The organism is Paenibacillus sp. JNUCC 35, from assembly GCF_058269095.1.
In genome coordinates, this window is the sequence record NZ_CM177771.1 from 1,780,968 (window position 1) to 1,838,638 (window position 57,671).

Sequence of the window (57,671 nt, forward strand, 5' to 3'; positions counted from 1 at the left end):
CTGAGCGATGACGTTATCGCGGCTTTTGTCGACCATATCGGCCGTCTTAACGCGCATATTTACAAGCTGACCCTCGTGGGCTGTTCTTTCGGAAGCAAGCTCAAATTAAAGAAAAGGCTGAACAGGCTCGATCCGCCTTTAAAACGCCCTGTCTCGTTTTTCAGCGATCCCGAAGTTGCGAAGACATGGCTGGTCCGGGAAGGATAGTTTTTTAAACCATGAAGGGAAGCGGTACACATGACGACAATCGGATTTATAAGGCACGGGAGCACACATTGGAACAAAGAAGGAAGAGCGCAGGGAAGCTCGGATATTCCGCTCGATGAAGACGGGCTGGCCGATGCGGAAAAGCTGGCGGAACGGATCGGGTCGGAGAAGTGGGACTATGTGTATTCGAGCCATTTGCTCCGCGCAAAACAGACGGCGGACAGAATCGGCGGCCGGGCCGGGATTCCGGTGTGGAGCGACGAAAGAATCCGGGAAGCGGGCGGGGGAGAAATCGAGGGGACAACCGAACAGGAACGTATCGCGAAGTGGGGTGCGGGCTGGAGAGAACTTGATTTGGGCATAGAAAAGCCGGAAAGCGTCATAACCCGGGGCCGCTCTTTTCTGGACGAAGTTTTGATCAGGCACAAAGGGAAAAGGATACTGATCGTCAGCCACGGTTCCTTTATCCGGACGATGCTGAAACATTTGCTGCCCGATTCCGAGTCCGAGTACGACGGACATTTAACGAACACATCGGTCACGACTTTAGTTCTGGATGACCGGGACTGGACTTGCGGATTATACAACTGTACGAAGCATCTGGAATAAAAGAGGACAGCAGCAATGGATACAGAAAGGGTGGGGGCATGAATATTTTAGTCAAGCCGCTCGACAGCGAGGAGCTTAAGGTGGTCTGGATGCAGGCTTTCCGCAAGCACGGGCTGCACCGGGAGGCCGCCTACTACGATCAGTGCCTTCATGAAAATGTGCTGGGTACCCGTGTCACCCTGCTCGCTTTCGTGGAAGAGACGCTGGTCGGCTGCGGCCATTTGAAGGTGGAATCGGAGTATGCGTATTTCCGGGACCGGCGGATTCCCGAAATCAATGATTTGAATGTTTTTCCCGACTACCGCCGGAGCGGAATCGGAACCAAACTGCTGGAGCAGTTCGAGGCGCTGGCAAGCGAAGATTTTCACCGGATCGGGCTGGGAGTCGGACTTTACAAAGACTACGGGGCGGCGCAGAGAATTTACTGCAGGAGAGGGTACGTCCCGGACGGCAACGGCCTCATGTCGGGCAACCGGGAGGCGGCCGCCGGAGAGATGGTCCGCGTGGACGATGACCTCCTCCTGTATCTGGTCAAGGACCTGCGGCTGGATTCGTTCTATAATCTGCACGCCGGCAAGGCGGAAATCCAGCCCTTTTTGAATCACTGACATGATTTCAGGAAAAACGGGAGAGGCGGAATTTAGGATGGATCAGAGAAAGCTTGGAAGCGGCGGACTGACAGTGTCCGCAATCGGTTTGGGATGTATGGGCATGTCGGATTTTTACAGCGGACGGGACGAAGCCGAATCCGTTCGCACGATTCACCGCGCGCTCGAACTTGGCGTGACGTTTCTGGATACGGCCGACATGTACGGGGTAGGCCGAAACGAGGAGCTGCTCGGACAAGCTCTGAAGGGCCGCCGCAGTGAGGCGGTCATCGCCACCAAATTCGGCAATATGCGCAGTCCGGACGGGGCTTTCCTCGGCGTTAGCGGCCGCCCGGAATATGTCCGGGAAGCCTGCGACGCGAGCCTGCGCCGGCTCGGCACCGACTACATCGACCTCTACTATCAGCACCGAGTAGACCCCGGTACCCCGATAGAAGAGACGGTCGGCGCCATGGCCGAGCTGGTCCGTGCCGGCAAGGTCCGCTACATCGGCCTGTCCGAGGCCGCTCCCGCAACGATCCGCCGCGCTCACGCGGTTCATCCCGTCACGGCTCTGCAGACGGAATACTCGCTGTGGAGCCGGGACGTGGAGGACGAGATCCTGCCGGTCGTCCGCGAGCTCGGCATCGGATTCGTCCCGTACAGTCCTCTCGGAAGAGGGTTTCTCACGGGACAAATCCGGACGTTTGAAGATTTGGCGGAGGACGATTACCGCCGCTACTCGCCCCGCTTCCAGGGCGAGAACTTCCGGAGAAATCTCGATCTCGTGAAGCGGATCGAGGAAATCGCCCGCGAGAAGGGCTGCCGTCCTTCCCAGTTGACGCTGGCCTGGCTGCTGGCGCAGGGCGAAGACATTGTCCCGATCCCCGGCACGAAGCGAGCCGTGTATCTGGAGGAGAACGTTCAGGCCCTCGCCGTCGGCCTGAACGCGGAAGAAGCCGCCCGCATCGACGAGGCGGCGCCTAAGGGAGCGGCTTCCGGCGCCAGGTACCCGGAAGCGAGCATGAAGAGCGTCAATCTCTAGGTGATTGACGCGAAGCCTTGGCGCTGCGGACCGCCGCCCCCGCCGCCAGCGGCCCGCCCCGGCGCCAAACGGCGCCGCCTTCCAATCCGCCGGAGTCCGGCGGATTATTTTGCCGTCCGCCCGGGCGCTCCGTCCTAGCCGCTTTGCGGCCCGTCCGCTCGTTCGTCCGCCAGCGGCCCGCCCCGTGACGTCCCCAATCCGCCGCAATCCCGGCGGATTATTTGCGTCCGCACCGCACCCGGCGGCCGCCTCGCCGCTCACGGCTGCCTGCGGCGGTAACGGACGGGCGAGCAGCCCGTCATCTGCTTAAAGGTGCGGCCGAAATGAGTCAGGCTGTCAAAGCCGACGCGCTCGCAGATTTCGAGCACTTTCCAGCTTGTTTCCCTGAGCAGGGCGCACGCTTTTTTGATCCGGACGGTGTTGATGTATTCGATTGCGGTATAGCCGGTCACTTCTTTAAAGGTGCGGCTGAGATGGGAAGGGCTGATTTCGAACGTTTGGGACAGATCTTCCAACGTAAGCCGCTCGTAAAAGCGGCTGTTTATGTACTCCACGAGGGCGTAAATTTTTTTGTGGGTGGGCGATGCGCCGCTCCCTGCCTGCTCCCGGTCCGCTTCGCGCACCTTGCGGTTCATAAACAGCAGCAGCTCCATCAGCAGCACTTTCTGATACTGCTCGAACCCGATCTGCTTGCGAACGCCTTCGTGGAGCATTTTATGAAAAAGCTCCTCCGTAAAGGTCTGCTCATATCCGGAAAGGTTAACGGCATGGAAGTCCGCGGAGAAAAAGGACAGAAGTTCCCCGCCGTCTTTCAGACGGAAAAAATCGTGCAGAAACTCCTCTTTGAACAGCAGCGTAACGCGCTCGAAGACGGCCTCGCCCGCGTTGACTAACTGATGCGGCATATTGGCGTTAATGAACAGAAGTACGCCGCCTACGACCTGATACGTTTTGTCCCCGATAAAATAATACAATTGACCGGATACGAGATACATAATTTCGAAAGCATCGTGGGTGTGACGCGACGGCATACTCGTGTAAGCGAGCTCCTTGCGGCTGATATGCAGAGAACCACAGTCATAACAGACGTTTTTCAAATGAACTCCTCCTCGCTCCGTGGGTGTCCTATTCAGTTTAGCGTGTCCTCCGGCTTCTTTTTAACCCTTTCGGCCCAAATCACATAAAAAAACAAAAAATTGAACAAAAAAAGAACAGCAAAATAAGGTGGTTTTTTTAACCTATTGGAAGATATGTGCAGAAAACAGAACGATATTCCTTTATAATGAGGAAGTGAATATTTCTACATAACGGTTTAGGAGGCAAATAATGGTTAAAAAGATGTTCGGTATGCTGTTGACTTCGGCTTTGGTGTGCGGCAGTCTGGGGACCAGTACGGGACATGCGCAGTCAGGCCGTGTTTTGCCGGCGGAGAAGAAAGAAGTCAAAAACGTGATTTTGTTTATTACGGACGGTATGAGCTTGTCGGACGTGAATTTGACGAGATGGGTCCAGGGCGGCAAGCCTTTGGAAATGGACGCTTATTTCAAAGGGCTCGTCCGGACGTACGCGTCGGATTCGCTGACGACGGACTCGGCTGCGGGCGCGTCGGCTTACGCCACCGGTCATAAAGTGAAGAGCGAGACGGTATCGATCTCGCCGGATAAGGTCACGATGCCGTTCATCGACAAGCCCCGCGAACAGGAAGCGGCCAAGCCTCTGCCGACTCTCCTGGAAGCAGCCCGCCTGAAGGGCAAGGGCACGGGACTTGTGTTCACGTGCGAGCTTACGGACGCTACGCCGGCGGCCTTTGCCAGCCATGCGGAAAGCCGAGACAACGCTCATTCCATCGCGGAGCAGATGGTATACAGCGGCGTGGATCTCGTGTTGGGAGGCGGATCGGGTTATCTCGTGCCGGGCGATAAAGAAATCAACCGCAAGGACGGGGAAGATCTCACCAAAGTACTGAAAGCAAACGGCTACGAATATGCGACGAACCGAATTGATCTGCTCAGTTCGCAGACGAACAAGATCTGGGGCCTTTTTAACGAGGGGGCGCTTGACGCCGATCTTGACCTGGACCCGCAGAAGCAGCCTACCTTGGCGGAAATGACGACGATAGCGGCCAACAAGCTTTCTTCGAACGAAAACGGCTTTTTCCTAATGGTAGAAGCGAGCCAGATCGACTGGTTCGGACACGACAACGACCCGGTCGGCATCGTTACCGAGACGCAGGCTTTTGACCGTGCCCTGAAAGCGGCGATTGATTTTGCCAAAAAAGACGGAAACACCGCCGTTATTTCGGTATCCGATCATGCCACGGGCGGAGTCAATATGACCAACTATGACACGATGAAGGATCTTCAGCCTATCTTTACGAAAGCCAAACATACGAGTTACGGGCTGGAAGGCAGAATTAACGAGTCCAACTACAAGAAGGTGCTCGAGGAGGAATACGGGCTTTCCGATCTGACGAAGGAAGAAGAGGAAGCCGTCAAGAAAGGGCTGAAAGACAATCTCTCTCCGGTTATCGGCGGCATACTGGGCCAGCGGGCGGGCGTTTCGTTCTCCACGGGAGATCATACCTCGGAAGAGGTCGGACTGTTCGCCTATCACCCGAACGATTTTTTCCCTACGGATTATGCCGGAAGCGGCGTGGTCGAGAACACGGATGTCGGAAAATACCTTCAACTGATCCTGGGACTGGACCTGCCCGCGCTGGAAAACAAGCTGTTCCTTCCGGCAAGTGACCTGGAGGCCAAGGGAGCCAAAGTGACCGTAGACAAATCGGATAAGGAAAACCCGGTCGTCGTGGTGACGAAAGGAACGAAGACGATTAAGCTCCCGGTGGACAAAAACATGGCCTTGACCGGAGGCAAGACGATAAAGCTGAGTACGCCGACCCTGCTGATCAAAAATAAAGTGTGGGTGTCGCGCGACGCGGCGGCTTTGATTGAATAACCTGCTTTGATCGAATTCTTTTCCGGCCAATCTTTTATGGAAATCCGCACCCGCTGCGGATTTTTCTTTTGCCGTTATTCGCGGGGGCGGACAGGCGGGGAAGGAAAATATACCCTGACGGGACCGTTAAATGTTAAAGTAGAAAGACAGGGCGCAGAAGCAGCGGAGATCGTCAGGGAACGGGAGGGACAGACGCGGGATGAACTTGGGGCGCATCAGACGGGATATGCAAAGATATTTGGAAGAACACCGGAATCCGGTAAACCGGACGCTGCATTATTTCGCGTTCCTGGCCGCATTTCTGGCCTGGATCTTTCTGTGGATCGACATCCGGCTTACCTTGGCGCTTGCCGTCTTTCATTATGCGTTAGCCTGGACCGGACACTTTTATTTCGAAGGCAACAAGCCGGCGTCTTTCCGCTATCCGCTGGTCGGTTTTTACGCGGGGTTTCTCTGGTTTTTTCTGAGAACGGCGGAAATGGTGACCCGGACCGATCTTGTCGACGCGTGGGTGAGCAAGTAAAAGGAACCTTCTGACAAGCTGAAGGAACAGATACGAGTTATAGGGGCGATAGACCTTGATTTTATTATTCCGATACAATTGGCAGGTCCGGGAGGAATGGTTCGATCTTCTTGAAACGTTACCGGACGGCAAGCTGGTTTTGACACCCCCGGCGGGATACGGCTCGATTATAGAGACACTTTTTCACATCCTGGACGTCGAATACAGCTGGATAATGGCTTTGAAGGGACGACCGGATGTTCCGGTGTCCTGTGAATCCTATACCAGCATCCCGAAGTTAAGGGATTTGTCCGGGACATGGAGGCCGGAAATCCGAGAATTTCTGGACGCATGGACAGGGGACCAGGAAGAGATGCCGGTCACACCCTCCTGGATGAACCGCACGTTTAAGAAAGGCGAGGTGCTCCGGCATCTTGACGCACATGAAATTCATCATATGGGCCAAATGAGCGTTTGGGCAAGAGAAATGGGTCTGAAGCCCGTCTCGGCTAATTTTATAGGCCGGGGACTTTATCTGGGCTGAGGGCTTGCGTCAAATATGCGGACGGTCAGCGGCATAAAATACATGAAGGAGGGATCGTCCCCGTGTTGAATAAAACGAAAGAAGTCCGGATAGTTCCTTATGATCCGGCGTGGAGAACCGCTTTCGAGAGCATACGAGCCGAACTCGAACAGCATATCGGCGACCTCGTTCTCGCCATTGAACATGTCGGCAGTACGTCGGTGGAAGGCTTGGGAGCCAAACCGGTCATTGACATTGATGTCGTCATGGACAGCTACGGAGTGTTTCCCGCCATTGCGGAGCGTCTGGGGAAAGCGGGCTTCCGGCATGAGGGCAATCTGGGCGTGGAGGGCCGGGAAGCGTTCAAACGGACGTACGAGGACGGCTTTATGGCTTATCATCTCTACGTATGTCCCAAGGACGGGCGCGGCTATCTGGAGCATATCGCTTTTCGCGATTATTTGCGTGCCCATCCTGCGGCACGGGAGCGGTATCAGCGGCTTAAGGAAGATTTGGCGGCCGAATTCCGCTATGATAGAGATACTTACTGTGAGAGGAAAACCGGTTTTGTCCGGGACATTCTAAACAAGACCCTCTATAAGGAATAGAGCAGCATGGGCGTCAGCACCTTCCAAGGAACCGGCAGAGGGAGACCAAGGAGGCCGGCGATACGATGGAGACATTCGGCAGAGGTTGCCTGTATATTATTTTGGGTATAGTGGTTCTTATGGTTTTCGCTTTGTTTGCCGGAGGGACGGTTACGATTCCGTGGATCATCGTGATTCCGCTGGTCGTGCTGGCTTTCTGGGCCGCGTCGAAAAAAAATAAATAACCGGGGTGACCGAAATGAGTGCGAATCAGACTTATCTGGAAAGTGTGCGCAAACAATTTCTCTACTACAAAACACTCGGGGAGAAAGCGATGGACCAGCTGGAGCCGGAGCAGTTGTTTACGGCTTACAACGAAGACACGAACAGCATTGCAACGATAGTGGCTCATCTGGGCGGGAATATGCTTTCCCGCTGGACCGATTTTCTTACGACGGACGGGGAAAAAGACTGGCGCGACCGCGACGCCGAATTCGGGCACAGCCTTTCGGACAAAGAGCAGCTTCTGGACAAGTGGAACGAAGGCTGGAACTGCTTATTCCATGCGTTGGATTCCTTGAGTCCGGGTCAACTGGAGCAGATTATTTATATCCGCAACGAAGGCCATACCGTGATCGAAGCTATTAACCGGCAGTTGGCCCACTATCCTTACCACGTCGGGCAGATCGTCTACGCGGCCAAACTGCTCAAAAAAGAAGAATGGAACAGCTTGTCCATTCCGAGAAACAAATCCGCGCAATTCAACAGTGAAAAATTCGCCAAACAGAAATCGGTCCAAAATTTTACCGATGAAGAGATGAAAAGATTGTCCGCCAACACGGACAGCATGCAATAAAACGGCTCCGGCAACCGGAGCGGCATCACGACGGACACAGACTGGAGACAATCAAGGCCATGTACACGATGACAAAAGTAAACGCCGCCATAAGGCCGCATCTGACAAGACTGTTTGAAGAGGTCCGCCGGGTGGACGTCTGTATAGACAGCGTGCTGGAAGGTCAGGCCGGCGGAGAGATTCGGATCTTCGTCGATTCCTTGACGGATCCTTCAAGCGCGCAGATCAATCAGGGGAGCTTCGCCTATTTCGCCGGTGATTCCGCGGGCCCTTCCGCCGAGCAATGGCTGGAGGAGCTTCCCGCGCACTGCTATATCATGCCTTCATCCCCAGGCTGGGTGCAGCGGGCACGGAGCATCCACGGCGGCAAGCTGATCCGCGGCGAGCGGTACCTATTTTCCCCGGAGTCGCTGCGGCCCGGCCCTTTGAAGGAGCTGGCGGAGCGTCCGGATTACATAGTGGAAAAGATCACGCCGGAGCTGGCGCGGGACATGTTCGGCGACCCGCTCCAGCATTATCACTTCGTGAATTACGACACGGCGGAACAATTTATGGAGACCGGGTTCGGCTATTGCATCCGCGCGGAAGACGAAGTCGCGGCCGCCTGCACGACCGCGATGGTATGCCGTACGGGCGTGGAAATCGGCATTATGACACACCCGGACTACCGGAAGTTCGGACTGGCGACCCGGGTTGCGGCCGCGTTTCTGCTGCACTGCCTGGAGCACAATCTGTATCCGAGCTGGGATGCGGCAAATTTGAAATCCAAGGGGCTTGCGGAGAAATTGGGGCTGATCTATGCCGGATCTTATGAGGTTTTCTCCCTGCAGGATTAGGCGGATGAGAGTGCCGCCGTTGTCCCCGCGGAAGAAGGAGCATGAATGGTACACCTGTCTGCGTGGAAATCGGCCGCGTTTCTGGCGGCTCTGTCGGCACTTACGCTGCTGGTCTATTCCGTTTTCCGGAACAAGACGTATTACGATTTTTTGACTTGGAATTTATTTCTGGCCTGGGTTCCGTTCGTGTTCTCGTTTATCGCTTATGAGACCGGACGCCGGGTACAAAGCGGGATGAGAGCCGCTATCATCGTCGTTCTGGGGGGAGGCTGGCTGCTGTTCTATCCGAACGCCCCTTATATCGTAACGGACCTGGTTCATTTAACCGCGATGAAGGGGCTCTATGCCTCCTCCGCTCAAGGAACGTTTGCGTTCCGGTACTGGTACGATCTGCTCGTTCTCGTATTATTTGCGTGGAACGGTCTGCTGCTCTGCGTATATTCCCTCTATCAGGTTCATTCGCTTATCCGGCTTGCCGCAGGTTCCCTGCTTGCCTGGGGCTTTGTGGCGGCGGCAGCGCTGCTCGGCGGCTACGGCGTACTGCTGGGCAGAGTGCACCGGCTAAACAGTTGGGACGTGCTGAAGGATGTAAGCCTCATTAAACAGATCGCCATGGAGAGCCTTCATGCGCCGGCGATGCTTTTCTCCCTGCTGTTCGGTCTTATGATCGGGATTGTTTATGTGTCGTTTTATTTTGTTGTCCATCAGGCGGGCCGGGCGGTTACGCGTGCATAAGAAGCTCCCATAGGCAGCTTGTTCAGGCGGAGAGGAGAAGGTCATGCTATTTTCGAAAAAAGATCCGGCCGATCTAAGGACGGACTTTGAACGGGATCTGCTGCGTCAGGCCAGGCGTCTGATTCCGGAAGAACCGCCGCCGCCCTGGCGTCTGCAGACGGTTATTGCGGCTGCGGGAGTAACGGCTGGCGGCTGGGACGGGGACGGCCGGATCGTCCTGATCGGCAGCGGCTACAGCATCACGGATGCCTTTACCGGGCAGCGGCTTGTCAGGGAACGCGACGAGGCGAAGACCGAACGGCATCTCGCCGGCGGCGGGTTAAAATTCACCGTGCCCGAGACGGGGGAAGAGATCGGCGTCTTCGGGCTGGACGGGGGAGACGGCATTCAGATGAACGCCGAAGGCTGGAGGCTGGAAGTCATTTACCCGTGGTGGCCGAGAGCTTCCGTGATCCTGGAGAATGTTTTCTCCAGGGAGTACCGGTATTTGGCCGGAGCTGTTATGCTGGAGATTCCACGACTCGACGGCTGGTTGAAGGGCGGTTTTTCACCGTCCGGGGAAGCGTTTATGGTGCTCGGATCGGGCGGATCGGCCGTTTTTGCCAAGCGTTAATCCCAGGTCTGCGAAAGAATAAAGAATGGACGGCAATCAGATTTATCGGAGAGGAAGAGAGAAATCATGACCAAAAGAAAGAATATCTCATCCGGTTCGCCGTGGGAGCCTGTTGTCGGATACAGCAGAGCGGTAAGGGTCGGCAATATCGTTGAAGTAGCGGGAACGACCGCCATGAAAGACGGAGCCGTTGTAGGCATAGGAGACGCGTACGCCCAGACGAAATGCGCACTGGGCATCATCGAAGAGGCACTTAACCGGGCGGGAGCCAAACTGGCCGATGTCGTAAGGACGCGCATGTTCGTAACGGATATCGGCCGGTGGGAAGAGATCGGCAAAGCCCACGGGGAATTTTTCAAGGATATTCGTCCGGCATCCACGATGGTGGAGGTCCGGGCCTTAATCGATCCCGAACTGCTGGTGGAGATCGAAGTTCAGGCCATTGTGAAGGAAACTTCTTCCGGGTTCGGAGATTGACCGCCTCAGGGCCTCCTCCTTTGTGAGAGGGGGCCTTTTTTAGTTGCGGAGGGGATAGAACCTTATGGTATAATCAGGAAAATAACGGCTGTGCGGCAAGCGCCTTGTGGCATGTAACGGTCGAAAAAAAACGACCCGGCGCGAAGCCGAAAACGACGTCCCGTAAGGCTGAAGCTGTCAGCACGGATGGCTGCGTTCTTGCGTTTTTGGAACGGATCGGCCGGTCGGCCGTCTATGACCTTGTACGCCGGCTGGACAGCCCTTACACCTGTTTGGCCAAAGACATTCTCTGTGCTTAGGACCCCGGGTTTTACTTGCCGAGGGCGCAAGTCCACGATTAACGGGAGGCATTCACTTATGATCCGAATTTGTACCGAACAAGATATCCGTGATATTTACGACATTATTAACGATGCGGCGGTCGCCTACAAAGGAATTATACCGGCCGACCGGTTTCACGAGCCTTACATGACGATGGAGGAACTGCAGAGCGAAATCGGCAGCGGGGTCGTGTTCTGGGGGTATGAAGACGACGGACGGCTGATCGGGGTGATGGGCATCCAGGACAAAGGCGACGTTTCCCTGATCCGGCACGCCTATGTGAGGACGGATCAGCGCAAGGGCGGCATCGGCAGCCGGCTGCTGGCTTATTTGACGAACTTGACGGAGAAACCGTTCCTGATCGGTACGTGGGCGGACGCTTCCTGGGCGATCGCCTTTTATCTCAAAAACGGCTTCTCTCTCGTTCCCGAGGCGGAGAAGGAGCGGCTGCTGCGCACGTACTGGGCCATACCGGACCGGCAGATCGTAACGTCCGTCGTGCTCGGCGACCGCAGGCGCGAAGCGGTTTAGCCGGTAGACAAGGATGCTCGCAAAGTGAACACGGAACGGGCTATCGAAATGGGCCCTCCGCAGCCCGGTTTAGTGATTTTAACCGGACTTTCGTGATTGTGAACGTGCTCAACCCCCGACTATATCTCATCTTAAGGAGTTATCATCATGAAGATTTTGGACCTAACGCTCCACGCTTCGAATATAACCGAATTAAAACAATTTTACGGAGAGCGGCTGCGGCTGCCGTTGACCGGAGAGTCCGGCGCCTCCTTTTCCTTCCGGGCCGGGAACACGAACGTAACTTTCGTCCCCTCGGCGCCGGACAGCGATAGTTTCTACCATTTCGCTTTCAACATCCCGGAGAACAAGATCGAAGAAGCGGCCAGCTGGCTCGGGGACAGGGTGGAACTGCTCAGCCAGGAGGGGAGTCCCGTCGTCCATTTCGAAAGCTGGAATGCCCACGCCGTTTATTTTAAGGACCCCGCAGGCAACATTGTCGAGCTGATTGCCCGGCATAATCTTGAGAATGCGTCGCAGAAACCGTTCGGCGAAGAAGATTTTCTGTGCGTCAGCGAAATCGGAATGCCGGTAGACGATGTGTCCGCCGCGTTGCGGGATTTAAAACGGCAGGCAGGGCTGGAGGCCTGGAAGACTCCGAGCGATACGTTCGCGCCGGTCGGCGACGAGAACGGGCTTTTTATCGTGGTGAAAAAAGGCCGGGTCTGGTTCGCGGGCGAAAGAAGCTCGCAACCCCATCCGCTGGACGTTAGGACAGACGGATGCCGGGTGCGGCTCGACGCCGAAGAAGGAATTTCATTCGGAGAGCCCGGGGAGAGCGTGCCGGATAAGCCGTAAACGGGGAGCGGCAATTGGCGCATGACCGTTATGCGGCCCACGGGCTGCAAACGGTAGGAAGTCCATCCGCGCTTTTGCCGCAGATCCGTCCACCGTACGCCGCCCCTGGCCCGGCTTCGGAAAATTGACATCACGGGAGAGAACAGCGTGCTTAACAAAAGTGTCTATTACGGCCGGTTCGGCCCTCCGGCTGAAGTGCTGGAGATCCGCCGTACTCCTGTCGTCCCGCCGGGGCCGGGCGAGATCCGGGTGCGGATGCTGGCCCGGCCCATCAATCCGTCGGACCTGATCCCCGTGCGCGGGGCCTATGCCCACCGGATCGCCCTCCCTGCGGTGCCCGGCTACGAAGGCGTGGGCATCGTCGAGGAGACGGGCTCTTCCGTGCCGCCGGAGCTGCTCGGCAGACGGGTTCTCCCGCTGCGCGGCGAAGGAACCTGGCAGGAATCGGTCCTCGCGCCCGCCGGGCTGGCGATCCCGGTTCCGCCGGACATTCCCGACGAGACGGCCGCCCAGCTCTATATCAATCCCGTGACCGCCTGGGCGGTTTGCGGGGCGCTTCGCCTGAAGTACGGCGATACGCTCGTCGTCAACGCCGGTGGCTCGGCGATCGGTAGAGTGTTCGCGCAGCTGGCGGGAGTTTTCAACTATGAGCTGATCGCGGTTACCCGCAGCGCAGCTCATACGGAGGAGCTGCTGCGCCTCGGCGCGGCTCACGTCATCGACTGCGCCGACACGCCGCTTCGCGAGGCGGTGCTGTCCCGGCCCGGCGGCCGGGGGGCGACCGCGGCCGTGGACAGCATCGGCGGCCCGGACGGAGCGGCTCTCGCCGGCTGCGTGCGGCCCGGCGGCACCGTGTTCAGCATCGGGCTGCTGTCGGGAGTGCCGGTGGACTGGGCGCAGATATCCCGGCTGTACCGGGTGGACGCCCGGCCGTTCTGGCTCCGGCACTGGATCCGTCATGCTTCCGCGGCGGAATGGATCGGGACGTTCGAGGAGATTATGGAGCTTGTCCGGGACGGAAGGCTGAGCCTGATGAAGATCGCCGCCTGCTACGGGCTGGACGAGGTCCGCACCGCCGTGGACGCGTTCGAATCCGGCATGTCGGGGAAGATCTTGCTGACCGGGAAGGCGAGCGAGGAACCGTAAGGATCGGCTCACGATTCGAGGAGACTTCCTAGCTCCGATGTCCGGCTTTTTATCCAGGGATACGTACAGTAAATTGCGCGTGACTTAAAGAATAAAGACGTCTCTCGTTAAAGCTGCGAGAGACGTCTTTTTCTAAAGCCCGGTTTATTCAAATACGTACTTCATCGGGATCGCGATTTCACTGTACGATCTAAGGAGGCTCCAATTCCCGTTGTTTTTGGCGAACGTCTCCACATACATACAGACTTTATCGTAAAGAATGTTGTCGGAAGAATGACTGACCCAAAATATAGCCATGACTTTATCTTCATCTACGGGTGTGACATGGACAATGTTGAAATGCCATTTGGGATTCCGGTCTTTGTAATAATCATATTGATTTTGCCAGGATTCGCATGCATCGTCCAGCTTTCCCAAGGTAACCCGATTATTCGGATACGTGTAACAAATGACGAGATCCTTGGAGAACATGGCCAACAATTCGTCTATGGAGCACGAATTCCAAGTCGTTAAGTAACTCACCTCCTTTAGCTTTTCTTACAGCCTATCAAACGTAAATCTTTTCTAAACGTCATCTGTTACACACAAGTCTGGTTATATTGAGGATGTGCAGAGACTCATTACGCAGAGCAATAATGGGGAAATAATGAAATAATCGACCTAGAGCAATGTAGACATTCCTACTTCGATGATGACCGGTCCATCGCGAGTAAGAGTGCCCTGTTTAGCTCTTTAAATAAATGAAGGAGGAATGTCAAGATGAACGTGGTCGCTTACACGAAAGAAATGATGAAGCCTTTGAACAATTAAGTGATGGAAGTTCCATCTGCCAAAAGCGAAGTAGAGTTCCGATTAAATGGATGTATACGGCTGCGCCAGCACAACCCCCTATTAATTCAGGATTTCATAGACGAAGGAAAGTTCACCTGTTAAGGTGGCTTTCCTTTTCTTTTTTGGGTAGGATAGAGGGGAATGTGTCTGTGAGAAGGAGAATAGGAACATGGTTAAAAAACGAAGGATTCCGATCCGGCTTACGCCTCCGCAAATATTGGCGCTCGGAATCCTGGCTATTATTTTAATAGGATCGGTGCTTCTTGCGCTGCCTGCCGCCTCCGCTACCGGAGAGCCGATCTCTTACCTGGATGCTTTTTTTATGGCGACTTCGGCCGCCTGCGTAACGGGGCTTTCCGTTCTGAACGCGGGGGTGCATTTTTCGCTGTTCGGCCAAATTGTCATCCTCATGCTGGTTCAGGTGGGCGGGCTCGGATTTATGACGATGGCCACCTTGATCGCGCTCGTGTTCCGCAAGCGGATTTCTTTGAAGGAGCGGCTGCTTCTGCAGGAAGCGATGAATCAAGGGTCCGTGGAGGGCATCGTGCGGCTGATCCGCAAGGTGCTGACCTACGCGCTCGCCATCGAGCTGGCGGGAGCCATACTCCTGACCGTCCGGTGGGTCTTCGATATGCCGTTCGGAAAAGCCGTGTATTTTGGCATTTTCCATAGCATATCCATTTTCAACAATGCCGGATTCGATTTGTTCAGCAGTCTGCCGGGAGCCCAGGGGAGCTTGATGGCGTACGTGAACGATCCTTACGTGAATATCGTGGTCATCGGGCTGATGATTTTGGGGGGCATCGGGTTTATCGTCATTGCGGACGTACTCGATTTCAAGCGGACCCGGCAGCTGACGCTTCACTCCAAAGTCGTGCTTACGGCAACGGGGCTGCTGATCCTGACAGGTTCCGCCGTTGTTTTTATTTTCGAATATACGAACCCGCTGACGATGCAGACGCTTAGTCTTCCGGGCAAAATTTTCGCCGCCTTCTTCCAGTCGGCGACGACCCGGTCCACGGGAATGAATACGCTCGATATCGAATCGTTCCGTCAGGCGACCCAATTTTTTGTCATCATCCTCATGTTTATCGGAGCGGCGCCGGGGTCGGCGGGCGGAGGGATTAAAATTACGACGTTCGCGATTCTCGTAGGCGCCGTCATTACGATGGTCCGGGGTAAAGAGGATATCGTGTTTTTCCGCAAAAGGCTCCCGGAAGAACGCATTTATAAAGCGACGACGCTGACCTTGGTTTCCGTAATTCTGGTCGTAACGGGAACGATGATTCTCTCGGCTCTCCAGGACGGGCCTTTTATCAAAATGTTGTTCGAGGTCACGTCCGCCTTCGGTACGGCCGGCATTTCTTTAGGAGTAACGCCGGAGCTGACCTCGCCCAGCAAAGTTCTGATGGCCGTTCTGATGTTCGTCGGCCGTCTCGGCCCGCTGACGCTTGCTTACGCGCTGACACCGAAAGGAACGAAGGAGCTGTACCGCTACCCGGAAGGCAAAATTACGATCGGGTAACGGAGCGGCGTCCGCGCCCCGGGATATAAAAAAACAGTTTGACAGTTTTCCGGCGGCGTTTTATAATTCCTAGTATTCCCATTGGATAAAAGAATATCTTGTTGACCAGACCACTGGAGACACTATTTCGTTTAACGCGAATAGTGTCTTTTTTGTTTGACGGTGCCTGCCTCATCCGCAAGAAACCGCAAGCACCGGCGGAAACGGATGGCGGCTGCGGAACACGCGGAGCATGCAAGGAGAAGAAAGCGCGTCTCCTTTTTCTTTTCCAGGGGGAAGCCGACAGCGGGAGAAGGAGGGACGGACCATGTTTAAAGACGGATTCAAAGTCTTCGATATTCACGGGCACCTGCCTTACGCGCAGCAGTTTGTCAAACACGATGAAGTGATCGACGGCGCGCAGGCCAAGCGGGGAGAGCGGATGCGGCTCACTTGGGATTTTCCGTCCGGACCGGACAACGGTCCGGGTGCGGGGCGGCCGGTTATCGACCGCTGGGCCGACGAGCTCGACAAGTACGGAATCGGGGGGTTGAATTTTCTTACCGCGAAGGGAAACGACGATCTAAAGGAGCAAATTTCCAAGTATCCCGGCAAATTTACGGGCTTCGCCCATCATTCCATCGAAGCGCCGGATGCGGTGGAAGAACTGCAGCGGGCCGTAGACGAACTGGGGCTCCGGGGTTACAAATTGTTCGGCCCGCTTATCCAAACGTCTCTGGACGATCCGTCGCTCCGACCGGTTTGGAGCTTCCTGGCGGAGCGCAAGCTGCCCGTGCTGATCCACTTCGGGCTTCTGGGGCATACGGGCGGAATCGTGCAGCACCGGAACATCAACCCCTTGGCCATTTTTAACGTGGCCCGGGAGTTTACGGACATCCCGATCCTCATTCCGCACTTCGGAGCGGGCTACTACCAGGAGCTGCTGCACCTGTGCTGGGGATGCCCGAACGTGATCGTCGACACGTCCGGCTCCAACCAGTGGATGCGGTGGGCGCCCTACGACCTGACGCTGGAAACCCTGTTCCGCAAGACCGTGGAGCTGATCGGTCCCGAACGCGTCGTTTACGGATCGGACTCCAGCGGCTTTCCCCGCGGGTACGTCTACCGCTACTTGCAGGATCAGGTCCGCGTATGCAGGGAACTGCGCTTCAATGAAACGGACATACAGAGCATTTTCGGCAATAACGCGAGAAGGCTGCTCCGTCTACCGGAAACAGCCGCAAGCGTTCAAGAACATAAAGGGGTTGAAGTCCTATGAGCAGCAAATTGGAAAATGACAAGAGGAAAACAGAGAAACGCCAAAAAGGCAAACCGCAGCCCGCGCTGTTCCGTCTTGCGGTGTTAACGCTGGCCGCCGCGCTGAGCGCGGGTTTGATGGCCGGCTGCTCGGGGAGCAGGTCCGCTTCCGGGGACGGCGCCAAAGACGCATCCGGGCAGCAATCCGGGGACGCGGGCAAGGACGAGAAAGTCACGATCGAGTACTGGCAGTATCAGTATCCGGTCAAGGTGGATCTCATCAATTCGCTTATTAAAGAATTTGAAAAGACGCATCCGAACATTACCGTCAAACAAACCAATTTTCCTTACGACCAGTATAACGAAAAGGTGGCGACGCTGATTCCGGCCGGCAAAGGACCGGATGTAATCAACCTGTACTATGGCTGGCTTCCGAAATATACGGCATCGGGTTATTTGCAGCCTTTACCGAAGGAATCATTCCCGGATTCGAAGATCCAGGAAGAATTTTTCCCGTTCGTTGAAGCGGCTAAAATCGGCGGCAGCTACTATGCGATTCCGACGGCCGTCCGGACGCTGGGGCTATACTACAACAAGGATTTGTTTGCAAAAGCGGGGCTGGACCCGGCGAAACCTCCCGCGACATGGGAGGAACTGGTGGACTACTCGAAGAAATTGACGGAGAAGGACGCCAAAGGCGAATTTGTCGTCGAAGGCCTGGCCTGGCAGCCGAATTCCCAGCTGCATCACTGGTACCGGGATGCGCTTGTGTATCAGGCCGGCGGCAAGGATATCAGCGAAGACCGCAAGCGCGTCCTATGGAACGAGACTCCCGCGGGACTTCAAGCCTTCAAGTACCTGCTTGATTTTGCCACCGTACATAAGGTTGGAACGAAAGATTTTTACAACGATGATATTACGGCGTTCAAAGGCGGCCATGCGGCGATGAATATCGACGGCTCGTTCCAGCTCGGCGGACTCAAGAAAGATGCGCCGAATCTGAATTTCGCCGTAGCCCCGCTGCCCGCGTACAAAGGAAAAGCCACGCAAGCTTCTTTCTGGGCCAACGGAATCACCAAGAACGCCAAAGGGAAAAAGCTCGAGGCGGCAACCGAATTCCTCAAGTTTTTGACGAGCAAGGAGGTGCAGGAGCAGTGGGTGGAAAAAGTCGGCGAGCTGCCGGCATCCAAGGCCGTCGCCCTTCAGGATAAGTACGCCAAGGACGAGAAAATCGGCCCGTTCATCCGCCAGCTCGGCGATGCCAACGCCCACTTCTTCGTGGATGAAAAACTGGAGCGGGACTATTTCGTGCAGGCCGCGGACAGCGTCGTGCTGAACAAAGTTCCCGTCGAGAAGGCTTTCGAAGAGCTTGTAGCGAAAACCCAGAAGCTCTACGACGACTATTGGGCGAAGCAGGCTAAAAAATGAAGCGGCAGCGGCTCTTTTTCGTCTACGCCTGCCTGCTCGTTCCGCTGCTGTTTTTCATCGGCGTCCGGATCGTCCCCATCGTGTATTCCTTTCTGGTCGGCTTCCGCGAGTGGGATCTGCTGTCGGAGGAGAAGCCGTTCGTCGGTTTCTCCAATTACCTGGCTTTATACCATGACCCGGTATTCCTGATTTCGCTTCGAAATACGGCCGTTTACGTCCTGATCGGGGTACCCGGGCAGCTTGCGGCCGGACTTGCCGTTGCCCTGCTTCTTCGGCGGATTATCCGGTTCAGAGCTTTTTTCCGGACGGTCTACTTCCTGCCCTACGTCACCAGCGTCGTAGCCGTGAGCTGGGTGTTCCGCTGGATTTTCATGAAGAACGGCATCGTCAACGGCCTTTTGCTCAAATGGGGCCTGCCGTCCCAACTGTTCCTGGGTTCGCCGGACCAGGCTATTTTTATCGTTACCGCCGCTATGATCTGGCAGAACCTCGGCTTTCAAATGCTGATTTTCCTCACGGGGCTGGAAAACATCCCGAAAGAATACGAGGAAGCGGCCGCCATCGACGGAGCGAGTGCGTGGCAGCGGTTCGTGCATGTGACGTTACCGCTATTGAACCCGGTTCTGCTGTTTTCCGTCATTATTGCAAGTATTTCGTACCTGCAGTCTTTCACCCAGATTTTGAACATGACGTCCGGGGGCGGGCCGCTTAACTCTACGAAATCCGTCGTGGTGTATATTTACGAGCTCGCGTTCAAGCAGTTCAATATGGGGCAGGCGACCGCGGCTACCGTCGTCTTGTTCCTCCTTATTCTTCTCTTGTCGCTGCTGCAGCTTAAAACGTTGAACCGAAAAGTCGAGTATTAAAAGGAGAACGGCCATGAGCAAATATGATTGGGCCGCGGAGCATGCCGGACTCCGGAGGCGGGGCAGCGAAAAAGCAGTCAAGCGTACAGTCCGGTATCGTATCCGTGCGTCCGCCTTTTCCGCTTATTTTCTTCTGGGCGCGGGCGCGATTGTGATGCTGTTTCCTTTCTTATGGATGATCGCGACCACGTTAAAAACGCCGCAGGATGTGTTTTCTCTGAGCTTGATTCCGCCGGAGGCAACCTTGGGCAACGTCCGGACGCTTTTCGCGGAGACGCTGTATGCGACCTGGATCGTCAATAGTCTGATCGTTGCCGTCATTACGACGGTCTCCGTCTGCTTTTTCGATACGGTGGTCGGATACATTCTGGCGAAATTTACGTTTCCGGGTAAAACCGTCATTTTCGTCGGCATACTAAGCACGCTGATGGTTCCGACCGAAATGCTCATCATCCCTTGGTATCTGCTTGCCGCCAAGCTGGAGCTGGTCGATACTTACCTGGGTGTTCTTTTCCCGGGCCTCATCTCCGCGTTCGGCATCTTTCTCATGAAGCAGTTCATGGAATCCGTTCCGCGCGATCTGCTCGATGCGGCCCGTATCGACGGGATGGGCGAGTGGGGCATCCTGCTCCGCGTGGTCGTTCCGCTGGTCAAGCCGGCGCTGGCTACGCTGTGCATTTTAACCTTTCTGGGCAGTTGGAACGCGTTTATCTGGCCGCTGATCGTCACGCAGACGCCGGAGCATCTGACGATCCCCGTCGGCCTTGCGTTCTTCTCCAGCGAATCGGGTGACAGCGGAAGCTGGACGCTCATCATGGCGGGCGCCGCTATCTCTATCCTGCCTCTGCTTGCGGTGTTTCTGCTGTTTCAGAAGCAGATTATCCGCGGCATCGCCATGACCGGCTTCAAATAAGCCGGGTAAGAGGGGACGGAACGACGGGAGTAGCATGTTCGGCAGTCGGGAATCCTATCATCGGAACCTTTTCCGCGAGGATAGCGACGACGATGACGAGGAGGAATGCGCAGTGAACAGGCAGACCGAGAACGGCAAGCAAGTGGACACGCCGGCAAAGGCCGGTCCCGGAGCCGAGGGTTTAACGGATACCCGGGGCGGTGAAATCCGCCAGTCCGCTTTTGAAGATGTAACGACAGGCGGCAAGTCCGCCGACGATACGATTCCGCTCAAAATATTCGAGGATGTCAGCGCCCACGAGCGGATCGGGCTGCGGGCCGACGATTCGGCGGCCGACGGCGAAGTGGATCTGGACCCGTCGGGCGCGATCCAGTCCAAGGAAAGACAGAACGTCTGGAGCTGACCGGTCCGGACACATGAGATCCCCTTTCTATTGCACGGCTGCCGGCAAGGATGACTTGCCCGAAGCGCCGCAAACGAAAGGGGTTTTTCGGGTTGAAAATGAAACCGCTCTTACCCGTCCCGCGTATGGATGATTTGGCGGAATGGTTTCGTGGTAACCTATCCCTAACTATCTTTTTACTTAGGAGGATTCATTTTCTTATGAGCCCGGATGCGGAACGAACGAATTGGTTTGAGTTAATCAAGAAAGGTAATATGTCTTCGGCTACGGCGGCCTTGGGCAATACGATTATTGCCATCGTAAAAGGTGTCGCCGCTTCGCTCACGGGCAGCGGTGCCATGTTTGCATCCACCATGCACTCCATTGCGGATGCCGTCAACCAGATGTTCGTATTTACGGGAAGCGTACTTGCGGAGAAAAAAGCGACCCGCCGATTTCCGACGGGCTTCGGCCGCGTCATCAATATCTTCTGCATGATTGCGGTTCTCGTCGTCACCTTCATGGCCTACGAAACGATAAGAGAAGGGCTGCATCTGCTGCAGCATCCGGCCGAATCCCACGGATTTTGGCTGAATCTTTCGGTTCTCGTGCTGTCGATCGTGATTGACGGCTACGTGCTGTACAAGGCGATGAAGGAGGTCATCAAAGAATCCAGAGCGGAAGCGTCCGGTTTTGGAATCGTCAAAGCTTCCTTCAAGCATGTGAAACGTGCGGCCCCTCCGACGCGGCTCGTCTTCTACGAAGATCTGGTTGCGACCACGGGTGCTCTGCTGGCTCTTATTGCGGTAGTGGTTACCTCGCTTACGAGTTTCAGCGCCCTTGACGGACTGATGACTATCCTGATCGGTTTGCTTATGATCTTCGTCGCGTTCCGCGTCGGCTATGACAATATGGTCGGCCTGATCGGCGTATCCGCGCCTCCCGACGTGGAGGACAAGGTGTCCGGCATTATTTTTTCCGAAACGCTGGTGACCGACATTTATCAGCTGCGCGTTCTTCAGGAAGGCCGGTACTACCATGTGGAAGGCTTGATCGAACTGAAACCGGGTCTGACGCTTGCCGAAGCGGATGATATCAAATTCCGTGTGCGCGACAAGCTGCTGGGAGATCCCGATATCGCGGACGTCACGCTGGGGATTCTCGAAGATAACGGCGTGAAGGACTGGGTGCCTGCCGCCAACCGGTAAAGTGCTTTACTTGTTCTAGATGGACCAAAGATTTTTGCTGAAATGCTGTTAGAAGGTACTTTAAAAACAAATTTGCATAAAATCCAACCACCCAAAAATCCCTATCCACAAGGAGACCACTGAACAACTTGTAGTTTCTCGGAGCAGCTATGGACCGCGAATTAAAAAACGACCTTCATTCCCGATTTTTGGGGTGAGGGTCGTTTTTTCATTATCCAAGTGGGCCTATTGTGGAACGACACAAAGCTGCTTTAATTAGCGCCTGCGTTGAGGATATTCGGATTCAGCACGGAACCGTTATCCCGAAAGCGTGTTTATTTGATTGATCACGGTCATTTCTTTCTGGGGTGAGCACAGGCTGATTTGGGGACGAGTTTTCCTGACTGGTCACACCGAGTACGCTGACAGTAATGTTCGTTTTGCTGAACATAGAAGTCAAAAGGTTGGCGGATGCCCAGGTTTTCCTAGTGACTTGTTACGTATATTGTTGTTATAGCACTGTGGTGTGGAAAATTTCCTATATTATATCTGAGGGAGAGGTGAGGCAGCATGAACAATTTGTTTCGTATCCGCAGATTAAACTCAGCTATTCGGCAACTACGGAATGCAAAACATTTTATAATATCAGGAAAGTTTGAACATGCAGAACATGAAATTGGGGACGCTCTCGTTCTTCTTAGTAATTCTTTGCACAGGTTAAACAACAATAGAAAACCCAAATACCGCCGAGGATGTAGGGGGTGTGCTAAGTGAGACGGCGACGGTCACGAAGAAAATGTGTGCGAAAAGTAAATGCAGCAATAAAAGAATTGCAAGAAGCTAAGAAGTTTGTAAAAAAAAATAAAATAATACGCGCAGAAAAAGAAGTAACGGACTCCCTACTATTTCTAGGTCAAGCGCTGAAGTGTATCAATAAACTTGAAACTACAAAAGCAATAAGGAGACCAGTACGACCTACAGGTTCAACAGGAGCCACGGGACCAACCGGCGCTACTGGAGCGATGGGACCAACAGGAGCTACGGGAACGACTGGCGATCCTAGCTCAACTGGCGTCACTGGGCCAACCGGTTCGACGGGATCAACGGGTGCCACAGGCCCAACAGGAGCCACGGGTTTGATCGGTGCTACGGGCCCACCAGGAGCGACGGGTTCGACTGGCGTTACTGGACCAACGGGATCAACGGGCCCGACCGGTGCTACCGGCCCAACAGGAGCGACAGGATCGACAGGTCCGATTGGCGCAGCCGGTCCAACAGGATCGACAGGTCCGATTGGCTTTACGGGTCCAACTGGAGCCGAGGGCTCGACCGGCGCTACTGGATCAACGGGCTCGACAGGTCCGATTGGCTTTACGGGACCAACAGGAGCCGCGGGCTCGACTGGCGTTACTGGATCAACGGGCTCGACGGGTTCGACCGGCGCTACCGGCCCAACAGGATCGACAGGTCCGACCGGCGCTACTGGATTAACGGGAACGACAGGTCCGATTGGCTTTACTGGTCCAACAGGATCCACGGGCTCGACTGGAGCGACGGGCTCAACGGGAGCAACGGGTCCAACTGGCCCGACTGGTCCAACAGGAGCGACAGGTTCGATTGGCGTTACGGGACCAACAGGAGCCGCGGGCTCGACCGGCGCTATTGGATCAACGGGAGCGACGGGTTCGACCGGTGCTACCGGCCCAACAGGAGCGACAGGTCCGATTGGCTTTACTGGCCCAACAGGAGCCGCAGGCTCGACTGGCGTTACGGGTCAAACTGGAGCCGCGGGCTCGACTGGAGCTACTGGATCAACGGGAGCGACAGGTCCGACCAGCGCTACTGGATCAACGGGAGCGACAGGTCCGACCGGCGTTACGGGCCCAACAGGAGCCGCGGGCTCGACCGGCGCTACTGGATCAACGGGAGCAACGGGCCCGACCGGTGCTACCGGTCCAACAGGCTCGACAGGTCCGATTGGCGTTACGGGCCCAACAGGAGCAACGGGTCCGACTGGCGTTACTGGTCCAACGGGAGCAACGGGCCCGACCGGCGCTACCGGCCCAATAGGAGCGACAGGTCCGACCGGCGCTACTGGATCAACGGGAGCTACGGGCTCGACTGGAGCGATGGGTTCGACTGGAGCGACGGGCTCAACGGGAGCAATGGGTTCGACGGGCGTTACTGGTCCAACGGGAGCCACGGGCCCGACCGGTGCTACCGGCCCAACGGGATCGACAGGTCCGACCGGCGCTACGGGCTCAACTGGATCGACAGGCCCGACCGGCGCTACTGGATCAACGGGATCCACGGGCTCGACTGGCGCTACCGGCCCAACAGGATCGACAGGTCCGATTGGCTTTACGGGTCCAACAGGATCCGCGGGCTCGACTGGAGCTACTGGATCAACGGGAGCGATAGGTCCGATTGGCTTTACTGGTCCAACAGGAGCCACAGGCTCGACCGGCGCTACTGGATCAACGGGATCCACGGGCCCGACCGGTGCTACCGGCCCAACAGGATCGACAGGTCCGATTGGCTTTACTGGCCCAACGGGAGCAACGGGCCCGACCGGCGCTACCGGTCCAACAGGATCGACAGGTCCGATTGGCGTTACGGGCTCAACGGGAGCGATAGGTCCGACCGGCGCCACTGGCTCAACAGGAGCAACGGGCCTGACCGGCGTTACGGGCCCGACTGGCCCAACAGGAGCGACGGGCTCGACCGGCGCTACTGGATCAACGGGCTCGACAGGTCCGACCGGTGCTACTGGCCCAACAGGAGCCGCGGGCTCGACCGGCGCTACTGGATCAACAGGCTCGACAGGTCCGACCGGCGCTACTGGATTAACGGGATCGACAGGTCCGATTGGCTTTACGGGCCCAACAGGATCCACAGGCTCGACTGGAGCGACGGGCTCAACGGGCCCGACCGGCGCTACCGGCCCAACAGGATCCACGGGCCCGACTGGAGCGACGGGCTCAACGGGATCGACAGGTCCGACCGGCGCTACGGGCTCAACGGGAGCAACGGGTTCGACCGGCGCTACTGGCCCAACGGGATCGACCGGTCCGACCGGCGCTACGGGCTCAACGGGAGCTCCCGGCTCAACAGGAGCAACGGGCCCGACCGGTGCTACCGGCCCAACAGGATCGACGGGTTCGACCGGCGCTACTGGCCCAACGGGCTCGACCGGCCCAACGGGACCTACGGGCCCGACCGGCGGTATGGGCTCAACGGGATCCATAGGCCCCACCGGCGTTACGGGTCCAACGGGATCCACAGGCCCGACCGGCGCTACCGGCCCAACAGGAGCCACTGGCCCAACCGGTGCTACGGAATTTCAGGTCTCCGAAAACTCACCAAATACAACTGGCAGTTCAGCCATCGCTTTGGGTGCTGCCGCTACGACTTTAAAAACGATAACAATAACAGGGGTATCTGCTGGAAATAGAATTTGGCTAACGGGAATTGTTGGTTGGCAAGCTACAGGGCCAAATGCTGTTCTCCAACTACAAATTCTTCGCGGTGCCACCGTAATTTTTAGCATTAACCAAACTTCAGTCGGTAATAGCGATTTCGCAGGGACGGGTGTCGCCCATGTTGATCTGACCCCTGGAACCGGAAATGTGACGTATTCTTTGACAGGACTAATGGTTAGTGGCTCAGCCAATGTTATTGGAGCAATAACGTTTACCGGAGCACTAGTATAAAATGATCCTAAAGCGGCCATCTCTTCTTGGTCGCTTTTCTTTTCTTCTTCATTACCAGTAACTGTAACCTATAGTGACTCACACAAATTACTTCTTAGGAATATACCTGTACTGGGTGAGAAATTTGACTACGATTAGTCTCTGCATGATTGTGAAAGATGAGGAAGACAGCATCGGTCAATGTTTGTCCTGTTCAGGAATGGGTGGATGAAATCATCCTTGTAGATACAGGATCAACAGATCGAACAAAATGGGTCGGGAGCTGGAGTCGTCATTACGCTCATTTAAATACGGGAACCCGCGTGCCGAATGTTGCTGTCGGCTAGGATGGAAACTGGGCGTTCCCGCGATATCCGTGCTGGCCGGACTCACATCCGAAACCGGATCACCAACGGGAACGCCGTTTAAAGTCACTGGAAAAATTGACTGTCGCTGGGAAAAGACAAACGGAGCGTCCTCCTTCTAATTTTCGGATATTCGCCTTTTATCTTATGTGCGCCTGTGTGTTTGTACTGGGGGAAAGCCTCCTTTTTTTATAAAATAGGCGGATCGGCCGTCACCTTCCGAACAATCATTTGCGTCACTAGACGCATATAATGGGGTATTCCTGAATATTCCATGTTCGAAATCTCGCTTGAAGGAGAAACGGCTGTGAACCTGAACATGCTGATTGTACTCGTCCTGTTTTTACTGCTTGTGGTGATCTTGTACCTTTTCTGATAACGGATCACCGGAAAACGGCTTCTGCTGCGGAAGCCGTTTTTTTTGTTTTTCCAATGCCTTCCTTTCATACCTGTGTCCCTTGCGGACATGCTAAGAAGAGTCATGCAATCAACTGCTCTGGTTAAGAGAGGAGGCTAAGCCGTGGAAGGTATTGGAGTCATTGTGCTGCGGTCGCTCGGTTCGATCGCCATGCTTTTTGCCATCACCCGTATTTTGGGCAAGAAGCAAATTTCCCAGCTTTCTTTTTTTGAATATGTAACGGGTATCACCCTGGGAGAATTGGCAGGCTTCTTGTCAACCGATATTGAAGCCCATTACTTGCACGGGGTTGTCGCGCTTGCGGTTTGGTTTGTGGTTCCTTTTCTCCTTGAACTCACGACGCTGAAAAGCAAATGGCTCCGCCATTTTTTTGAAGGAAAAGGAACGGTTGTCATCCGTAACGGACGTGTTCTGGAACATCATTTGAAGAAGGAGCGGTACACGGCCGACGAACTGATGGAACAGCTCCGCACGAAGAGTATTTTTCAGGTGGCGGACGTCGAATTCGCCATGCTGGAAGCGAGCGGGGATCTCAGCGTCCTGCTCAAAAAAGAGAAGCAGCCGCTTACGCCCGGCGACCTGGGGCTGAAGATGGGCCCGGACAAGCTTCCCCACACGGTCATTGTGGACGGGGTTGTCGACGACAACGAACTGGCGGCCTCCTCGCTTACAAGGGAATGGCTGAATAAACAATTGGCTAAAATAAACGCGACCGCGGACAATGTTTTTCTCGCTCAAATAGGCGATCAGAATAAGCTGTACGTCGATTTGTACGACGATTCAAAAGGAATCAGTCTGGAGAAGCCCCAGGTGGAACTGATCTCCACGCTCCGCCAGTGTACGGCTGATCTCGATTTATTTGCGAATTCCGCTACCGATCTCAACGCCCGGATCAAGTACGAGCAGACGGCTTCGGCCCTGCGGGATGTGCTGAAGCAGCTGTCCGGCGGCGGGAAAAGTACAAACGGAACGGAATAAGAAGAGGGGGACAGGCAAGTGGCCAATCAGAAAAAGAAAAACGCGACATTAACCCAGCAGCAATACCAGGCTATCGCGAAAAAAAACGAACCGAAAAGACCGGTCGTCGCCAACTGTATCCGCGCCTTCGTTGTGGGCGGTTTTATATGCATTATCGGGCAGGCGCTCATGATGCTGTTTGAGAAAGTGTTCGGCTTCAGCAAGGAAGCCGCTTCGAACCCTACGGTGTCCGTCCTGATTCTCATTTCCGTCATCCTGACCTGCCTCGGCGTGTACGACAAAATCGCCCAGTGGGCCGGGGCGGGAACGGCTGTGCCGGTAACGGGCTTCGCCAACTCGATGTGTTCGGCTGCCATTGAGCACCGCAGCGAGGGACTGATTCTCGGCACCGCCAGCAATATGTTCAAGCTGGCCGGCTCCGTTATCGTGTTCGGCGTAGTGGCCGCCTTCTTCGTCGGCATTTTTACTCTGATCTTTGGAGGCGGGGCACATTGATTATTCGAAAAGGTCAATCCTGGGAGTTCCGGAAGCCTCCCGTCCTGATCTCCACCGCCACGGTTGTCGGGCCGGATGAGGGCGAGGGGCCCCTCGCCCTCGATTTCGATCTCATTCACCAGGACAACACCTTGAAGCAGAAGAGCTGGGAAAAAGCGGAGAAGGCGCTTATGGAAGACGCGGCCAATCTCGCGATCAAAAAAGCCGCTCTCCAGAAGGATCAGATTCAGTTCTACGTCGGCGGCGACCTCATGAACCAGATTATTTCCAGCAGCTTTGCCGCCCGGACGCTGGCCATTCCTTACCTGGGCGTCTTCGGCGCTTGCTCCACCTCTATGGAAAGCCTGGCCGTGTCTTCGCTGATCGTCGCTTCGGGAGGAGGAGACTATGTCCTGAGCGGCACGTGCAGCCACAACTGCACCGTGGAGAAGCAGTTCCGTTATCCGACGGAATACGGCTCCCAGAAGCCCCCCACGGCCCAGTATACGGTAACCGGCGCCGGAGCTTCCGTCGTGGCCGCGAAAGGCACGGGGCCCGTCGTTACGTCGGCCACGATCGGCAAGGTGATCGACATGGGGATTACGGACCCGTTCAACATGGGCGCCGCGATGGCTCCGGCGGCAGCCGATACGATCACCGCTCATTTCCGGGACATGAAGCGCTCCCCCGACTATTACGATCTTATCGTAACGGGCGATCTCGCCACCGTAGGCTTTCAGATCGTAAACGAGCTGCTGAAGGAGCAGAGAATCGCCATGAACAGTACCACGTTCAACGATTGCGGCCTGATGATCTACGACATCCGGAAGCAGGGCGTGCAGGCCGGAGGCAGCGGCTGCGGCTGCTCGGCCGTCGTTACATACGGCCACCTGCTGAAAAGAATGGAGCAAGGCGACATCCGCCGCCTGCTGGTCGTCGCCACGGGCGCCCTGCTGTCCCCGCTGTCGTTTCAGCAGGGGGAATCCATTCCCTGCATTGCGCATGCCGTTGCGATAGAAAGACAGGAGGGACTCTAATCATGCAGTTTTTATGGGCATTTCTCGTCGGCGGAGCCATCTGCGTCATCGGTCAGCTGCTCCTGGACCTGGGCAAACTAACACCGGCTCATACGATGACGACGCTCGTCGTGGCCGGAGCGATCCTTGACGGCTTCGGGCTGTACGAGCCTCTCGTCCGTTTTGCGGGAGCAGGCGCCAGCGTTCCGATCACTAGCTTCGGCAACGCGCTGGTGCACGGCGCCATCACAGAAATCCAGTCAAGCGGCTGGATCGGCATCGTAACGGGGATTTTCAAAGTCACGAGCGCCGGTATTTCGGCGGCCATCATCTTCTCGTTTCTCGCCGCTTTGTTTGTCCGTCCCAAAGGCTGAAGCGCAGCCGTAGATCGACACTCCGTTTTCTCGGGAAACGGGGTGTTTTTTCGTTGTTCGGCCTTGCCATTTCCTCTGTCATTTCTTTGTCATTCATTCGTAATCCTGCCGTCATTACACAGTCATCCTCCCGTAACAAAAACCGAGGAAGTTTGCTCCTTTTAGCTTCTTTTCCACCAACTGTCGGTTTTTTAATAAATTTAGAAGGGGTTTTGTTGTACTCGCTTTCTACTTTCCTGTAATATAAAAAATAGGACTTCAAACCCTTTTTATCCGAAGGAGGATTCGTACCGAATGGCTGCTGTGTCCCAACCTCATATGAGCGAAATTTCCAGAATCAGATCCAATTTGGATTCATGTATATTAGGCAAAAGCGAAGAAATCATGCTGCTGTTAACCGCACTTCTTGCCGGCGGTCACGTACTTCTCGAAGATGTGCCCGGGACGGGGAAGACGGTTCTCGTCAAATCCCTCGCCCGCTCCATACAAGGCCAATTCCGCCGGATTCAGTGCAATCCGGACCTGTTGCCGACGGATATTACCGGCGTTTCGATCTATCATCCGAAGAACGAAGCTTTCTTTTTCCGCCCCGGTCCCGTTATGGCCAACATTCTGCTTGTCGATGAAATCAACCGCGCCACCACCAAAACCCAGTCGGCTCTCCTGGAAGCGATGGAAGAGCATCACGTGACGGTAGACGGCGAGATGTACCCGCTTCCACGTCCGTTTATGCTTCTTGCGACCCAGAATCCCATCGACTTCGAAGGCACGTATCTGCTCCCGGAAGCCCAGCTTGACCGGTTTATGATCAAATTCAGTCTGGGGTACCCGGACAGCGCAACAGAGCTTCAAATGATCGCGTCGCAAAGCAAGGAGCACCCCATGGAACAGCTTCATGAAGTTGTCGGTGCGGAACAGATTCTCAGCATGCAGGAAGAGGTGCGGTCGGTCTACCTCGACGAAGGCATCGCGAAGTATCTGGTGGACATTACCCGCAGCACCCGGGAGCATCCGGCCGTCGAGCTGGGAGCCAGTCCGCGCGCTACGCTGGCCCTCGTGCAGGCTTCGAAAGCTTACGCGTACTTGAACGGCCGCGACTATGTCCTCCCGGACGATGTGAAATATTTGGCCCCTTACGTACTCGGCCACCGGATTATTCTTTCTTCGGAAGCACGAATGGAAGGAGAAACCTCCCGTTCCGTTTTCGCTTCGATACTGGCGCATACGAAAGTGCCCGTCAGGCTGGAGAAAGCGAAATGAAGCTTTTCAAACCTACCGCGGCTCAGAAGGGAAGACAGGCGACCCTGATTTTATCCTTCCTGTTCTTTGCCAGCCTGATGTTCCTGCTCTTTCAGGGCGGTAAGCTCGCTTCTACGTTGTTTGCCGTTGTATGCCTGCTCTCCGCTTATCTGGTTCTCGGCAAATGGAGCGGCATCCGCCAGGCGCAGGCGGTGCGTGAAATATCGGCGGCGGACGGAACCGGTAAGGTCCAGGCGGGGCAGTCCCTGCAGATCAAGCTTAAAATCCAGGTTCCCGGCGTCTGGCCCATCCCGTACCTGCTCATCGAAGACGAATTGGTGCGAAGCAGCGGGGAGAAGACCGTGATGAAGGGTTCCGTGGTCCTGAACTGGATGCGCAAAGGAGAATTCGTTTACAAAACGCCGCCCTTGCGCCGGGGCCATTACTCCCTGGAGCGCGCGGAGTTCGCGACGGAAGACGTCTTCGGGCTCTACGAGCACAAAGGCAGCGTTCACTTGCCGTACGGCTTTGTCGTAATGCCCCAAATGATCGAGATCCGCCACTGGGCGCAGTTTTCCCAGTCCCCGCGAGGGGCAAGGCATCACTCCGTAACCGCTAGGATGCAGCGGGAAACGACGCAGATCAACGGCGTGAGGGAGTACATTCACGGGGACAGACTTTCACGTGTCCACTGGAACGCCACGGCGCGTACGGGAACGTGGAAGTCGAAGGAATTCGAGCGGGAAACGCTCCCGAAGATGGTGCTCGTGCTCGACCGGAGCAAGCAGAATTACGGCAGTCCCGCCGAATTCGAACTGGCGGTTTCCATCGCCGCTTCCCTGCTGCATTTCGGCACCCAGAGGAACATCGCGGTAGGGCTCGTTTCCTCCGGCCGCGAATCCCTGATGGCCGTACCCAAGACGGGCGTCCGGCATGAGGACGTCCTGATGGATCACCTGGTGGAGGTGGAGCCCGATGGCTTCCGTCCGCTGCAGCAGGTGGTCAACAACGCGGACGGCATGTTCTCGCCGGGAGCTTTGGTTGTGTATATCACGCCGGCGAAGAACTCCGATCTCCTGTCGTTGCTCCACTGGACCGACAAACAGCGCATGCTCGCCTGTCACCTGTGCGTCTGCGGCGCCAAGGGAGGCTCCACGGACGTGTGGGTCCGCCGCCTGCACAGCCTCGGCTTTATGGGCTACGGCGTGCACACGCTGACGGAGCTGCCGGCTGTGCTGGGAGGAGGGACGAAGATCTATGCGTAGCATCTGGAACGTTTTCCGGTTTATGGCCGGCGAAGACGGAACGAAGAAGTGGATGGCCCTCTTCGTCCTGCTGTTTCTTTTTCAGTTCACCGGATGGATTTCCCGCGAGGACGGATTGTGGCTGCCCGAAACTCTGAAAGCCGTAAACTGGACGCTGATTACGGTCTGCGCGACGTTCTTCATCCCGCGGATTCATCATCTGGTCAGAGAACTTCTGCAGATTGTCCTGGTACTGGTCGTTCACGCGGTTGTGCTTCAATACCGGTTTGTACCTATGTCCCAGATGGACGGTCCGATGCAGTGGTTTCAGGCCAACGTTTCGCAATTATTCCCTTATTTATGGTTCGGTTTAGCCGCCTGGTGGGTGTTCCTGATGGCCATGTGGGCGTCCCGGTCCAAACTGTGGATTTCTTTTATCGTCATTTTAGCCATTTTGTTTTTCGGCGTCCGCGATTCGTTCAGCACCCTGCAGTTATGGCCGCAGGTTGCGGCGGTCATTTTCAGCGGATTGTGCATGCTGGTCGTGCGCCATTTATCCCAACTCAAAAACAAAGCGCCCGAAAGCTGGAAACGGCTTTCGGACAATCCCGGCCCGCTGATCGTGCCGGTCGTGCTGATTATCGCCCTGACGCTCACCCTGGGTGCGCTCGTACCGGCGGTCGATCCGGTTCTCACCGATCCGTATACGGCCTGGCGGCAGTATAACGGCGAGGCGGTGACCTTCCTGCCGAGCAGCGATGATTCTGGACGGACGATGGTGCAGGACCCGAACGATCCGCTGCTGAAATCGTCGGGCTACAGCCGCAACGACGCGCAGCTCGGCGGCCAGTTCCAGTACGATTACACGCCGGTTTTCACCGTTGACACGACAAGCCGCACGTATTACCGCGGGGAAACCCGGGCTTTGTACACCGGCAGCGGCTGGGAAGCGAGTCCGGCGGACAGACGGGCCCGTCAGAGCTCCGTGGACTCCAGCGGCAAGCTTCCCGCGGATACCGGCATCGACACGTCCAAGCTGAAGACCGAAGAAGTGAAGCAGACGGTCAAAATGCGCAGCAACGAAGTATACCCGGTGCTGTTCGGGGCTTATCCGATGTCGAAGGTCGACATTCAGGAGGAAGGTCCTGACGGAACACGCTCCGATCCGGCGCAGCTGGGGTCTCTCCGGTGGTCCGCGCGCCAGGCGGAGCTCCGGTTTAACGCGAAATCGAACTACCCGAAGCAGTACAAGCTCGTGTCCAACATCCCGCTGCTCGATTTAAGCGGGCTCAAGAAAGTCGATATGAGCAGGCTGAACCGGTCCGAATGGAACGATTATCTCCAGCTTCCCGACCGGCTGCCCGAGAGGGTGACGGAGCTTGCCAAAGAAGTGACGAAGGAAGCTCCGACCGCCTACGAGAAAGTGCATGAGCTGGAGCTTTACTTGTCCAGCAAGTATCCGTATACGAACACCCCCGACGTATCCAAGGGGAAAAGCAAAGATTTCGTCGACCGCTTCCTGTTCGAAATCCAGGAAGGCTATTGCGACTACTATTCGTCGGCGATGGTCGTGATGACCCGATCGCTCGGCATTCCGGCCCGCTGGGTCAAAGGCTACGCATCGGGTTCTTCCGATAACAGCCGTCCCGCAGGTATCGGAAACCTGAGGGGCGGCATGTCCGATCCGGACGCCGAGGGCACCTACACCGTCCGCAATTCAGACGCCCACTCCTGGGTTGAGGTTTATTTCGAGGGCTACGGCTGGCTGCCGTTCGAGCCGACCGCCGGATTTTCGCTGCCGCAATCCTATGCGCCCGAAACGTCGGCGGCCACCGAGATGCCGACTCCGGCGCCGTCCGAGGCGAAGACGGCCCAGGCCCAATCCGGCGCGGCCCCTTGGGTCCGTTACGTGCTGTATACGCTCAGCGGCCTCGTTCTGCTTACGGCTGCCGTCGTAACGGCCATCCGGCTGAGCAGCGGCAAGAAACTGCTGCCGCCGTTCGGACGGGATCCCAAAGCGGCTAATTACGCGCAGGGGGTTATCCAAGAGGTCAACCGGCTTCTGCGGTACGGAAGACGCAAAGGCTACGAACGGTTCGAGCATGAAACGTTCCGGGAAGCCGCTTCCCGCTGGATGACCCAGAGCTACTGGCTGTCGGGCGAACTTTCGCCGGTTCTCGCGATGTTCGAGAAGGCCAAGTACAGCCGGTCATCCGTAACCGAGCAGGATCTGGAGGCCGTTCAGGGCCATGTGAAACGGCTGCGCGAGCAGATGAAATAAGACCGGCACACACCGATGGGCCGGATTCATAGCGTAAGCTGCAGGCTGTTTTCCGTTAACCGGAGAACGGCCTTTCTTTTTTCCGGCAGAGAGAATCCGGGGCAAGCTTCGGCGGGTGAATGGAACGGGCGGCCGCAAGGGAATGCTGAGAAGACGGGAATTTCCCGTCCGGGCATGGCCTGAAACGCTTCCTTTTTCTTTTTGCAAGGAATTGGACATGTATGGTATAGTTCCTATAGATTCGAAAGAGGTTGGGGTGACGCTGTTGTTTAAAAAACTGGTGCCGAAACAATTCGTGCAGACGATTTACGATATCAATCTGGAGGAGCTTTGGCAGAGCGGAATCCGCGGAATCATCACGGATCTCGACAACACGCTTGTCGGTGCCAAGGTGGCCGATGCGACACCGGAGCTCGTGAATTGGCTCGGGCATGTGAAGCAGCTCGGTTTCAAGGTCGTCATCGTATCGAACAACCAGGAAACAAGGGTATCCACATTTGCCCTGCCGCTGTCTATCCCGTTCATTCATGCCGCGCGCAAACCGACGAACACGGCCTTTCGCAAAGCATTGGCACTGATGGATACAACTGCAGAGCAGACGGTTGTGATCGGTGATCAGATGCTGACAGACGTGCTGGGAGGGAACCGGCTCGGTTTATATACCATTCTTGTTGCGCCTATCTCCATCCATGATGAAGGTTTCTTTACACGAATCAACCGGCGCATCGAGAAGCTGGCCAACAATTACATCTCGAAGAATAAATAAAGCTTTCCTTCACGGGAAAGCTTCACTTTGCTTGCGGGGGAACAACGCTTAACGGAAACTCCCGCCGTTTATTTTAAGGAGGATTCATGACCCAAGAAGAAGTTATCCATTGCGGAGGCTGCGGTGTCAAGCTTCAGCTCGAAGATCCTCATGCGCTCGGGTACACCCCCGCGCAGGCTCTCGAGAAAGAACCGGTTATTTGCCAGCGCTGTTTCCGCATCAAGAACTATAATGAAGCGTCGAGCATTACGCTCAACCAGGACGATTTTCTGAAACTGCTTGGGCACGTGGGGCACAAAGAAGCGCTCGTCATCAATATCGTCGATATTTTCGATTTTGAAGGCAGTTTGATCAGCGGTCTGGCCCGTTTCGTCGGAGGCAACCCGATCATTCTGGTCGTCAACAAAATCGACCTGCTCCCGAAAGTGACCAATTGGAACCGGATCGTGAACTGGGTCCGCAAGCAGGCTAAGGAACAAGGCCTGAAGGTTGTGGAAGTCGTCCTTTGCAGCGCCAAGAAGAACATGGGTTTCGATCGGGTTCTTCAGGCAGTGGACGAACACCGTAACGGCAAAGACGTCTACGTCGTCGGAGCGACCAACGTGGGCAAGTCCACGCTCATCAACCGGCTTATTTCCGATTACAGCGATCTGGATTCGGAGCTGACCACCTCCCAATATCCGGGCACGACGCTCGATATGGTTGAGATTCCGCTCGATGACGGACATTTTATTATCGATACGCCGGGAATCGTGTACAAGCACCGGCTGACGGAGCTTGTCTCTAAGAAAGACCTGGGTAAGCTGATGCCGGGCAAGCCGCTTAAACCGATGGTGTATCAATTGAACGAAGGACAATCGCTGTTCTTCGGCTCGCTGGCCCGGTTCGATTTTGTCCGCGGCGAGCGCCAGTCGTTTACGATTTACTCTTCGGGGGCCATTCCCATCCATCGCACGAAGCTGGAAAAAGCGGACGAGCTGTACGCGAACCACAAAGGGACTTTGCTTATCCCGCCTGTGGTGAAAGATCTGGAAGAGCTTCCGCCTCTCGTTAAACAGACGATTCACATTTCGAAAGGTAAAAAGCTCGATGTGCTGATCTCCGGCCTCGGCTGGATCAAAATTAACAGCGAAGCGGGCGCGGAACTGGCCGTTCATGTACCGAAAGGCGTTAAGATCGTCCAGCGCGATTCGCTTATTTAAACCGGACAGGTCCTGGTACGCCAGGCTTTTGCGTTTTGGCAGGCAGGCAGGTCCGGCACATAAAGAATGCACGGGGGAGAGACCGACCATGGGTAACAAGCCGTCTTTGGACAGCGGTACGATTCTGTACGGAGTATTCGGAGATCCGGTGCGGCACTCCCGCTCTCCGGTTATGATGAACCGGGCCTTCGGCGAAGCGGGGATCAACGGAGCGTATGCCGCGTTTCACGTGCTGCCGGAGCAGTTGGAGGAGGCCGTAGCAGGTATCCGAGCGCTCGGTTTCGGCGGAGTCAACGTGACGATCCCGCATAAAGTCACCGTGATGAAGTATCTCGATGAGATCGACGCCGATGCGCAGGCCCTCGGCGCCGTGAACACCGTCGTCAACCGCGGCGGTAAACTGATCGGCTACAACACGGACGGAATCGGGTATGTCCGTTCGCTTAAAGAAGAAACGGGCATGGATCTCCGCGGCAAAAAAGTGCTGCTGATTGGAGCGGGCGGAGCGGCCCGGGGGATTTCATATGCCCTGGCGAAGGAGGGCCCCTCGTTTATCGCCATCGCCAACCGGACGGCGGAGAAAGCTCAGGAGCTCGCCTCTACCGTCCGCGCCGAAACAAGCGCTGTCGGCATGGGGCTCCACGAATTAGGAAACATTATCAGTGACGCGGATCTGATCATCAACTCGACTTCATCGGGCATGTACCCGAATATCGAAGAGATCCCTTTGGATCTGGACGGTCATCGGCTCCGGGAAGGCGCGGTTGTCAGCGATCTCGTTTACAACCCGCTGGAAACTCGTTTTTTGAAAGAAGCTAAAGCAAGAGGAGCCGTCACTCATGGCGGACTCGGCATGTTTATTTACCAGGGGGCCTACGCGTTCGAATACTGGACCGGCGTCCCTGCGCCTGCAGCGGCGATGCGGCAGGCCGTAGAGCAATCATTTATCGGGAATTGAGGGAATAGTTATGCTAACAGGAAAACAAAAAAGACATCTGCGCTCACTGGCGCACCATTTGACCCCGGTCTTTCAAGTAGGTAAAGGCGGAGTGAACGAGCATTTGATTCAGCATATCGTGGAAGCGATCGAGGTTCGGGAATTGATGAAAATCTCGGTACTCAACAACTATGAGGCGGACTGCAAGGAAGTTGCCAGAGAACTGGCGGAAGGCGCGGGCGCCGAGCTGGTTCAGGTCATCGGACGTACGATCGTCCTCTATAAAGAATCGCGCGATAACAAACAGATCGAGCTGCCGAAGTCCTAGACTGGATCAGAGATTATTTCTGCAAGATACCGGACACGGGCCGCCGGTTTTATAAGGGCTTGCGTTGCGTACAGCCTATAGGAGCCTGTGGAAAATAACGGCGGACCGCCGGAGGAGGTGGCGACATGCAGATAGGAATCATGGGCGGGACCTTCGATCCTGTGCATACCGGCCATCTGGTTGCGGGAGAATGCGCCCGTACCGCCTGCGGGCTGGACGAGGTGTGGTTTATGCCCGCCAATGTGCCGCCGCATAAACCGGATGCCCCCAAAGCTTCGGCGCAGCAGCGCTGGGAGATGGTGTGCCGCGCCGTATCGGACAATCCCGCTTTCCATCCGTTCGATCACGAACTCCGCAAAGGCGGGGTTTCGTACTCCGTCGATACGATCCGGGAGCTGAAAGCCGGGTACCCGGAGCACGAATTTCACTACATAATCGGGGCCGACATGGTCGAGTATCTCCCCAAATGGCGTGAAATCGGAGAGATCATGAAGATGATCGGCTTCATCGGTCTTCAAAGGCCCGGCTTCGAGCTTCAACCGGATGCGCTTCCGGCGTTCATCCGGCAGGGCGTCCGTCTGGCTCCGATGCCGCTGCTGGACATTTCCTCCACGGATATCCGGACCCGGAGGCGGGGAGGCCGTACCGTCCGCTATCTCGTCACGGCTCCCGTACACGATTATATCGAAGGGATGGGCTTGTATGAATCGTGAAGAGATGATGAAGACTGTAAAAGAGGAAATGCCCGAAAAACGGTGGCGGCATACTCTCGGTGTCATGGAAACAGCCGTAATCCTGGCCCGGCGGTTTGGCGCGGATGACGAGAAGGCGGACCGGGCCGCGATTTTGCACGATGTGTGCAAATACTGGCCCGTAGAGAAGCAGGCCGGCGCGATTCGCGAAAGCGGATTTCAGACGGACGTCCTTTCCTTCGATAAAGAACTTTGGCATGCTCATGCCGGTGCTTGGATCGCTTCCGCCCGGTTCGGCGTGAAGGACGAGGATGTGCTGGATGCGATCCGTTATCATACATCGGGCAGGGAAAATATGTCCACTCTGGAGAAGGTCGTCTGTCTGGCCGATTATATGGAACCCGGAAGGGATTTTCCCGGCGTGGACAAGATCCGCGAGCTGGCGGAAACGAGTCTGGAACGGGCCCTGCTGGCCGGATTCGACTCTACGCTTTCGTTCCTTCTGCAGAAGGGCAGACGCATTTACCCGCTCACCGTGCTGACGCGCAACCGTTTAATCCTCGAATTAGACGTGTAATACTGGGTATTAAGAGCATTTGATTAACGGAATGAACGAACCAAATGATAACGAACGGAATTTAATATAGGGTGTACATGCTGGTTAACGTGAATGATTTTCGATACCGTCCAGCAAGAAGGAGGATGATGGAATGACAGTAAATCCGGAACAGTTGATGAATCTGGTTGTGGATGCGGCAGAAGACAAGAAAGCCATTAACGTGGTGGCTCTGGACCTTCAGGAAATTTCCCTGGTGGCCGATTATTTCGTGATATGCAACGGTAATTCGGAGACGCAGGTGCAGGCAATCGCCACGGAAATCCGCAAAAAAGCGGATCAGCACGGTGTCACCGTCCGCGGTCTGGAAGGCTACGACACCGCACGCTGGGTGCTTGTGGATCTGGGTGACGTCGTTGTCCATGTGTTCCACCGGGACGACCGGGAATACTACAACATCGAGCGTCTCTGGTCCGACGCAAGGGTTGTGGAACGCGTATGAGTCTGGAAGCGGGAACTCTCGTAACGCTTGATGTAACGAGAGAAGTATCGCCGTACGGTTATTTCGTAACCGACGGGGAACGGGAAGTGCTCCTCCCGTATGCGGAAACGAACCGGAAACTGAAAGCCGGCCAGCAGGCCGAAGTTTTCATTTATTACGATTCGGAAGACCGCATGGCCGCCACGATGAACCGGCCGATGCTGCTTCTCGGAGAGCTGGCGCTGCTTGAGGTCGTGGACCTGCATCCGCGCTTCGGAGCTTTTCTGGAAATGGGCATCGGCCGGAATCTCCTGTTGCCGTTCAAGGAAATGCCGGAGCTTCACGAACTTCGCCCTCAAGTGGGGGACAAAGTATTCGTGACGATGGATCATGACCGCCAGGGAAGACTGGTTGCACGCCTTGCGGGTGAAGATGTTCTCACGGAAAAATGTTTCCCGGCCCCGCAGGCCTGGAGAAACCAGTGGCTGGACGCGCGCGTGTACAAACCGCTGCAAATGGGCACGTTCGTCGTCTGCGACGGCGGAGTCGTCGGCTTCGGCGTCATCGGACTGATCCCTTCGACGGAGCGCTCTCGCCTTCTCAGAGTCGGCGAGGAAGTCAGCGTCCGGGTTACGTACATCCGTGAAGACGGACGCGTGAATCTGTCGATGCGCCAGCCGAAGGAAAAAGGACGGGACGAAGACGCTGAGCGGGTTCTGGCGGTTCTCCGCGAACGTCCGGGCGGCGCCATGCCTTATTCGGACCAGACCGAGGCCGATTTGATCAAATCCAAGTTCGGCATCAGCAAGTCCGCCTTCAAACGCGCGCTTGGCAAGTTGATGAAGGATGGCCTGGCGTACCAGGAGGAAAACTGGACGTATCTCAAGCAAGAGGAGAACTGACATGTCGTATCGTGATTTTGCTTATACGTACGACCGGCTGATGGAAGACATGCCGTACGAGGCATGGATTGCCTACGCCCGGCAGGCTTGGGAGTCTTACGGCATCCGTCCGGAAACCGTTGTCGATCTCGGCTGCGGCACGGGAAACATTGCCGTGCCGCTCGCGAAGCTCGGCTGCAAAGTCGTCGGAATCGATTTGTCCGACGATATGCTGGCCGTTGCCCGGCATAAAGCCGAAGAAGAAGCCGTGAGCGGAGCGAAACCGGACATCCTGTGGCTGCAGCAGGACATGCGCGACTGGGAGCTGCCGGAGCCGGCGGATACCGTCATCTCCTTCTGCGACTGCTTCAATTATCTCCTCGAAGAAGAGGAGATAATTGAAGCTCTGGAGCAGGCGTACCGGGGGCTGCGAGGGGGCGGCGTTCTGCTGTTCGATGTACATAGCCCGGCCCAGTTCGAGGAGTACGCTTCCCTGCAGCCTTTCGTCTTCGATGAAGAGGATGTAGCGTACCTGTGGACCTGCGAGCTCGACGAGGAACGCACGGAAATCGAGCACGCGCTGACGATTTTCGTCCGTGAGGACGCTTCGTCCGCACGCGGCGGGGAGCCGCTTTTCCGGCGCATCGAAGAGACTCACAGACAGCGTGCGTACGATCCGCGCTGGCTGAAGGAGAGGCTGGAGGCGACGGGCTTCGCGGACATCCGGATTTCCGCCGATTTTGACTGGGAAGCGGAGTTTTCTCCGGATTCCCGCAGACTTTTTTATGCGGCCCGCAAGCCTCTTGCCTAAAAACAGCGCTTTACTTGACAAAGAGCTTCAATATTGCCTATAATCATTACAAATTTGTGTAATCGCACCAGCTATGAAGAGGATCATCCCTTTGCACGCATGTTTCCAGAGAACCGGCGGTCGGTGGAAGCCGGTACATGATGAAGGCGAGCTCACCTCCGAGCCGGAAGGCGAACCGCAGTACGGCCGTTTCCTTGCAGCTGTGCCTGTCATCCGGCAGGAAGCCGGACGGAAGCGAAGATGTACTGCCCAGTAACCGGACCGTCTAGCCCGCGTTAAGGGACTTGAGTGAACAACCGGCAAAGCATGCCGCTTGTTAACTAGGGTGGTACCACGGGGAATATACAACCTCTCGTCCCTAGCCGTAAGAGCTAGAGACGAGAGGTTTTTTGGTTGCGATGATAACGTCAGGAGGACCTACACACATGGCACATGAAAAAGAACAGCAGGGCTACAACCCTCAGGTAATCGAGCCTAAATGGCAGAAATACTGGGACGACAACCAAACCTTCCGGACATCGGACGAAGCGGGTAAACCGAAATTTTACGCGCTGGATATGTTTCCGTATCCGTCCGGCGCAGGACTTCACGTAGGCCACCCGGAAGGGTATACGGCTACCGATATCGTTTCCCGCTTTAAGCGCATGCGCGGCTTTAATGTGCTCCATCCGATGGGCTGGGATGCCTTCGGTCTGCCGGCCGAGCAGTACGCGCTCGACACGGGCAACGATCCGCGCGAGTTTACGAAGCAGAATATCGAGAATTTCCGCCGCCAGATCAAATCGCTGGGCTTCTCGTACGATTGGGAGCGCGAAATTTCCACGACGGATCCCGAGTACTACAAGTGGACCCAATGGATTTTTATCCAGCTGTACAAAAAGGGCCTCGCTTACGTGGACGAAGTTCCCGTGAACTGGTGTCCCGCGCTCGGAACCGTTCTGGCCAACGAAGAAGTGATCGACGGCAAGAGCGAGCGCGGAAACCACCCCGTCATCCGGAAACCGATGCGCCAGTGGGTGCTGCGGATTACCGAGTACGCCGAGCGCCTCTTGGAAGATCTGGAGGAGCTGGACTGGTCCGAAAGCATCAAGGATATGCAGCGCAACTGGATCGGCAAATCCAAAGGGGCGGAAGTCACTTTCGCTATCGACGGGCATGAAGGTGACAGCCTGACGGTCTTTACGACCCGTCCGGATACGCTTTTCGGAGCGACCTACTGCGTTCTGGCTCCGGAGCATGAGCTGGTTGCCAAGATTACGGCGTTGGGGCAGGATGCCGACGTGAAAGCGTACCAGGAGAAAGCCGCACACAAAAGCGACCTGGAGCGTACGGATCTGGCCAAGGAAAAGTCCGGCGTATTTACCGGCGCTTATGCCGTTAATCCCGTGAACGGCGCCAAGCTGCCGATCTGGATCGCGGACTACGTGCTGGCCGGTTACGGAACAGGCGCCATCATGGCTGTACCGGGACACGACGAACGTGACTGGGAATTCGCGAAGCAGTACGACCTGCCGATCATCGAAGTCGTACAGGGCGGCAATGTGCAGGAAGCCGCTTATGACGGAGAAGGACCGCACGTGAATTCCGGCTTTATCGACGGCATGGGCAAGGAAGAGGCTATTGCGTCCATGATCGCCTGGCTGGAAGAGAACGGCAAGGGCAAAGGCAAAGTAACGTACCGCCTGCGTGACTGGCTGTTTAGCCGTCAGCGCTACTGGGGCGAACCGATTCCGATTCTCCATCTCGAAGACGGAACGATGAAAACCGTGCCCGAAGACCAGCTTCCGCTTCTGCTTCCGCAGGTCGAGCACATCAAGCCGTCCGGAACCGGCGAATCTCCGCTTGCCAACGTGGAAGACTGGGTAAACACGGTCGATCCCGAAACGGGCATGAAAGCCCGCCGCGAGACGAATACGATGCCGCAATGGGCGGGAAGCTGCTGGTATTACCTGCGCTTTATCGATCCGCGCAACAACGATGCAATCTGCTCCCCCGAGAAGCAGAAGGAATGGCTGCCGGTCGATCTTTATATCGGCGGAGCGGAGCATGCGGTTCTTCATCTGCTCTACGCGCGCTTCTGGCATAAAGTGCTTTACGATCTCGGCGTGGTCCAAACGAAGGAGCCGTTCCACAAGCTCGTCAACCAAGGGATGATTCTCGGCGAGAACATGGAGAAAATGTCCAAATCCCGCGGTAACGTGGTGAATCCCGACGATATCGTCAATGAATTCGGTGCCGATACCCTGCGTATGTACGAGATGTTCATGGGGCCGCTTGAAGCGACGAAGCCTTGGAACACCAACGGCGTGGAAGGCTCCTACCGCTTCCTAAACCGCGTATGGCGTCTGTTCATGGACGAGAACGGGGCATTGAGCGGCAAAATTTCCGAGGACGAGAATGCCGGCGGAGACGCGTTCAAACGCACATGGCACCGTACGGTGAAGAAAATAACGGAAGATTTCGAAGCGCTCCGTTTCAATACCGCTATCAGCCAGCTGATGATTTTTGTCAATGAGGCTTATAAGACAGAAGCTTTGCCGAAAACAGCCGTGAAGCATTTTGTCCAAATGCTTTCCCCGCTCGCTCCGCATATTGCCGAAGAACTGTGGCAAAAGCTCGGCGGAACCGGCTCCATCACGTACGAAGCGTGGCCGGTTTACGAGGAGGCTTGGACGGTGGACGACGAGGTGGAGATTGTCGTTCAAGTGAACGGCAAAATCGCCGATCGCGTCAAAGTCGCCAAAGATCTCGACGAAGCGGGCATGCAGGAGCTCGCGCTTGGCCTGGATAAAGTAAAAGAGCTGAGCGCCGGCAAAACCGTCCGCAAAATCATTGCCGTGAAAGGCAAGCTCGTCAACATTGTAGTCGGATAAACAGCCCGATATTTAGGGGTACCCGGCAGGTCCGCTCCCCGTGAGGGAAGCTGGAACTGCCGGAGGCCCTCCGGACAGCCCGAAACGGCGGAGCCGCCTTTCTTTTTCAGAAAAGCGGTCTTCGCCGTCGGACGGCCCCGGGAAACCAATTAAGGTTCAAGTTCACTTCGCATTTGTTCGCTTCAACAATTCCGCATCCGTTATTTAACCCCGCTCCGCCAAGCTCCCTTTTATTACAAGCTTTTAGGTCTGATTGCCCGATAACCCTACTGTTTTATCCCTCTCTATTTTACCGCTTTTTTCCACTTCCTATTGTTATTTTGTCGTAAATACCACTTCCACTTTCTCCAGATCCTCTTCGTATTTCGCATGCGTGATCTCGATTAACCGGTTAAACATGCCGTCCAGATCTTGCTCCATCAACCGCAATCCCTCCGCCGTAATTCCTCCCGGAACGCGTACCCTTTTTTGAAGAGAAACCGGATCGAAACCGCCCGTCGTCAGAAGCTTGCCCGTGCCCAGTGTCATTTCGGAAGCGAGAATCGTTGCTTCTTCGGAGGATATCCCCGTCTCCGCCACTGCGGCTTCGATATATTTTTGGAGAAAAAAGGCCAGGAAGGCCGGCGCACAGCTCGATAAATCGGAACTGATCCGGGTATATGCCTCGGAGACTCTGACAGGTGTGGAAATGTGGGTCAGAAGATTTTCAATCCATTCCTTATCCTCAGGGTACATGCGCTCCCCGTGAATACACAGAGTAGATCCGCTGAGAACGTAATTGGTGATGCTCGGTATAATCTTCGTCACCTTGCAGGGAAGCTGATCTTCCAGATGCTTGAGCAGGACCGGACTCGTGATGGATACGACGATTTGAGCCGGCTCCAGGACCGGCCGGATTTCGTCAATGACTCGCTTATAATCAAGGGGCTTCACGCATAAAAAAACGACATCACGGCCCGCTGCGGCTTCCGCATTGCTGGAGGCGGCGGTTAGTCCGGCGTAGGTTTCCGCCAACCGTTGTACTTTGCCGGGAGTGCGGTTTGCGGCGCAGATTTGCTCAGGATTGAGCGCTCCCGAATGGATGAGCGCTTCGATCAGAATACTTCCCATGCTGCCCGTACCGATAAATCCCGCTTTCATCGACAACCCTCCTCATGAAATAGTCGAACAGGTCTCCTTCCGGCAGTAGGACTGGTGCCGTATACCGGAACGGATTCATTACACCCGACTCATTACAGAAGCGGGCGCCTACAAGTTTACATCTTTATACAGGGACAAAAAACGCAGGAACGTTTTCTTAACGGTATGAACATTCTCACACAATTATGCCGGTTTCCTGTGGAGTAAAATATGTTCAATCATAAAATCAAAGGAGTGTTTCATGTTGAACTGGAATTTTCAGAGTTGGAAAAGCCGGGGCGTTCTGGCGGGCTCCGCTGCCGTAATCGCGGCAGGATTGGGAATCTGGCTGCTAGTCAGCCCGCGAGGCACCGTACCGCAAGGTTTTACGGCGTTGAACGCCTCCATGGTGCAAACGATAGAAGGAACCAAGCCGGTATCGCCTTCGGAGAAGTCTTCGTCACCGTCACCGTCACCGTCAGCGAAAGCGGAGGCGAAGGAAGAAGCCGGCGCCGGGAGTAAGCAAGCGGGGGCGGAGGATTCCGCGGCAGGCGCTACCGGAGGCGGCCCGGAGCAGGCCCCGGCTTCAGCCCGGAAAGGGGCGGCTGCCGATGACAAACTTGCACAGGCGGATCAGCAGCGGACTGTCGCCGGAGGGAATGAAGCAGTTTCCGGGAAGAAGGAGCCCGGGTCCGCAGCAGACAAGAAAATCCCGTCGGGTCCCAAAATCGATATTAATACAGCCAACCTGCAGCAATTGATGGAACTGCCCGGAATCGGCGAAAGCAAAGGGAAAGCGATCCTTGCATACCGGGAACAGCACGGGAAGTTTAAAAGGGCCGAGCAGCTGCTGGATATCAAGGGAATCGGGGAAAAAATGCTCGCGAAGATGAAGCCTTACCTGCAAATTAATCCTTGAGAGGATTCTGGAAGGCTGTATGAAGAAAAGAAGAGCATGCGTAAATGTCGGAATTGAGAAAATCTACTAAACTTTCTTTCATTTTACGAGGAAATATGAGAAAATAAGCCCAATCAACGCGATAAAGGAGGAAAGAACAATGTCCGAACAACGTCCTTATTCTTTGGAAACCTTGGCCGTACACGCCGGCCAGCAAATCGATCCAACCACGCTTTCCCGCGCGGTGCCTATTTATCAGACGACCTCTTACGGGTTCCGCGACGCGGACCATGCCGCAGATTTGTTCGCTCTGAAGGAATTCGGCAACATTTATACCCGCATCATGAACCCGACGAGCGATGTTTTCGAGCAGCGGATAGCCGCGCTTGAAGGGGGAGCGGGAGCTCTCGCGACCGCATCCGGTCAGGCAGCCATTACATACTCGATCCTCAACATAGCCGGAGCCGGTGACGAGATCGTGTCCGCATCCAGCTTGTACGGGGGAACCTACAATTTGTTCTCGACCACGCTGGCGAAGCTTGGCATCCAGGTGAAATTCGTCGATCCTTCGGATCCGGAAAATTTCCGCAAAGCGATTACGGACAAAACCAAAGCCTTATACGCCGAAACGGTAGGCAATCCGCGCGGAGATCTGCTCGATGTGGAAGCCGTCGCTGCCATTGCGCATGAGAACGGCATACCGTTGATCGTCGATAATACGTTCCCGACGCCTTACCTGCTTCGCCCCATTGAGCATGGTGCCGACATCGTCGTGCATTCCGCGACGAAGTTTATCGGCGGACACGGTACCTCCATCGGCGGTGTGATCGTGGACGGGGGCAAATTCGACTGGAAGGCCAGCAACAAGTTCCCCGGGCTTACGGAACCGGACCCGAGCTACCACGGCGTCGTTTACGCCGATGCCGTAGGGCCGATCGCCTATATCATCAAGGCGCGCGTCCAGCTTCTCCGCGATATGGGGGCATCCATTTCGCCGTTTAACTCCTTCCTGCTTCTGCAAGGCCTGGAGACGCTTCACCTCCGCATGGAGCGTCACAGCTCGAATGCGCTTGCGGTGGCGCGTTTTCTCGAAGCCCATGAAGCGGTCGATTGGGTCAGCTACGCCGGTCTGGAAAGCCACAGTTCGTACAAACTGGCGCAAAAATATTTGCCTAAAGGCCAGGGAGCCATCCTGACCTTCGGTATTAAAGGCGGGCTGGAAGCCGGCCGCAAAGTGATTGAACAGGTTAAGCTGTTCTCTCATCTTGCCAACGTGGGCGATTCCAAATCCTTGATCATTCATCCGGCAAGCACGACTCATCAGCAGCTTAGCGAGGAAGAACAGCTGAGCGCGGGGGTAACGCCCGGGATGATCCGTCTGTCGATCGGTACGGAAGCGATCGACGATATCTTGCATGACCTGGAGCAGGCCATCCTGGCCAGCCAGCAGTAGGTGCGGCCATGACGGGGCGCAAAGACTGGGACACTTACTTCATGGATATCGCCTATATGGCTTCCACGCGCTCGCAGTGCAGCCGCCGGCATGTCGGGGCTGTGCTCGTGCAGGGCAAGAAGCTTCTCGGCACGGCATACAATGGGGCACCCATGGGAGTTCCGGACTGCTCCGAGGAAGGATGCATGCTTGTCGAGGAGTACGAGCTGCACGTCGCGGACGGTAAGGAAGAAATGATACGCAAGCAGCGCTGTATCCGTACGATTCATGCGGAGCAGAACCTGCTTCTGTTCACCGACCGCGAAGACCGCGAGGGTTCCAGCGTCTACGTGACGGATCAGCCGTGCTGGACCTGCTCGAATATGCTGGCCAACAGCGGGGTGCGGGAGATCGTGTTTCACCGGCCTTATCCGAAGGACAGTGACAAGGTGAATGCCTTGATGGCTGCGAGGGGAATTGCCTTCCGCCAAATACAGGGATACGAGCCGCCCGAGGGAACGGACCACCGGATTGTCAACTGAATGAGTTTGGCGAACGGCTCTTTGTCTTCGGGATACGAACCCCGGCAAGCTGTTTCACTGAACGGAACACAACTAGCGTGAGGAAGAACCTCCGCCGCTCTTGTAGAGCAGCGGGGGTTCTTTTTGTTGTCCGGTGGAACAAAAGGATACGGGGTGTGCCGCCGCATGAGGGATGCGTTTACCTGGTGAGGGAAGGAAGCGTCGGCGATTACGCGGTTTCCCTGTCTAAGCAGGAGCGGAGCGAAATGGACTGAAAGAACTTGCGTGTTCTATTTCCGAAACGAAACGAATGAGCTTATCACACATTCAGGGAGAGAGATGAGAAATGCGTTTAAACCGTAATGACATAGTAGGTTTGACGGTTTTGTGGGTTATCGGCTACGCCGCGGCCATTTACGCGTCCAAACCGTGGATGACCGCCTGGAGCGGCGCAGCTTTCGCCGCCGCGGCCGCGGGTGTCATGGCGCTTCGTCTGCCGAAGCGCCGATGGATCGCTGCGGTGCTTGTTGCCGCCGCAGCCTGCTGCTATTACGCCGATACGGACCGGCGTAACAGCACCGCTCTGCCCGCCGCAGCCGCGGCTGCCGCTCACGGCAGCCAGGTGAGCGTGGCGGGCACGCTGGCCTCTCCTGTCGCCGTCGACGGCGACAGAGCCTCCTTCGAGCTGCGCGTCTCGCAGCTCGGAGAGAGCGGCAGCGGAACAGGCGCTGCCGCAGGAGCTCCGCCGGAGGAGCGGGTGCAGGTGTCCCTGCGCCTGCTGAGCCCGGCGGAGCAGACCGCCGCCGCAGCCTGGCGGCGGGGAGACCGGCTCGCCATGCAGGGCGAGCTGCAGGAGCCCGCTGCCGCGCGGAACTTCGGCGGATTCGACTACCGCCGCTATTTGCGCCAGCAGGGCAAACACTGGCTGCTGGTCGTCAAAGGCGCCCAGCAGGTACAGCACGGTCCGCCGGCGTCTATAGCCGCCGCTCTCACGAGTCCGCGGCTGGCGGCCGAGCGCCTCCTGCGGACGACGGATGCCCTCCGCGGCTATTTGGGAAGCCGCATCGACGGGATATTCACGCCCGGGCAGGCGGGCTTTATGAAAAGCATGCTCATCGGATTAACCGATGATATGGACCCCGACCGCTACGACCAATTTTCGAATCTCGGGCTGACTCATATTCTCGCGATTTCGGGGCTGAATGTGGCTGTTTTTCTAGGCGTTCTGATCTGGGTACTGAAAAGGCTCGGGCTGCCCAAAGAAACGTATCTGCTCGTTGCCGTCTTTCTGCTGCCTCTCTATATCCTTCTGACGGGAGCTTCTCCGTCCATTGTGCGGGCGGGCCTGATGACGATGATCGGCCTTCTCGCCGTCCGTAAAAACCGGATTAAAGATATTTTGCAAATCGCCTGCCTCGTCGGGTTGGGGCTTTTGATCTGGAACCCCTATTATTTGCTGGACGTCAGCTTTCAGCTTTCTTTTCTGGTGACGCTCGGATTGATCGTCGGCGTTCCCCGCGTTACCGCCCTTTTGCCCCTCAAGAACGGCGTGCTCCGCAATACCGCGGCCATTACCCTTGTGTCTCAGCTCGTTTCATTTCCCGTCTCCATCTATTATTTCAATCAATTTTCGCTGCTTTCCTGGCTGGCTAACGCGGCCCTCGTGCCGGTTTTCAGCCTGCTCATTTTCCCGGCGGGCTTGATTGCGACATGTCTCGGACTGGTGTATGTTCCGCTCGGCCGTTTGGGTGCTTGGGTAACCGAAAGCGGGACCGGATTTGTTTTCCGCATCGTCGAGTGGCTGGATCAGTGGGAGGGATTCCGGACGATCTGGCCGTCCCCTTCGGTTTTTTGGATCGCGGTTTACTATCTCCTGCTTGCCGGTATTTGCGGGGGCCTCGAACGTCTGGTACGGAGCCGCCGCGTTCAAAATGAGGACGGCACTCCGCAGCTTGATGTGCCTGATCCCGGGCGGAGTATGTTTTCCCGGTACAGAACGTCTTCAGCAGCCGTAATCGCGCTGGGTCTCGGCTGGTTCGGGCTTCTTTATTATGGTTACACGCCCGATCGCTGGAACTCGGAGGCCTACGTGGATATGATCGACGTCGGACAGGGAGACAGCATCCTCATACGGACACCGGAGCGTAAATATATACTGGTAGACGGAGGAGGGACCGTATCTTTCCGCAAGCCCGGAGAGGAATGGAAGCTGCGCGCCGACCCTTATGAAGTAGGAAGGAAAACGCTGGTCCCCCTTCTGAAAAAAAGAGGTGTCCACAAACTCGATGCCGTTATCCTGACCCATGAAGATGCGGACCACAGCGGGGGGCTCCAGGCTGTCCTGGAAGACATTCCGGTGGAGACGTTCATTTTCAACGGCACCTACAAGTCCGGTCCCCAAGTAGAGAAGCTGTTCCGTACCGTTATAGATAAAAAAATACCGCTTATTTCCGCCGCTTACGGGAAAACACTCCGGATGGACAACCGGACACGGCTCGATTTTCTCGCCCCGCTGCCGGAGAACGGGCAGCTTCCGGCGGGGACGGATTCGTCTCCGAACTCGCCCGGATACGGGGAGAATGCATTTCCCGCTCAGCACACGGCAGGAAAAACCGGAGCAGAGCCTGCACCGTCGGCCGCACAGAATATTTACGGCTCCATCGATAACCCCATTGTTCTGGAAAACGAGCAGAACGGCGTTTCCGTCGTTTTTCTGCTGGAAATGGAAGGGACGAGGTGGCTTTTTACCGGGGATATGGATGTGAAAGCGGAGCGCCGTGTCATGGAACTTCTGCAATCGCGGAACTCCCCAAATGAAACGCACGGGATGAAACTTCCGCAGTCTGACAACGGCACGAAAGAACCGGACGGCACGGAAAACGGTACCCCGGCGACTCCCGGGATCGATGTTCTTAAAGTGGCCCACCACGGCAGCAAAACGTCAACCGGAAGCGACTGGCTCGGCTACTGGAAGCCGCGGACCGCGCTTATTTCCGCAGGGGTCAAAAATATGTACAGACATCCTTCACCGGACGTTGTCGCAAGACTGGAAAGAAATGATATCCGGGTCCTCCGGACGGATTTACTGGGGGAGATCCAACTGCTGGTAAGAAGCGGGAAGATTTACGTCCGTTCGGTATTGTCCGGTAAGCCTGCAGTTTCGGGGGATAGTTGATCGAATTGGAATTTTTTTGCGGACGGCAGGCAATTTTAAGGTTGTTTTCAGCCAAAAGAAACATTTTAGCAACAATCTTGTGATATTGTTAAGGGACGGAGTTTTTTAATGCGGAAGATTCGACCGGGAGTTGGGAATTGTTCGCTTATTACGCGTACTTTCCCCATTTTGTTAATTATCTCCGGCTTAAGTGTACCTTCGGAAAAATTTTTGATATTCTTATAGAATGAAAGTCCTAAATTTGATGATAAGTTGCAACATTCATGTACATAAATGCGTCTGTATAGTTGCAAGAGAGGGGGATTCTTGTGGTAGCGCCCGAAATGGTAAAAGCGGCACAATCGGGTGACCGGGAAGCGCTAGTTACCTTATTAAGACAAATTGAAACCCATGTCTACCGCACGGCTTATTACCTGCTGGGTAATGAGCAGGATGCCCTCGATGCCTCGCAAGAAGCGCTTATTCGTATTTATACGAAAATCCAGTCTTATGAAGAGAAAGCTCTTTTTAAAACGTGGGTTCAGCGTATTGTGACCAATATCTGCATCGACAAATTCCGCAAGACGAAGCCGACCGTATCCATTGAAGAACACGAACTTACGTTCACCACCCCCAAGGACGTTGAGGACGAAGTGATGATCGGTTACTTGGCGCAGGATATTCAAGAGGCTATCGAGAAACTGCCCGAGCACCACCGATCGGTCGTTGTTTTGCGGTATTTGCAGGATTTCTCCTATCACGAGATTGCGGATTGCCTGGGGCTTCCGCTGAACACGGTTAAATCCTATCTTTTTCGGGCGAGACAGCAGCTTCAAGGGTTACTCCATGAATATCAGAAAGGAGGTGTTCGGGGATGAATTGCAAAGAGGTGAAAGAGCTGATGCAGAGAGATCTCGACGGAGATTTGAACGATCTGGAGCGGCAGCGTCTCAATCAGCATGTCCAGCAATGTTCGGAATGCGGCACCATGCTGCAGCGGCTGCGCATGCTGTCCAAGGAATTGGAGAACCTTCCGAAAATCATGCCGCCATTCAGTATCGTCGATTCGATTCTTCCGCAGCTTGAGCGGTTGGATGAAGAAAAGTCCAACCAGCGCGAAGAAGCCGCAGGTCTGTCTCGCGCAGTCGGCCGTTCCCCGCGTTCCCCGGAACAGCTTCCTTGGACTCGCCGCATAGCCGCGCATGTCTCCTGGAAAACAGTCAGCGGCGTTGTGGCCGCCGGCTTTGTACTCGGATTTTTCGCGTTCAACATGGACCGTCCGGCTCAATCGGGTCCGGCGGGCATGTTTTCGGCCTTGACCGGAGCAAAGACGGAAAACGCGGATACGGCGGCACAATCGGTGCAGCCGACCACCGTTCCGGACGTGAGCGGATCGGGCAAGCAAAGCGGCGGTACGCCGACGGCGCCGCCTGCGTCCCAAACGCCCGGAGATTCCAAAAGCGCCGGCAAGCCGCAGACGGATTCAAACGGCGAAGGGAATCAGACGGACCGCACCGCATCGACCGGAGATACAGACAAGGGAAGCGGTGCAGTGCAGCAGAAATCGAATGTGGATTCTCCGAAAGAGGAAGGATCCCGCAAGGAACAACCGGGAACGACTTCTACTCCGCAGCCGGATAAACAGCCGGATGCTTCTGCGAACGAAGGCAAGGTCGCGGGCGGTACCGACAATCCGCCTGCGGACCGCGGAGTATCTCCAAGCCCCGGCGATACGTCCGGCGGTACTTCGGGATCTGGAGACCGGCAGACGGGCGGCAAGATCGCCACGACCGATCCGGACAAGAAAGATGCCCACACATTCACTGCCGCAGGCATCGGAGGAACGTCTCCCGACGGCAAGCTGAGCGCGAAGATCGAAGAGCGCAAGCTTACGATTGTCAAAACGGACGGGACTTCCGTTTACGTATCCGCCAAGCAGTGGAAAGAAACCGATACGCTGCGGCTTGTCGGCTGGAACGGCAACGACGAGTTCGTATACGAAGTAAGCAGCGGCAACATGAAGCAGGAATATGTCGTCTCCTTGAAAACAAAGCAGGAGCGTGCCAAATAAGGCATGCTTCTTTTTGTGTCTGACACGCACCTTTGGCGGGTTAGCGCGTATGCTGTATTAACAATCGGTCAAAGAGAAGTTATCGCAAAGCTGAGGAGAATGACAGGAGAAAACGCAGGTTTACTGTCACTCGGTCAAGAGTTTCTAGAGCTCTTCTCCGGTGTTTAAATAGATGCTGCTCGTACGGGTAACATGCGGTGGCAGCGTATTCTCTTTCTGCTCGGGCAAAGGGATTACGGCAAGACGGTGGGATTCCGTTTTGACGTAATCCCTTTGTCATTGGTAAGATGAGAGCAGGGATTTATGCAGAGGGGAACGAACGAATGGATTACAAACAAGCGATGAAAAGCATAGATGAACAAAAATTCGCTCCGGTGTACGTCACCTATGGAAGCGAGTCTTATCTGATCGAGCAGTTTATCCGGAAGCTCACGGACAGCATGATCGAACCGGAACATCTCGATTTTGCGGTAAGCAAATACGATTTGAATGAGGTTCCGGTGCAGAACGTCATTGCCGACGCCGAGACGCTGCCTTTTATGGTGCCTCGCAAACTGATTATAGCCGGGAATGCCCAGTTTCTCACAGGCAGCAGGGACAGCGGCAAGGTCGACCACCAACTGGACCGTTTAACGGAGTATTTAGGGGCTCCCGTCGATTTTACCGTCCTTGTCTTTACGGTTTCCGTGGACAAGCTCGACGAGAGGAAAAAGCTGGTGAAGCAGCTCAAAGAAAAAAAAGCGCTCGTGCCCTGTCTTCCGCTGACGGCCGAAGAGCTGCAAGCCTGGGTACGCCGGCAGGCGAAGCGGGAATCCTTCGAGCTTGCGGACGGAGTCGTCGACCAGCTCGTGCTGTACACGGGCGGGCATCTTCAGTCGCTGGCCGCGGAGATCGAGAAGATTTCTCTCAACGTAGGGCGGGGAGGGACAGCGACCCCCGAGCTGATTGATTCTCTCGTGGTTCGCAGCACGGAGCAGAATGTATTCATTCTGATCGAGCAGGTGGTCCAGCTGCGGCTGGACCGGGCGTTCGCGCTCCTGGAGGAGCTCCTCAAACAGAAAGAGGAGCCGATCAAGATCGTGATGCTGATGGCCCGCCAATTCCGGATCATGCTCCAGGTGAAAGAGCTCTCCAAGCAGAGCTATTCGCACCAGCAAATCGCAGGGCAGCTTGGCCTGCACCCGTACGCCGTGAAGGTAGCGGAGGGACAAGCCCGGGCTTACGATATCGAAAAGCTGAGCCGGATCGTGTCGCAGCTGGCCGATCTCGATTTTAAAATGAAGAGCGGCGGCATCGACAAGGTACTCGGCCTTGAACTCTTTCTTCTCGGTTTGGCGGCTTGAGTCGAGCCGGGAAGAAGGGATACAGACAGACCGGCCGCTTAGGCCGATCTTTTTGTACGGCCGAATCATCCATGGGACGCCGGATACTTGCGCTTGCGTACAGCAGACCCGCAAAATATATGCGCGTTCCTTTGCGGACGGCCAGACTCGCCATATGTACAAAAAAAGACCGGAGCCAGGGGCTCCGGTCTTTTTATCACCTATGTGTAGGTCCTGCTTATTAGCCTTGTGCGGAAAGAGCGTTGAGCTTCTTCGCTAAACGGGACTTCTTGCGGCTAGCTGCATTTTTATGGATTAATCCTTTAGAAGCTGCTTTGTCCAATTTTTTGGTAGCGTTGATCAGAGCTTCTTTAGCGGAATCTACGTTATTGCTGGCAACCGTTGTTTCGAAAGCTTTAACAGCTGTACGAAGAGCGGACTTCTCGGAAGCGTTGCGCAGGCGACGTTTTTCACTTACTTTCACTCTTTTGATCGCGGATTTGATGTTTGGCATTGACATTCACCTCCTACTTCAGGTACACAATCGAACGTTTTCCATGATTGTTGACAACTCTAGGTATTTTAACACGCTGACTTTTAAAAATCAATAGCTGACGGGGAGCTTTCCGCACCCGCTCTCTGAAAACGTTCATCGGTATAAATTAGGGTCCGTGTCCGCAAACTAGGGTCATACAGAATGGACAGGAGGAGATCTTAATGGCGGATCTTAGCGCGTATACGGTCCGGACCGATCTTGCGCTCGAGGCGAGAGAACTGGCGTCCGAAGCAAGGAAAAGCCCCGAAATACCGGGAGTGGTCTCGGATATATGGGAAGACGGCGGCATGCGCATTACCCAGATTCAGGTTTTAAACGATGAAGGGGCACAGGCCATCGGCAAGATGCCGGGTCAGTATATGACGATCGAAGTACCTGATTTGAGAAAAAAAGATACGCAGCTCCAAGACCGTGTAGCTACAAAGTTCGCCCAGGTGTTTGAGCAGTATTTGCAGAAAGCGGGAATCGGCAAAGATTCCAAGGTGCTCATCGTCGGGCTGGGCAACTGGAACGTGACTCCCGATGCGCTCGGTCCGCTCGTGGTTGAGAACATCCTCGTCACTCGGCACTATTTCGAGTTGATGCCGGGCCAGGTGAGCCCCGGCTACCGTCCCGTCAGCGCGGTTGCTCCGGGCGTACTGGGCACGACAGGCATTGAGAGCAGCGAAATCGTCGAAGGTATTGTCGAGAAGTCGAGACCGGATCTCGTGATCGCCGTGGACGCTCTTGCTTCGCGCGCGCTGGAGAGGGTGAATACGACGATCCAGATCGCGGACACCGGGATCAATCCCGGTTCCGGTATCGGCAACAAACGCCGCGGCCTGACCCTGGAGACACTTGGCGTGCCGGTCATCGCAATCGGTGTGCCGACGGTCGTGTACGCATCCACGATTGTAAATTCGTGCATCGATATGATGCAGCACCATTTCCGCACCCAGACGTCAAACACGCATGAGATTCTCGGCATGCTGGACGATCTGCCGGAACAAGAGCGGCTGTCGCTTGTCCGCGAGGTGCTGAATCCGCTCGGGCACGATCTTCTCGTCACCCCGAAGGAAATTGACGAATTTATCGAAGATATCGCGAATATCATCGCTTCCGGGCTGAATGCGGCTCTGCACGAGGCGGTAGATTCGGCGAACGTGGCCGCCTATACGCATTAAGCAGCGCGGCTCCGGGCCGGTTCCTCAGGGAACCGGTTTTTTTTGCGCGCGGGGCGGCGGATTTTTTTCGGAGAGAGAGTTCTAGTGAAAGAGCGAAGTTCATAGATTGGGAGTAGATAGATTCGCCGCCGCGAGGCGCGAGACGCCTAAATCCGGACATGTTCAAGCCCATTCGCTAGGAGGAATCCCCATGAAAAGGAATGCCGTCACCTTCAATCTCAGCAAAATCCGCCAAACGTTCCAGAGCGCCGGAGTCATCGGAAAGACCACGATATCGCTCAGTTTGTTTACCCTCTGCCTGTTTCTCCTGCTCGGAGTCGGGAGCGTGCTGCAATCGAGGCTGTCCACATCTCCCGTTTCATCCATGAAGGGGTTGGCGGCTTCGGTCTCCAATCAGTTTTTTCTCGACATGCTCGGATTGGAAGTCCCTCATTTAAGGAACGACACCCGTAAATTCACTTTTTCCCAGCAAAATATGATGAGCTTTGCCGTCCGGTTCCTGACCGATGTAAACCCCGGCGATCCGAAAAGTCTGATTGCCCAGGAGGTCCCCGGCCTGAAAGCGGACAAGAGCACCATTCTGCGCTCGGGCAAAGACGGCGATGCGAGCGGTCCGGTCGAATACACACCCGCGGAAGGAGCGGTGAACGGGACAACCGGCGGCACGGCCCCGGAAGCATCCTCAGCCCCGTCTCCCGCGCCAAGCCAGGCGCCAGCGGATCAGAAGCCCAAAGGACCGGGCCGGAACATCGCTTTTATTTATCAGTCTCACAGCAACGAATCGTTCCTCCCCGAGCTCAAAGGCGTCACCGATCCGGATAAAGCCTACGATGCCAAAACGAACGTGACGATGATCGGCAAGAAACTGGCGGAAGCGTTGGAAAAAGAAGGGGTAGGGGCCGTTCATTCCGATGCCATTTACCCGAATATGATTAAAGATTTCAAATATGCCTACTCTTATAAATATTCTCTCCAGACGCTGGAAGCCGCCGCGAACGCACATCCGGACCTGAAGTTTTTCTTTGATATCCACCGCGATTCCCAGGAACGCAAACGCACGACGGTTACGCTGAACGGCAAAGACTACGCGCAGGTGTATTTTATTCTGGGAGGAGACAACCCCAAGTGGAAAGAAAACGAAGCTTTCGCGGGGAAAATCCACGATTCGCTGGAAGCGAAGGCGCCCGGCGTTTCCAAAGGCATTCACGCAAAGACAGGCCACGAGGTAAACGGCGTCTACAATCAGAACTTTTCGCCGAACAGCGTGCTGATTGAAGTGGGCGGCCCTTACAACTCTCTGGAGGAGTGCTACCGGACGGTGGAGCTGCTGGCAAAAGCGGTGTCGGAAGTGATTCTGGATGCGGAAAAAGTAACGGCCCCTGCTCAAGGCAAAAAGTCGTAAGCCGCGTGCCGGTTAAGGCTGGAAACGGAACGGACAAGGGGATATTCCAATCAAGCAAAATTCAAATCACGAACCGGAGGGATCATCATGCCGCGCTGGTACTGGAAGCTGTTCGCATACGGAATTATTCTTTGCTTCTGCACCATGTTCGGGGTGGACCTGGCCTCGCGCGGTATGAACCGCATCGAGGGTCCGGGAGGCGTCTCCGATGGAGCGGCGCAAACAAGCGGGAGCAGTCCCGCCGCGCCCGGCTCCCTGCCGGAAGAGACGTTCATCCGGACCGGAGGCGGCCGGAGCGGCGGGCAGCAGCCTGGCGTTCCAAGCCAGGCGCCGGGAACGGGGGCTGCCGCGCCAAGCCCGGCGGCAGGCCCGGATGCGGCGCCCGGTAACGCCGGTTCCGCCCGGACGGGGGAAAGCGCGAACCGGCCTGCGGAGACGCCGGCTCCGCCGAAACCGACGCCCCGTCCGCTCGGGACGGGAGATCCGCTTGAGGCCGGATCGATGAACCACCTGGGCAACAAGCTGGGAGATTTGCTGCAAATCACCGCTCAAAGCGGAATGGACGGCGTGGTTTCGATGTTCGAATGGGTCGTCAAATAAGGCAAAACACCCCATAACGGTTTAGCATTGCCGCAGCCCCGCCGGACTGATATAATAAAAGGTACTGTATGTAACTGTGTGGGGGTT

General features: G+C 55.8%; 57 protein-coding genes and 1 pseudogene (1 of these 58 only partly in view). 54 read left to right on the top strand and 4 right to left on the bottom strand.

Annotation, left to right across the window (positions count from 1 at the left end):
- The 4 genes in view from AC2TF6_RS08145 to AC2TF6_RS08160 are tightly spaced (at most 38 nt apart) and all read left to right on the top strand, a layout consistent with a single transcriptional unit that may run on beyond the window.
- Nucleotides 1–207: the 3' portion of a hypothetical protein gene (locus AC2TF6_RS08145; RefSeq protein ID WP_491310621.1), read on the top strand. The gene continues 192 nt to the left of window position 1, outside the view; the window shows 207 of its 399 coding nt (coding positions 193–399); its start codon lies beyond the left edge, outside the window; its stop codon occupies nt 205–207.
- A gap of 30 nt (nt 208–237) precedes the next feature.
- Nucleotides 238–816 (top strand): histidine phosphatase family protein, encoded by a 579-nt coding sequence (locus AC2TF6_RS08150; RefSeq protein ID WP_491310622.1) that lies wholly within the window; start codon nt 238–240, stop codon nt 814–816.
- Between the two features lie 38 nt (nt 817–854).
- Nucleotides 855–1,424 (top strand): GNAT family N-acetyltransferase, encoded by a 570-nt coding sequence (locus tag AC2TF6_RS08155; RefSeq protein WP_491310623.1) that lies wholly within the window; start codon nt 855–857, stop codon nt 1,422–1,424.
- A 37-nt stretch (nt 1,425–1,461) separates the two neighbouring features.
- The gene (locus tag AC2TF6_RS08160) at nt 1,462–2,448 is read left to right on the top strand and encodes an aldo/keto reductase (protein WP_491310624.1); all 987 of its coding nucleotides are present in this window, start codon (nt 1,462–1,464) and stop codon (nt 2,446–2,448) included.
- Nucleotides 2,449–2,705: 257 nt separating this feature from the next.
- Here AC2TF6_RS08160 and AC2TF6_RS08165 read toward each other — a convergent pair whose 3' ends face one another.
- Entirely contained in the window at nt 2,706–3,545 is an 840-nt protein-coding gene (locus AC2TF6_RS08165) for a helix-turn-helix domain-containing protein (protein ID WP_491310625.1), read from the bottom strand.
- A gap of 229 nt (nt 3,546–3,774) precedes the next feature.
- Here AC2TF6_RS08165 and AC2TF6_RS08170 point away from each other — a divergent pair, with 229 nt between their 5' ends.
- From AC2TF6_RS08170 to AC2TF6_RS08230, 13 genes are all read left to right on the top strand, one after another.
- Nucleotides 3,775–5,406: an alkaline phosphatase gene (locus AC2TF6_RS08170; RefSeq protein WP_491310626.1), complete on the top strand. Its 1,632-nt coding sequence runs from the start codon at nt 3,775–3,777 to the stop codon at nt 5,404–5,406.
- A 199-nt stretch (nt 5,407–5,605) separates the two neighbouring features.
- Nucleotides 5,606–5,929: a DUF962 domain-containing protein gene (locus AC2TF6_RS08175; protein ID WP_491310627.1), complete on the top strand. Its 324-nt coding sequence runs from the start codon at nt 5,606–5,608 to the stop codon at nt 5,927–5,929.
- Between the two features lie 55 nt (nt 5,930–5,984).
- Nucleotides 5,985–6,452 (top strand): DinB family protein, encoded by a 468-nt coding sequence (locus AC2TF6_RS08180; protein WP_491310628.1) that lies wholly within the window; start codon nt 5,985–5,987, stop codon nt 6,450–6,452.
- A 62-nt stretch (nt 6,453–6,514) separates the two neighbouring features.
- Complete coding sequence (locus AC2TF6_RS08185; protein ID WP_491310629.1) at nt 6,515–7,039, top strand: GrpB family protein; 525 nt, start codon at nt 6,515–6,517, stop codon at nt 7,037–7,039.
- A 65-nt stretch (nt 7,040–7,104) separates the two neighbouring features.
- Nucleotides 7,105–7,263 (top strand): hypothetical protein, encoded by a 159-nt coding sequence (locus AC2TF6_RS08190; protein WP_491310630.1) that lies wholly within the window; start codon nt 7,105–7,107, stop codon nt 7,261–7,263.
- 14 nt (nt 7,264–7,277) lie between these two features.
- Nucleotides 7,278–7,874, top strand: coding sequence for a DUF1572 family protein (locus AC2TF6_RS08195; protein WP_491310631.1), 597 nt, complete (start codon nt 7,278–7,280; stop codon nt 7,872–7,874).
- Nucleotides 7,875–7,933: 59 nt separating this feature from the next.
- Nucleotides 7,934–8,710 carry a GNAT family N-acetyltransferase gene (locus AC2TF6_RS08200; protein ID WP_491310632.1) on the top strand — a complete coding sequence of 259 codons (777 nt, stop codon included), beginning with the start codon at nt 7,934–7,936 and terminating at the stop codon, nt 8,708–8,710.
- 45 nt (nt 8,711–8,755) lie between these two features.
- Nucleotides 8,756–9,445 carry a DUF1361 domain-containing protein gene (locus tag AC2TF6_RS08205; protein ID WP_491310633.1) on the top strand — a complete coding sequence of 230 codons (690 nt, stop codon included), beginning with the start codon at nt 8,756–8,758 and terminating at the stop codon, nt 9,443–9,445.
- Nucleotides 9,446–9,488: 43 nt separating this feature from the next.
- Entirely contained in the window at nt 9,489–10,058 is a 570-nt protein-coding gene (locus AC2TF6_RS08210; RefSeq protein WP_491310634.1) for a hypothetical protein, read from the top strand.
- A 66-nt stretch (nt 10,059–10,124) separates the two neighbouring features.
- Nucleotides 10,125–10,535, top strand: a complete 411-nt coding sequence (locus tag AC2TF6_RS08215; protein ID WP_218228322.1) for a RidA family protein — start codon at nt 10,125–10,127, stop codon at nt 10,533–10,535.
- A 357-nt stretch (nt 10,536–10,892) separates the two neighbouring features.
- Nucleotides 10,893–11,387: a GNAT family N-acetyltransferase gene (locus tag AC2TF6_RS08220; protein ID WP_491310635.1), complete on the top strand. Its 495-nt coding sequence runs from the start codon at nt 10,893–10,895 to the stop codon at nt 11,385–11,387.
- A gap of 147 nt (nt 11,388–11,534) precedes the next feature.
- Nucleotides 11,535–12,224, top strand: a complete 690-nt coding sequence (locus AC2TF6_RS08225; RefSeq protein WP_491310636.1) for a VOC family protein — start codon at nt 11,535–11,537, stop codon at nt 12,222–12,224.
- A gap of 147 nt (nt 12,225–12,371) precedes the next feature.
- Entirely contained in the window at nt 12,372–13,370 is a 999-nt protein-coding gene (locus tag AC2TF6_RS08230) for a zinc-dependent alcohol dehydrogenase family protein (RefSeq protein ID WP_491310637.1), read from the top strand.
- 144 nt (nt 13,371–13,514) lie between these two features.
- On the opposite strand, the gene AC2TF6_RS08235 is transcribed toward AC2TF6_RS08230, so the two are convergent.
- Complete coding sequence (locus AC2TF6_RS08235; protein ID WP_491310638.1) at nt 13,515–13,892, bottom strand: hypothetical protein; 378 nt, start codon at nt 13,890–13,892, stop codon at nt 13,515–13,517.
- Nucleotides 13,893–14,370: 478 nt separating this feature from the next.
- Between AC2TF6_RS08235 and AC2TF6_RS08240 the strand changes: the two genes are divergently transcribed.
- From AC2TF6_RS08240 to leuS, 27 genes and pseudogenes are all read left to right on the top strand, one after another.
- Nucleotides 14,371–15,726, top strand: coding sequence for a TrkH family potassium uptake protein (locus AC2TF6_RS08240; RefSeq protein ID WP_491310639.1), 1,356 nt, complete (start codon nt 14,371–14,373; stop codon nt 15,724–15,726).
- A gap of 307 nt (nt 15,727–16,033) precedes the next feature.
- On the top strand, nt 16,034–16,984 hold the full coding sequence (locus AC2TF6_RS08245; RefSeq protein ID WP_491310640.1) for an amidohydrolase family protein: 951 nt from the start codon (nt 16,034–16,036) through the stop codon (nt 16,982–16,984).
- Complete coding sequence (locus tag AC2TF6_RS08250) at nt 16,981–18,390, top strand: sugar ABC transporter substrate-binding protein (RefSeq protein WP_491310641.1); 1,410 nt, start codon at nt 16,981–16,983, stop codon at nt 18,388–18,390. The genes AC2TF6_RS08245 and AC2TF6_RS08250 overlap by 4 nt, the downstream gene beginning before the upstream one ends.
- Entirely contained in the window at nt 18,387–19,256 is an 870-nt protein-coding gene (locus AC2TF6_RS08255) for a carbohydrate ABC transporter permease (RefSeq protein ID WP_491310642.1), read from the top strand. The genes AC2TF6_RS08250 and AC2TF6_RS08255 overlap by 4 nt, the downstream gene beginning before the upstream one ends.
- Before the next feature lie 13 nt (nt 19,257–19,269).
- Nucleotides 19,270–20,169, top strand: coding sequence for a carbohydrate ABC transporter permease (locus tag AC2TF6_RS08260; RefSeq protein ID WP_491310643.1), 900 nt, complete (start codon nt 19,270–19,272; stop codon nt 20,167–20,169).
- Between the two features lie 112 nt (nt 20,170–20,281).
- Nucleotides 20,282–20,572, top strand: a complete 291-nt coding sequence (locus tag AC2TF6_RS08265) for a hypothetical protein (protein ID WP_491310644.1) — start codon at nt 20,282–20,284, stop codon at nt 20,570–20,572.
- A 200-nt stretch (nt 20,573–20,772) separates the two neighbouring features.
- Nucleotides 20,773–21,759 (top strand): cation diffusion facilitator family transporter, encoded by a 987-nt coding sequence (locus tag AC2TF6_RS08270; protein ID WP_491310645.1) that lies wholly within the window; start codon nt 20,773–20,775, stop codon nt 21,757–21,759.
- 1,115 nt (nt 21,760–22,874) lie between these two features.
- Complete coding sequence (locus AC2TF6_RS08275; RefSeq protein WP_491310646.1) at nt 22,875–25,451, top strand: beta strand repeat-containing protein; 2,577 nt, start codon at nt 22,875–22,877, stop codon at nt 25,449–25,451.
- A gap of 145 nt (nt 25,452–25,596) precedes the next feature.
- Nucleotides 25,597–25,702 (top strand): annotated as a pseudogene (locus tag AC2TF6_RS08280) (glycosyltransferase); the annotation flags it as partial.
- A gap of 613 nt (nt 25,703–26,315) precedes the next feature.
- Complete coding sequence (locus AC2TF6_RS08285) at nt 26,316–27,191, top strand: DUF421 domain-containing protein (RefSeq protein ID WP_491310647.1); 876 nt, start codon at nt 26,316–26,318, stop codon at nt 27,189–27,191.
- 18 nt (nt 27,192–27,209) lie between these two features.
- The gene (spoVAC, locus tag AC2TF6_RS08290; RefSeq protein ID WP_042230195.1) at nt 27,210–27,686 is read left to right on the top strand and encodes a stage V sporulation protein AC; all 477 of its coding nucleotides are present in this window, start codon (nt 27,210–27,212) and stop codon (nt 27,684–27,686) included.
- Nucleotides 27,686–28,702: a stage V sporulation protein AD gene (gene spoVAD / locus AC2TF6_RS08295; RefSeq protein ID WP_491311613.1), complete on the top strand. Its 1,017-nt coding sequence runs from the start codon at nt 27,686–27,688 to the stop codon at nt 28,700–28,702. The genes spoVAC and spoVAD overlap by 1 nt, the downstream gene beginning before the upstream one ends.
- A gap of 2 nt (nt 28,703–28,704) precedes the next feature.
- Entirely contained in the window at nt 28,705–29,055 is a 351-nt protein-coding gene (spoVAE, locus tag AC2TF6_RS08300) for a stage V sporulation protein AE (RefSeq protein ID WP_491310648.1), read from the top strand.
- A 294-nt stretch (nt 29,056–29,349) separates the two neighbouring features.
- Nucleotides 29,350–30,315, top strand: coding sequence for an AAA family ATPase (locus tag AC2TF6_RS08305; protein ID WP_009675380.1), 966 nt, complete (start codon nt 29,350–29,352; stop codon nt 30,313–30,315).
- Nucleotides 30,312–31,559: a DUF58 domain-containing protein gene (locus AC2TF6_RS08310; protein ID WP_491310649.1), complete on the top strand. Its 1,248-nt coding sequence runs from the start codon at nt 30,312–30,314 to the stop codon at nt 31,557–31,559. The genes AC2TF6_RS08305 and AC2TF6_RS08310 overlap by 4 nt, the downstream gene beginning before the upstream one ends.
- Nucleotides 31,552–33,819, top strand: coding sequence for a DUF4129 domain-containing transglutaminase family protein (locus AC2TF6_RS08315; protein ID WP_491310650.1), 2,268 nt, complete (start codon nt 31,552–31,554; stop codon nt 33,817–33,819). The genes AC2TF6_RS08310 and AC2TF6_RS08315 overlap by 8 nt, the downstream gene beginning before the upstream one ends.
- Before the next feature lie 265 nt (nt 33,820–34,084).
- Nucleotides 34,085–34,585, top strand: coding sequence for a YqeG family HAD IIIA-type phosphatase (locus AC2TF6_RS08320; protein ID WP_036739818.1), 501 nt, complete (start codon nt 34,085–34,087; stop codon nt 34,583–34,585).
- An 86-nt stretch (nt 34,586–34,671) separates the two neighbouring features.
- Nucleotides 34,672–35,787, top strand: a complete 1,116-nt coding sequence (gene yqeH / locus AC2TF6_RS08325) for a ribosome biogenesis GTPase YqeH (protein ID WP_491310651.1) — start codon at nt 34,672–34,674, stop codon at nt 35,785–35,787.
- A gap of 88 nt (nt 35,788–35,875) precedes the next feature.
- Entirely contained in the window at nt 35,876–36,745 is an 870-nt protein-coding gene (aroE, locus tag AC2TF6_RS08330; protein ID WP_491310652.1) for a shikimate dehydrogenase, read from the top strand.
- A 10-nt stretch (nt 36,746–36,755) separates the two neighbouring features.
- Nucleotides 36,756–37,052: a ribosome assembly RNA-binding protein YhbY gene (yhbY, locus tag AC2TF6_RS08335; RefSeq protein WP_016423489.1), complete on the top strand. Its 297-nt coding sequence runs from the start codon at nt 36,756–36,758 to the stop codon at nt 37,050–37,052.
- A gap of 125 nt (nt 37,053–37,177) precedes the next feature.
- Nucleotides 37,178–37,765, top strand: a complete 588-nt coding sequence (gene nadD / locus AC2TF6_RS08340) for a nicotinate-nucleotide adenylyltransferase (protein WP_491310653.1) — start codon at nt 37,178–37,180, stop codon at nt 37,763–37,765.
- Nucleotides 37,755–38,321 (top strand): bis(5'-nucleosyl)-tetraphosphatase (symmetrical) YqeK, encoded by a 567-nt coding sequence (gene yqeK / locus AC2TF6_RS08345; protein ID WP_491310654.1) that lies wholly within the window; start codon nt 37,755–37,757, stop codon nt 38,319–38,321. Before nadD ends, yqeK begins: the two co-directional genes overlap by 11 nt.
- 133 nt (nt 38,322–38,454) lie before the next feature.
- Nucleotides 38,455–38,802: a ribosome silencing factor gene (rsfS, locus tag AC2TF6_RS08350; RefSeq protein ID WP_009675407.1), complete on the top strand. Its 348-nt coding sequence runs from the start codon at nt 38,455–38,457 to the stop codon at nt 38,800–38,802.
- Nucleotides 38,799–39,683 (top strand): CvfB family protein, encoded by an 885-nt coding sequence (locus AC2TF6_RS08355; RefSeq protein ID WP_491310655.1) that lies wholly within the window; start codon nt 38,799–38,801, stop codon nt 39,681–39,683. Before rsfS ends, AC2TF6_RS08355 begins: the two co-directional genes overlap by 4 nt.
- Nucleotide 39,684: 1 nt before the next feature.
- Nucleotides 39,685–40,473 carry a class I SAM-dependent DNA methyltransferase gene (locus AC2TF6_RS08360; protein WP_491310656.1) on the top strand — a complete coding sequence of 263 codons (789 nt, stop codon included), beginning with the start codon at nt 39,685–39,687 and terminating at the stop codon, nt 40,471–40,473.
- Between the two features lie 137 nt (nt 40,474–40,610).
- Nucleotides 40,611–40,742: a hypothetical protein gene (locus AC2TF6_RS08365; RefSeq protein WP_255246841.1), complete on the top strand. Its 132-nt coding sequence runs from the start codon at nt 40,611–40,613 to the stop codon at nt 40,740–40,742.
- 156 nt (nt 40,743–40,898) lie between these two features.
- Nucleotides 40,899–43,346, top strand: a complete 2,448-nt coding sequence (gene leuS, locus AC2TF6_RS08370; protein ID WP_491310657.1) for a leucine--tRNA ligase — start codon at nt 40,899–40,901, stop codon at nt 43,344–43,346.
- 315 nt (nt 43,347–43,661) lie between these two features.
- Here leuS and comER read toward each other — a convergent pair whose 3' ends face one another.
- Nucleotides 43,662–44,486 (bottom strand): late competence protein ComER, encoded by an 825-nt coding sequence (gene comER, locus AC2TF6_RS08375; RefSeq protein ID WP_491310658.1) that lies wholly within the window; start codon nt 44,484–44,486, stop codon nt 43,662–43,664.
- Nucleotides 44,487–44,727: 241 nt separating this feature from the next.
- Here comER and AC2TF6_RS08380 point away from each other — a divergent pair, with 241 nt between their 5' ends.
- From AC2TF6_RS08380 to holA, 7 genes are all read left to right on the top strand, one after another.
- Nucleotides 44,728–45,384, top strand: a complete 657-nt coding sequence (locus tag AC2TF6_RS08380) for a ComEA family DNA-binding protein (protein WP_491310659.1) — start codon at nt 44,728–44,730, stop codon at nt 45,382–45,384.
- 139 nt (nt 45,385–45,523) lie between these two features.
- Entirely contained in the window at nt 45,524–46,816 is a 1,293-nt protein-coding gene (locus tag AC2TF6_RS08385; protein WP_009675429.1) for a homocysteine synthase, read from the top strand.
- Between the two features lie 8 nt (nt 46,817–46,824).
- A complete protein-coding gene (locus AC2TF6_RS08390) occupies nt 46,825–47,337 on the top strand; it encodes a deoxycytidylate deaminase (protein ID WP_009675401.1) in 513 nt (170 codons plus the stop codon).
- A gap of 325 nt (nt 47,338–47,662) precedes the next feature.
- Nucleotides 47,663–50,491, top strand: coding sequence for a ComEC/Rec2 family competence protein (locus AC2TF6_RS08395; RefSeq protein ID WP_491310660.1), 2,829 nt, complete (start codon nt 47,663–47,665; stop codon nt 50,489–50,491).
- Between the two features lie 323 nt (nt 50,492–50,814).
- Nucleotides 50,815–51,348, top strand: coding sequence for an RNA polymerase sigma factor (locus AC2TF6_RS08400; RefSeq protein ID WP_254634720.1), 534 nt, complete (start codon nt 50,815–50,817; stop codon nt 51,346–51,348).
- Entirely contained in the window at nt 51,345–52,541 is a 1,197-nt protein-coding gene (locus tag AC2TF6_RS08405) for an anti-sigma factor family protein (protein WP_491310661.1), read from the top strand. The genes AC2TF6_RS08400 and AC2TF6_RS08405 overlap by 4 nt, the downstream gene beginning before the upstream one ends.
- Nucleotides 52,542–52,864: 323 nt before the next feature.
- On the top strand, nt 52,865–53,884 hold the full coding sequence (gene holA / locus AC2TF6_RS08410) for a DNA polymerase III subunit delta (RefSeq protein WP_491310662.1): 1,020 nt from the start codon (nt 52,865–52,867) through the stop codon (nt 53,882–53,884).
- Between the two features lie 220 nt (nt 53,885–54,104).
- On the opposite strand, the gene rpsT is transcribed toward holA, so the two are convergent.
- Nucleotides 54,105–54,377: a 30S ribosomal protein S20 gene (gene rpsT, locus AC2TF6_RS08415; protein ID WP_009675361.1), complete on the bottom strand. Its 273-nt coding sequence runs from the start codon at nt 54,375–54,377 to the stop codon at nt 54,105–54,107.
- 203 nt (nt 54,378–54,580) lie between these two features.
- On the opposite strand from rpsT, the gene gpr reads away from it, so the two are divergent.
- The 3 genes from gpr (at nt 54,581) to AC2TF6_RS08430 (ending at nt 57,584) form a co-directional block, all read left to right on the top strand.
- Nucleotides 54,581–55,582: a GPR endopeptidase gene (gene gpr, locus AC2TF6_RS08420; RefSeq protein ID WP_009675370.1), complete on the top strand. Its 1,002-nt coding sequence runs from the start codon at nt 54,581–54,583 to the stop codon at nt 55,580–55,582.
- A 190-nt stretch (nt 55,583–55,772) separates the two neighbouring features.
- Nucleotides 55,773–56,984: a stage II sporulation protein P gene (gene spoIIP, locus AC2TF6_RS08425; protein ID WP_491310663.1), complete on the top strand. Its 1,212-nt coding sequence runs from the start codon at nt 55,773–55,775 to the stop codon at nt 56,982–56,984.
- 87 nt (nt 56,985–57,071) lie between these two features.
- Nucleotides 57,072–57,584, top strand: coding sequence for a hypothetical protein (locus tag AC2TF6_RS08430; RefSeq protein ID WP_491310664.1), 513 nt, complete (start codon nt 57,072–57,074; stop codon nt 57,582–57,584).
- Nucleotides 57,585–57,671: the final 87 nt, after the last annotated feature.

Bases quoted from the DNA above. Each gene is read 5' to 3' on its own strand.
- AC2TF6_RS08315 (WP_491310650.1), top strand. From the start codon at position 31,552: ATGCGTAGCATCTGGAACGTTTTCCGGTTTATGGCCGGCGAAGACGGA.
- AC2TF6_RS08175 (WP_491310627.1), top strand. From the start codon at position 5,606: ATGAACTTGGGGCGCATCAGACGGGATATGCAAAGATATTTGGAAGAA.
- AC2TF6_RS08365 (WP_255246841.1), top strand. From the start codon at position 40,611: ATGATGAAGGCGAGCTCACCTCCGAGCCGGAAGGCGAACCGCAGTACG.
- yqeH (WP_491310651.1), top strand. From the start codon at position 34,672: ATGACCCAAGAAGAAGTTATCCATTGCGGAGGCTGCGGTGTCAAGCTT.
- AC2TF6_RS08395 (WP_491310660.1), top strand. From the start codon at position 47,663: ATGCGTTTAAACCGTAATGACATAGTAGGTTTGACGGTTTTGTGGGTT.
- rpsT (WP_009675361.1), bottom strand. From the start codon at position 54,377: ATGCCAAACATCAAATCCGCGATCAAAAGAGTGAAAGTAAGTGAAAAA.
- yqeK (WP_491310654.1), top strand. From the start codon at position 37,755: ATGAATCGTGAAGAGATGATGAAGACTGTAAAAGAGGAAATGCCCGAA.
- AC2TF6_RS08210 (WP_491310634.1), top strand. From the start codon at position 9,489: ATGCTATTTTCGAAAAAAGATCCGGCCGATCTAAGGACGGACTTTGAA.
- AC2TF6_RS08170 (WP_491310626.1), top strand. From the start codon at position 3,775: ATGGTTAAAAAGATGTTCGGTATGCTGTTGACTTCGGCTTTGGTGTGC.
- AC2TF6_RS08255 (WP_491310642.1), top strand. From the start codon at position 18,387: ATGAAGCGGCAGCGGCTCTTTTTCGTCTACGCCTGCCTGCTCGTTCCG.
- spoIIP (WP_491310663.1), top strand. From the start codon at position 55,773: ATGAAAAGGAATGCCGTCACCTTCAATCTCAGCAAAATCCGCCAAACG.
- AC2TF6_RS08310 (WP_491310649.1), top strand. From the start codon at position 30,312: ATGAAGCTTTTCAAACCTACCGCGGCTCAGAAGGGAAGACAGGCGACC.
- spoVAE (WP_491310648.1), top strand. From the start codon at position 28,705: ATGCAGTTTTTATGGGCATTTCTCGTCGGCGGAGCCATCTGCGTCATC.
- leuS (WP_491310657.1), top strand. From the start codon at position 40,899: ATGGCACATGAAAAAGAACAGCAGGGCTACAACCCTCAGGTAATCGAG.
- AC2TF6_RS08245 (WP_491310640.1), top strand. From the start codon at position 16,034: ATGTTTAAAGACGGATTCAAAGTCTTCGATATTCACGGGCACCTGCCT.
- holA (WP_491310662.1), top strand. From the start codon at position 52,865: ATGGATTACAAACAAGCGATGAAAAGCATAGATGAACAAAAATTCGCT.
- AC2TF6_RS08155 (WP_491310623.1), top strand. From the start codon at position 855: ATGAATATTTTAGTCAAGCCGCTCGACAGCGAGGAGCTTAAGGTGGTC.
- rsfS (WP_009675407.1), top strand. From the start codon at position 38,455: ATGACAGTAAATCCGGAACAGTTGATGAATCTGGTTGTGGATGCGGCA.
- AC2TF6_RS08380 (WP_491310659.1), top strand. From the start codon at position 44,728: ATGTTGAACTGGAATTTTCAGAGTTGGAAAAGCCGGGGCGTTCTGGCG.
- AC2TF6_RS08225 (WP_491310636.1), top strand. From the start codon at position 11,535: ATGAAGATTTTGGACCTAACGCTCCACGCTTCGAATATAACCGAATTA.
- AC2TF6_RS08205 (WP_491310633.1), top strand. From the start codon at position 8,756: ATGGTACACCTGTCTGCGTGGAAATCGGCCGCGTTTCTGGCGGCTCTG.
- AC2TF6_RS08190 (WP_491310630.1), top strand. From the start codon at position 7,105: ATGGAGACATTCGGCAGAGGTTGCCTGTATATTATTTTGGGTATAGTG.
- yhbY (WP_016423489.1), top strand. From the start codon at position 36,756: ATGCTAACAGGAAAACAAAAAAGACATCTGCGCTCACTGGCGCACCAT.
- AC2TF6_RS08200 (WP_491310632.1), top strand. From the start codon at position 7,934: ATGTACACGATGACAAAAGTAAACGCCGCCATAAGGCCGCATCTGACA.
- AC2TF6_RS08400 (WP_254634720.1), top strand. From the start codon at position 50,815: ATGGTAAAAGCGGCACAATCGGGTGACCGGGAAGCGCTAGTTACCTTA.
- AC2TF6_RS08250 (WP_491310641.1), top strand. From the start codon at position 16,981: ATGAGCAGCAAATTGGAAAATGACAAGAGGAAAACAGAGAAACGCCAA.
- AC2TF6_RS08220 (WP_491310635.1), top strand. From the start codon at position 10,893: ATGATCCGAATTTGTACCGAACAAGATATCCGTGATATTTACGACATT.
- AC2TF6_RS08355 (WP_491310655.1), top strand. From the start codon at position 38,799: ATGAGTCTGGAAGCGGGAACTCTCGTAACGCTTGATGTAACGAGAGAA.
- AC2TF6_RS08150 (WP_491310622.1), top strand. From the start codon at position 238: ATGACGACAATCGGATTTATAAGGCACGGGAGCACACATTGGAACAAA.
- nadD (WP_491310653.1), top strand. From the start codon at position 37,178: ATGCAGATAGGAATCATGGGCGGGACCTTCGATCCTGTGCATACCGGC.
- AC2TF6_RS08430 (WP_491310664.1), top strand. From the start codon at position 57,072: ATGCCGCGCTGGTACTGGAAGCTGTTCGCATACGGAATTATTCTTTGC.
- AC2TF6_RS08390 (WP_009675401.1), top strand. From the start codon at position 46,825: ATGACGGGGCGCAAAGACTGGGACACTTACTTCATGGATATCGCCTAT.
- AC2TF6_RS08405 (WP_491310661.1), top strand. From the start codon at position 51,345: ATGAATTGCAAAGAGGTGAAAGAGCTGATGCAGAGAGATCTCGACGGA.
- aroE (WP_491310652.1), top strand. From the start codon at position 35,876: ATGGGTAACAAGCCGTCTTTGGACAGCGGTACGATTCTGTACGGAGTA.
- AC2TF6_RS08360 (WP_491310656.1), top strand. From the start codon at position 39,685: ATGTCGTATCGTGATTTTGCTTATACGTACGACCGGCTGATGGAAGAC.
- AC2TF6_RS08305 (WP_009675380.1), top strand. From the start codon at position 29,350: ATGGCTGCTGTGTCCCAACCTCATATGAGCGAAATTTCCAGAATCAGA.
- AC2TF6_RS08160 (WP_491310624.1), top strand. From the start codon at position 1,462: ATGGATCAGAGAAAGCTTGGAAGCGGCGGACTGACAGTGTCCGCAATC.
- gpr (WP_009675370.1), top strand. From the start codon at position 54,581: ATGGCGGATCTTAGCGCGTATACGGTCCGGACCGATCTTGCGCTCGAG.
- AC2TF6_RS08270 (WP_491310645.1), top strand. From the start codon at position 20,773: ATGAGCCCGGATGCGGAACGAACGAATTGGTTTGAGTTAATCAAGAAA.
- AC2TF6_RS08215 (WP_218228322.1), top strand. From the start codon at position 10,125: ATGACCAAAAGAAAGAATATCTCATCCGGTTCGCCGTGGGAGCCTGTT.
- AC2TF6_RS08195 (WP_491310631.1), top strand. From the start codon at position 7,278: ATGAGTGCGAATCAGACTTATCTGGAAAGTGTGCGCAAACAATTTCTC.
- AC2TF6_RS08240 (WP_491310639.1), top strand. From the start codon at position 14,371: ATGGTTAAAAAACGAAGGATTCCGATCCGGCTTACGCCTCCGCAAATA.
- AC2TF6_RS08385 (WP_009675429.1), top strand. From the start codon at position 45,524: ATGTCCGAACAACGTCCTTATTCTTTGGAAACCTTGGCCGTACACGCC.
- comER (WP_491310658.1), bottom strand. From the start codon at position 44,486: ATGAAAGCGGGATTTATCGGTACGGGCAGCATGGGAAGTATTCTGATC.
- AC2TF6_RS08260 (WP_491310643.1), top strand. From the start codon at position 19,270: ATGAGCAAATATGATTGGGCCGCGGAGCATGCCGGACTCCGGAGGCGG.